The sequence below is a fragment of the Longimicrobium sp. genome, assembly GCA_036377595.1.
Taxonomy (GTDB): Bacteria; Gemmatimonadota; Gemmatimonadetes; order Longimicrobiales; family Longimicrobiaceae; genus Longimicrobium.
Genome location: DASUYB010000108.1, coordinates 1 through 57,671, shown reverse-complemented (window position 1 = coordinate 57,671; position 57,671 = coordinate 1). Strand labels below are relative to the sequence as shown.

Sequence of the window (57,671 nt, the reverse complement as noted above, 5' to 3'; positions counted from 1 at the left end):
CGTCTCCCGACCGCGACGACCATCGTCTGCTTGCAGTGCGATACCGATGCGATCGCCGCCGAGCCATCGCACGCGCCGGAGATCGCCATCTCCCCCGATTCGCTCGCGTACGTCATCTACACATCGGGATCGACCGGCAAGCCGAAGGGAGTGCAGGTCACGCACGCCAACGTCGCGCGCCTGTTTGCCGCGACCGACCACTGGTTCGGCTTCGGCGAAAGCGACGTGTGGACGCTCTTCCACTCGTACGCATTCGACTTCTCCGTCTGGGAGATCTGGGGCGCGCTGCTGTACGGTGGCCGGCTCGTGATCGTCCCCTTCGAGGTATCTCGATCTCCCGAAGAGTTTTACGCGCTGCTGGAGCGCGAGCGCGTGACGGTGCTCAACCAGACGCCGTCGGCCTTCCGCCCGCTGATGCGCGCGGACGAAGAGGCGGCCGCCCGCGGGGAGATGCGCGACCTGGCGCTGCGCTACGTCGTCTTCGGCGGCGAGGCGCTGGACCCGGCGACGCTGCGCGGCTGGGTGGAACGGCGGGGGGATGAATCGCCCCGGCTCGTGAACATGTACGGCATCACCGAGACGACGGTCCACGTCACGTATCGCGTGATCCAGGTGGAGGATACGGTCGATGGATCGGCGTCTCCCATCGGCATCCCCATCCCCGATCTCTCCGTCCATCTCCTCGATGCGAATGGAGATCTCGTCCCCACCGGCGTCGTCGGGGAGATGTACGTGGGCGGCGCGGGCGTGGCGCGGGGATATCTGAATCGTCCCGAACTGACATCGCAGCGCTTCGTCGCCGATCCGTTCTCGGACAAGTCGGACACGCGGCTGTACCGCTCGGGAGATCTCGCGCGGCGGCTGGAGGACGGCTCGCTCGAGTTCCTCGGGCGCGCGGACGAGCAGGTGAAGGTGCGCGGATTCCGCATCGAGCTGGGGGAGATCGAGTCCGTCCTGCTCGACCATCCGCGCGTCCGCGAAGCCGTCGTCCTGGCGCGCGGCGAGGGCGAGGCGAAGCGGCTGGTCGCGTACGTGGTGGCGGCGGCCGGTGCGTCCGTGTCGCCGATGGAGCTGCGCGCGCACGCGGCGGCGCGGCTGCCGGACTACATGGTGCCCGCCGCGTTCGTGGCGCTCGCCGCGCTTCCGCTCACGCCCAACGGCAAGGTGGACCGCCGCGCGCTTCCGGAACCTGAGGTGGAATCCACCGGACCGTACCTCGCGCCGGGCACGCCGACCGAGGAGATCCTGGCGGGGATCTGGGCCGAGCTGCTGGGCGCGGAGCGCGTGGGCGCGGACGACTCGTTCTTCACGCTGGGCGGCCACTCGCTGCTGGCGATGCGCCTGGTCTCGCGCGTCCGCGAGGCGTTCGGGGTGGAGCTGCCGATCCGCGCCGTGTTCGAGGACGACACGCTGGCTGCGCTCGCCGCGCGCGTGGACGAGGCGCGCCGCGCCGACGCGGGCGAGGCGACGCCGCCGCTCGTTCCGGTCGCGCGCGACGCGGATCTCCCGCTCTCGTACGGCCAGGAGCGGCTGTGGGCGATGGACCGGCTGATCGCCGGCGCGCTCGCGTACACGGTGACAACCACGCACGTCCTCCCGGAGGACGCGGACGCGGCCGTGCTCGCCACCGCGCTGGCGGAGGTGGTGCGCCGCCACGAGATCCTCCGCACCGTCTTCCGCGAGGGCGATGCGGGCCCCGTGCAGGAGGTGCGGCCGCCCTTCGCCGTCGATCTCCCGGCCACCGACCTGCGCGGGCTCGCGCCCGGTGCCCAGGCGCGCGCCGCGAACGAGGCCATCTCGGCAGCTGCCGCCGAGCGCTTCTCGCTCGACCGCCTGCCGCTCCTGGCCGCCTCGCTGCTGCGGCTGGAGGGCGCGTCGGTGCTGGTGTTCCGCGCGCACCACGCGGTCTACGACGGCTGGTCCGCGCGGGTGCTGGAGCACGAGCTGCACGCGCTGTACGACGCGTTCTCGCGCGGCGAGCCGTCGCCGCTGGCCGCGCTGCCGGTGCAGTACGCCGACTTCGCGGCGTGGCAGCGGAAGTGGTTGGAAGACGGGGGGATGGACGCGCAGGTGGAATTCTGGCGGCGCGCGCTGGCCGGCGCCCCCGCCGTGCTGGAGCTCCCCGGCGACCGTCCGCGCCCGGCGATGCCGACGCACGCGGGCGCCGACCTCGCGTTCCACCTTCCGCTTGCCACGCTCGAGGCGGCGCGCGCGCTGGCGCGGCGCGAGGGCGCCACGCTCTTCATGGTGCTGCTGGCCGCGTACGACGTCCTGCTGTCGCGCCTCGCGGGGACGGAGGACGTCGTCGTCGGCACGCAGGTGGCCGGCCGCACGCGCGGCGAGACGGAGGGGCTGATCGGTTTCTTCGTCAACAACCTGGCGCTGCGCACCGACCTGTCGAGCGACCCGTCGTTCAGCGCGCTGCTGGGCCGCGTGCGGCGCACGGCGCTGGACGCGTACGCGCATCAGGACGTCCCCTTCCAGAAGCTGGTGGACGCGCTGGGCGTGGAGCGCTCGCTGGCGCACACGCCTGTCTTCCAGGCCACCTTCGTCCTGCAGACCACCGGCTTCGACACCGCGCCCGCACCCGGCGACGCGTCCGGCGAGGCGTCGGTCGCCGCGCCCGCGGAGCCGCACGCGCGCAACGTCGAGCACGATCTCACCTTCGAGCTGCGCGAGACGGAAGCCGGGTTGATTGGCACAGCCAGCTACAGCACCGAGCTGTTCGAGCACGACACGGCCGCGCGCTTCGTCGCCGAGTACCGGCGCCTGCTCGACGCGCTGCTGGCGGAGCCGGACGCGGCCATCTCCGCCCCGCCCGCGCTGGACGCGGCGGAACGGCGGCTCGTGGTGGAGACATGGAACGCCACCGCAGTCGACACGCCGCGCGCGCCGCTCCACCGCCTGTTCGAGGCGCAGGCCGCCGCCACGCCCGATGCGCTCGCGCTCGTCTTCGGTGCTGAGAGGCTGACGTTCGCGGAGCTGAACGCGCGCGCCAACCGGCTCTCGCGGCGGCTGGTCGCGCTCGGCGTCGCGCCGGAGTCCATCGTCGCGCTGGCGCTGGAGCGTTCGGTGGAGATGGTGATCGCGCTCCTCGCGGTCAACAAGGCCGGCGGCGCATTCCTCCCCGTCGATCCCACCTATCCCGCCGAACGTCGCGCGTGGATGCTGGAGGATTCGGCCGCGCGCCTCGTGCTCACCACCTCCACGCTCGCTGGAGATCTGCCGGCGACCGGGGCGACCGTCGTCGCGCTCGATGCAATCGCGGCGGAGATCGAGGCGGAGGACGATTCGAATCTTTCGGTTGATGTAGATGCGGAGAACGCCGCCTACGTGATTTTCACCTCGGGATCGACGGGGCGGCCGAAGGGCGTCGTCGTGACGCATCGCGGGATCGGAAACCTGGCCGCGGCGCAGCGTGATGCGTTCGGCGTGGAGCCGGGCGGCCGGGTGCTGCAGTTCGCGTCCTTCTCGTTCGACGCCGCCGTCGCCGAGGTGGCGCACGCGCTGCTCTCCGGCGCCGCGCTGGTGATGGCGCGCCCCGAGCAGGCCGGCCCCGATCTGCTGGCGATGATGCGCGACGAAGGCGTCACCGTCGCCACGCTGCCGCCCTCGCTGCTGACCGCGCTCGCCTCCGACGATCTGCCCGCGCTGCGCACGATCGTCTCCGCCGGCGAGGCCGTTTCGGCGGATGTCGTCGCGCGCTGGGCGGATGGCCGGCGCTTCGTGAACGCGTACGGGCCGACGGAGACCACCGTCTGCGCGACGGTCGCGATCGATCCGTCCGCGGATTCGCGCCCGCCGATCGGGAAGCCGATCGCCAACGTGCGCGCGTACGTGCTGGACGCGCGGATGCGGCCGGTGCCGCCCGGCGTTCCCGGCGAGCTGTACGTGGGCGGCGTCGGCGTGGCGCGCGGCTACCTGGGCCGGCCCGGCGTGACGGCGGAGCGCTTCGTCCCCGACCCGTTCGCAGTCGAACCCGGCGCACGGCTCTACTGCACGGGCGACCGCGCGCGCTGGCTGCGCTCGGGCGAGCTGGAGTTCCTGGGCCGCGTCGACGCGCAGGTGAAGGTGCGCGGCTTCCGCATCGAGCCGGGGGAGATCGAGGCCACGCTGCGCGCCGACGCGTCCGTCCGCGACGCCGTCGTCATCGCCCGCCAGGATCCGCCCGCGCCGATGCGGCTCGTCGCCTACGTCGTCCCCGCGGATTCGATCAAAATCGACGCGGACGCGCTGCGCGAGCACCTGGCGGCGCGGCTGCCCGCGCACATGGTGCCGGCGGCGATCGTCTCCATCCCCCAGATCCCCCTGACGCCGAACGGCAAGGTGGATCGCCGCGCGCTCCCCGCCCCCGCGGCGGAGACGCACGCCGATGCCGCGCCGCGCACACCGGCGGAAGAGGCGCTCGCCGCGGTCTGGGCGCAGGTGCTGGGCGTCGGTGAGATCGGAATCCACGACAACTTCTTCGCGCTCGGCGGCGATTCCATCCTGGCCATCCAGGTCGTTTCGCGCGCCGCCCGGGCGGGCTATCGCATCACCGCGCGCGAGATCTTCCAGCACCAGACGGTTGCCGAGCTGGCGCGCGTCGCCGAGCCGATCTCCATCTCCCGAACGCCCACCGAGGAGCCGGGGCCCGTCGTCGGCCCGGCGCCGCTCACGCCGATCCAGCGGTGGTTCTTCGCGCAGGAGTTCGCCGAGGCGCACCACTGGAACATGGCGTACCTCGCGGCGGCCGCCGAACGGCTGGACGCTGCGGCGCTGGAGCGCGCGCTGGCGGCCGTCATCGAGCATCACGACGCGCTCCGCCTCCGCTTCGCCCGCGGCGACGGCGAGTGGACGCAGACGTTTGCCGCGCCGGGTGATGCGACGCCGTTCGAGGTGATGGACTTCACCGCGCTCGCGGGCGATGCGCTCTCCGCAGCCATCGAGGCGCACGCGGCGGAGGCGCAGGGGCGGCTGGATCTGGAGCGCGGTCCCATCACCCGCGTTGTTCTCTATCGGGGTGGAGATGGCGAGTCCGATCGCTTGCTGTGGGTGATCCATCACCACGCGGTCGATGCGGTCTCGTGGGAGATCCTGCTCGAAGACCTCGAGGCCGCGTACCGGCAGACGCTGGCGGAGACGGCGGTTCATCTCCCGCCCAGGACCACGTCGTACCGCCGTTGGGCCGAGCGGCTGGCCGAATGGGCGCGGTCCGCCGACGCCGCGGCCGACGCGGATTGGTGGTTGGCGCAGCCGTGGGACGCCGCCCGCCCGCTCCCCACTGGCGCCCCCGACGGCGGCGACCTGGAGGCCGACGCCGGCGCCGTCGACGTGGCGCTCGACGAGGAGACGACGCGCGCGCTGCTGCAGGACGTGCCGCCCGTCTACGGCACGCAGGTGAACGACGCGCTGCTGGCGGCGCTCGCCCGCGCCCTGCGCGCGTGGACCGGCGGCGACGCGGTGGCGGTGGAGATGGAGGGGCACGGCCGCGAGGAACTGTTCGCGGGCGTGGACGTGTCGCGGACGGTGGGATGGTTCACCAGCGCCTTCCCGGTGCTGCTCGACGCCTCCGCCGACGACGCCGGCGCGCTGCTGCGGGCGACGAAGGAGACGCTGCGCTCGGTGCCTCGGCGCGGCGTCGGCTTCGGTGCCATGCGCTGGGTGGCTGGAGATGCGCGGCTGGCGTCGATCCCCGTGCCCGAGGTGAACTTCAACTACCTCGGCCAGTCCGGCGGCGGCTCCGGCGCGGCGGGATGGCTCGGCGGGGCGAAAGAGAGCGCGGGCGCGTACCAGTCGCCGCGCAACCGGCGGCCGAGCGCGGTGCAGGTGATCGCCACGGTGGTCAGCGGGCGGCTGCACGCACGCTGGATCTACCCCGGCCGCCGCTTCTCCGCGGACGAGGTGCAGCACATCGCCGACGCCTTCATCCAGGGGCTCGGCGAGATCGTGGCGCACTGCCGCGTGTCGGCGGGCGGCTACACGCCTTCCGACTTCCCGCTGGCCTCCGTCGATCAGCCCACGCTGGACCGCGTGCTGGCCGAGTTCGGCGCCGGCGCGCGCGGCACGGTGGACGACGTATATCCCCTTACGCCGTTGCAGGAGGGGATGCTCTTCCACTTGCTCGAAGGGTCAGCGGGAACCGGCGCATACGTCGCCGACAACCGCTTCTCGCTGCGCGCGATCGACGAGCAGGCGCTGGCGCGCGCCTGGGATGCGCTGGTGGAGCGCCATCCCATGCTCCGCACCGCCTTCGCCTGGCGTGGCCTGGAGCGTCCGCTGCAGGTGGTGCTGCGCGGCGTCAGCTCACCGCTGGAGCGGCTGGACTGGCGCGGGCTTTCGGACAACGAGGTCGAGACGCGCATCGCAGCGCACCGGGCGGCGGACCGCGCGCGAGGCTTCGCGCCGGACCGGGCGCCGCTCCTGCGCGCGGCGCTGGTTCGCACGGCTGACGACGCGTGGGAGCTCCTCTGGAGCTTCCATCACCTCCTGCTCGACGGGTGGTCGGCGCCGCGGCTGATGGAGGACCTGGGCGAGTTGTACCGTGCCTTCACCGAGGGCGATGCCCCGCGACTCGTGGCGCGCCGTCCCTTCCGAGACTACGTGGCGCTGCTCGAGGCGAAGGACCGCGGCGCGGCCGAGGCGTTCTGGCGCGGCGAGCTCGAGGGCTTCGCGGGCGCCGGGCCGCTCCCGGCAGCGCGCCCCGCCGCGCCCGGCCACTCCCCCACCGTCTTCGGCGAGGCACGGATGCGGCTCGGCCGCGCGGCCTCGGAGCGGCTCCGCGCCCGGGCGGGTGCGGCGAGCCTCACCCCCACCACGCTGTATCAGGGCGCCTGGGCCCTCCTCCTGGCCCGCTACTCGGGCGAGGATGACATCGCGTTCGGCAACGTGACCTCCGGCCGCCCGCCCGAGCTGGACGGGGCCGAGGAGATGGTGGGGATGATGGTGAATACCGTCCCCGTCCGCGCTCGTGCCTCGTCCACGGACGGCGCGTGGAGATGGCTCCGCGACCTGCAGCAGCGCCAGGCCGACGCGCGCCAGTACGACTACGCGCCGCTGGTCGAGGTGCGCCGCTGGGCGGGCGTGGAGCCGGGCCGCGAGCTCTTCGAGACGCTGTTCGTCTACGAGAACTACCCGGTGCCTGCGGCTCCCGACGGAGCGCCGGTGGACGAGGCTGATCCGGGAGATCTGGAGCCCGCCGACGCCGAGCCGCTGGAGCGCACCAACTATCCGCTGGTGCTGGCCGTGGCGCCGTTCCTCGCCGGCACCGAGGTGCGGCTCACCTACGACGCCGAGCGCTACGACGCCGCCACCGTGCGGCGCATGGCCACGCACTACCTGCGGCTGCTGGAGGAGCTCGCCGGCGCGGGCGACCGGCCGCTGGGTGGACTCTCGCTGCTCTCCGCGGAGGAGCGCGCCGGGCTGATCGCCGCCGGTTCCGCGACGACCTCGTTCGACGTCGCCCGCGCGCTTCCCGCGCAGTTCGCGGAGCAGGCGGCGCGCACGCCGGACGCCGTCGCGCTGACGTTCGGCGCCGACTCCGTCACCTATGCGGAGCTGGACGCGCGCGCCAACCGCCTCGCCCATCGGCTCATGAAGCTTGGCGCGCGGCCGGACGCGCTCGTCGGCCTCTGCGTCGAGCGCTCGGTCGAGACGATCGTCGGCATCCTGGGGATTCTGAAGTCGGGCGCGGCCTATCTCCCGCTCGATCCGGCGTATCCGGAAGATCGTCTGGCGTACATGCTGGAGGATTCGGGGACGGAGATCGTGGTGACGACGGCCGCGCTGCGGGATCGTCTCCCGACCGCGACGACCATCGTCTGCCTGCAGTGCGATGCCGATGCGATCGCGGCGGAGCCGTCGCACGCGCCGGAGATCGCCATCTCCCCCGAGTCGCTGGCGTACGTCATCTACACGTCGGGATCGACCGGGAAGCCGAAGGGGGTGCAGGTCACGCACGCCAACGTCGCCCGCCTCTTCGCCGCCACCGACGCGTGGTTCGGCTTCGGCGCGAGCGATGTGTGGACGCTCTTCCACTCGTACGCCTTCGACTTCTCCGTCTGGGAGATCTGGGGCGCGCTGCTGTACGGCGGCCGGCTGGTGATCGTCCCCTTCGAGGTATCTCGATCTCCCGAAGAGTTTTACGCGCTGCTGGAACGCGAGCGCGTCACCGTGCTGAACCAGACGCCATCCGCCTTCCGCCCGCTCATGCGCGCGGACGAGGAGAGGGCGAATGAATTCGCTGTAACAACTACACAAAGTCCGCCTTCGCGGACTGGGACGCAGCCTGGTTTCGCTGAGGCAGGCCCCGCAACGGATCTCGCGCTTCGCTATGTGATCTTCGGCGGCGAGGCGCTCGATCCGGCCACGCTGCGCGGCTGGGTGGAGCGGCGGGGAGATGAATCGCCCCGGCTCGTGAACATGTATGGCATCACGGAGACGACCGTCCACGTCACCTATCGCGTGATCCGTGCTGAGGATACGGTCGATGGATCGTCTTCTCCCATCGGTATCCCCATCCCCGATCTTTCCGTCCATCTCCTCGATGTGAATGGAGAGCTCGTCCCCACCGGCGTCGTCGGGGAGATGTACGTCGGCGGCGCGGGGGTGGCGCGGGGATATCTGAATCGCCCGGAATTGACGGCGCAGCACTTCGTCGCCGATCCGTTCTCGGACAAGTCGGACACGCGGCTTTACCGCTCGGGTGACCTGGCGCGGCGGCTGGAGGACGGCTCGCTCGAGTTCCTGGGCCGCGCGGACGAGCAGGTGAAGGTGCGCGGATTCCGCATCGAGCTGGGCGAGATCGAGTCCGTGCTGCTCGACCATCCGCGCGTCCGCGAGGCCGTCGTCATGGCACGCGGCGAGGGCGAGGCGAAGCAGCTCGCCGCCTGGGTCGTGGCGGACGGAGATGTCTCCACCGCCGAGCTGCGGGCGCACGCGGCGGCGCGGCTGCCGGACTACATGGTGCCGGCCGCGTTCGCCGTGCTCGACGCGCTTCCGCTCACGCCCAACGGCAAAGTGGACCGCCGCGCGCTGCCGGACCCCGAGGCCGCGTCGGGCGACGGCTTCACCGCGCCGCGCACGCCCACGGAGGAGATCCTGGCGGGGATCTGGGCCGAGCTGCTCGACGTGGAGCAGGTCGGCGCGGACGACTCGTTCTTCACGCTCGGCGGCCACTCACTCTTGGCCACGCGGCTGGTCTCGCGCATCCGCGAGTCGTTCGGCGTGGAGATGCCGATCCGCGCCGTGTTCGAGGACGACACGCTGTCCGCGCTCGCCGCGCGCATCGACGCCGCGCTGCGAGCCGGCGACGGCGTGCGGCTCCCGCCCCTCGTCCCCCGCCCCGACGGCGGCGACGCGCCGCTCTCGTTCGCGCAGGAGCGGCTCTGGATCCTGCAGCGCCTGGCCCCGGAGTCGCCGGCGTACAACGTCCCGCACACGCTCCGCTTCGGGGGCGCGCTGGACGCCGGCGTGCTGGAGCGCGCGCTGGCAGAGATCGTCCGCCGCCACGAGGTGCTGCGTACCGTCCTCGTCGACACGCCCGCCGGCCCGGTGCAGCGCGTGCGCGCGCTCGACTTCCATCTCCCGCTGCAGGACCTCACCCATCTCCCGCCCGAGGCGCGCGAGGCCGAGGCGGCGCGGCGGGTGGCCGAGGACATGGCGGCGCCGTTCGCGATGGACCAGGGCCCGCTCTTCCGGGTGACGCTGCTGCGGCTGGCGGAGGTCGACCACGTCCTGCATCTGACCGCGCACCACACCGTGTTCGACGGGTGGTCCGCCGGCGTGTTCGAGCGCGAGCTGGCGGCGCTGTACGACGCGTTCGCGCGCGACCTGCCCTCGCCGCTCCCCGCGCCGGCGGTGCAGTACGCCGACTACGCGGCGTGGCAGCGCGGGTGGATGACCGACGAGGCGGCGGAGCGGCAGGTGGCGTTCTGGCGCGAACGGCTGGAGGGCGCGCCGCCGTTGCTGGAGCTGCCGACGAGCCGTCCCCGCCCCGCCGTGCAGGGCTACGCCGGCGGGATGGTGGGCGGAGAGCTGCCGCCCGCGCTGCTGGCCGGCGTGCGCGCGCTGGCCCGCCGCGAGGGCGCCACGCCGTTCATGGTGCTGCTCGCCGCGCTCGACGTGGTGCTGGCGCGCTGGTCGGGGCAGGACGACGTGGTGGTGGGCACGCAGGTGGCCGGGCGCACGCACGGCGGCACCGAGCCGCTGCTCGGCGTCTTCCTGAACACGCTGGTGATCCGCGCGGACCTGGGCGGCGATCCGTCGTTCCGCCAGGTTCTGTCCCGCGTGCGCGAGGCCACGCTGGGCGCGTACGCCCACCAGGACGTGCCGTTCGAGCGCGTGCTCGACGCGCTCCGGGTCCCGCGCTCGCTGGGGCACTCGCCGGTGTTCCAGGTGATGGTCAACTACCAGAACTTCGGCGAGCGCGGCGACGCTCCGTCTGGCCTCGAGCTCCTCCCCTTCGGCGGCGGCGGCGACCCCGTCACCAAGGTGGATCTCACGCTCTACGCGGCGGAGACCGCGGAGGGGCTGGGGCTGGCGCTCGTCTATGCCGCCGAGCTGTTCGACGAGCCGCTGATGCGCGAGCTGCTCGAGCAGACGGGGCGCGTGCTGGAGGAAGCCGTCGCCGATCCCGCCCGCCCCACCGGCGCGCTCTCGCTGCGCACGCCCGAGGCCGACGCCTTCCTCCCCGACCCCGCCGCGCCACTGGACGGTGCGTGGCGCGGGAGCGTCCCCGCGCTCTTCGCGCGTCGCGCGACGGAGCGGCCGGACGCGGTCGCGGTGGAGGACCCGCGCGAGCGGTGGACGTACGCCGAGCTGGACGCCGCCACCGCCCGCCTGGCGCGCCGGCTCGTCGACGGCGGCGTGGCCGCGGGCGACACCGTGGCGATCTGGGCGCACCGCTCCGCCGCCCTGCCGCGCGCGCTCGTGGGCGTGCTCCGCGCCGGCGCGGCGTTCGTGGCGCTCGACCCGGCATATCCCCCGGCGCGCCTGGCCGAGTACGTCCGCATCGCGGCGCCGCGCGGCTTCCTGCGCATCGCCGCCGCGGGTGAGGTGCCGCCCGAGGTGGAGGCGGCGCTCGCGGAGTTCTCCCCCGTCTCCATCACCCTCGGAGAGCGGACCGGTTCAATCGACGGCGTGGACGGGCTCGCGTCCGTATCTCCCGATGCGTTCGAGGTGGAGATCGGGCCGGACGCGCTGGCGTACCTCTCCTTCACCTCGGGGACCACGGGCGCGCCCAAGGCGGTGATGGGGCGCCACGGCTCGCTCACGCACTTCACCCCGTGGCTGGCGGAGCGGTTCGCGCTGGCGGCCGAGGATCGCTACTCGCTCCTCTCCGGCCTCGCGCACGACCCGCTGCACCGCGACGTATTCACCCCGCTGCAGCTGGGCGCGGCCGTGGTGGCGCCCGACCCGGCGGAGGTGGGCACGCCCGGGTACCTGGGCGAGTGGATGGCCGCGGCGGGGATCACCGTCGCGCACCTGACGCCCGCCATGGGACAGCTGCTGGCCGACGTGGCGGAGCTGGGGGATGACGGGGACGGCGCCGGCTCGATCCCCGCGCTGCGCCGCGCCTTCTTCGTGGGCGACGTGCTGATGCGCGGCGACGTGGCCCGGCTACGCCGCCTCGCCCCCGGCGTGACGGTGATCAACTACTACGGGTCGACGGAGACGCAGCGCGCCGTCTCCTATCACGTCGTCGACCCCGACGCCGGTCCGGACGCGAAGCCGATCATCCCGCTGGGGATGGGAATCCCAGACGTGCAGCTGCTGGTGCGCACGCGGACGGGATCGCTGGCCGGCGTCGGCGAGCTGGGCGAGGTGTGGCTGCGCAGCCCGCACGTGGCGCTGGGCTACCGCGGCGACCCGGCGCTCACCGGCGAGCGCTTCGTGGAGAACCCGTGGACGGCCGAGGCGGGCGACCGGATGTACCGCACCGGCGACCTGGGCCGCTACACCCCCGCGGGCGAGGTGGAGCCCGCCGGCCGCGCCGACCAGCAGGTGAAGGTGCGCGGCTTCCGCATCGAGCTGGGCGAGGTGGAGGCGGCGCTGGCGAAGCATCCCGCCGTCCGCGAGGCCATCGCCCTGGCGCGCGGCGAGGGCGACGCGAAGCGGCTGGTGGCGTGGCTCACGCCGTCGGCGGGCGAGCAGCCTGCCGCGCGCGAGATGCGCGAGCACCTGCGCGCGATCCTCCCCGACTTCATGGTCCCGTCGGCGTTCGTGTGGCTCGACGCGCTCCCGTTGACGCCCAACGGCAAGGTGGACCGCCGCGCCCTTCCCGACCCGGCGGCGGCCGCCGCGCCCGTCGTCACCGCGCCGCGTACCCCCACGGAGGAGGTGATCGCGGAGATCTGGGCCGAGGTGCTGGGCGTGGAGAGCGTGGGCGTCGAGGACGACTTCTGGATGCTGGGCGGCCACTCGCTGCGGGCCACGCAGGTGCTGGCGCGGATCAACCGGGCGCTGGAGGTGGAGATCCCGCTCCGCGTGCTCTTCGAGAATCCCACGGTGGCCGGCCTGGCCGCCTGGGTCGAAGCCGCCGGCGGCGGCGCGATCGCCGATGCGCTCGCCGAGCTCGAAGGCCTGAGCGACGAAGAGGTAGCCGCCCTCCTCGCCGAAATCGGCGACGAGGCGTGAGGCGATCCCAGGCCTGTCATTCCGAGCGGCGCCGCTGCTCCGGGACTGCGCCCGCGCTGATGCATGGCGGCGCCCGAGGAATCTGTGGCATGCTTCCGAGCCACAGGCGCCCGATCGCTCGGGAGCCGGCCACAGATTCCTCAGGCGCCAGGCCCTGGCGTGGAGGATGGATCGGCGCAGCGCCTTCGGAATGACATCGCTCGCGTCGTGTACGGTGGCCACAGCACTCAGGACTCAGGACTCAGGACTCAGGACTCAGGACTCAGGACTCAGGACTCAGGACTTAGGACTTAGGACTTAGGACTTAGGACTTAGGACTTAGGACTCAGGACTCAGGACTTCCGTCTTCACCGGAAGTCATCCCGATACGATTGGAAGATGACCGACATCACCTCGAGGCTGGCCGATCTCTCGCCCGAACGGCGCAGGCTGCTGGCGCTGAAGCTCAAGCAGAAGGCGGCGGCCGCGGACGCGCCCGCCGCGGTCGGCGAGCGCCCGTCCGTGTTCCCCGCCTCGTTCGCGCAGCGCCGGCTCTGGCTGCTGGACCGCCTGGAGCCGGGAAGCACCGCCTACAGCCTCCCCAAGGTCTGGCGCATCCCCGGCCCGCTCGACGCCGCCGTGCTGGAGCGCGCGCTGGACGAGCTCGTCCGGCGCCACGAGTCGCTGCGCACCCGCCTGGAGGAGCGCGACGGCGAGCCCGTGCAGGTCATCGCCCCGCCGTCTTCCTTCACGCTGGAGATGACGGACCTCTCCGCGCTCGGCCCCGACGCGTCGCGCGCCGAGCTGGAGCGGCTGGCGCGCGCGGATGCCGCCACCCCCTTCCGGCTGGACGAGGGGCCGCTCTTCCGCGCATCGCTGGTGCGTTTGGGAGATGAGGAACACGCGCTGCTCTGGAACCTGCACCACGCGGTCACCGACGGGTGGTCGACGGGGATTCTCGCGCGCGAGCTGGCTGCGCTGTACGGGGCGTTCTCGCGCGGCGAGCCGTCGCCGCTCTCGCCCCTTCCCCTCCAGTACGGCGACCACGCCGTGCGCGAGCGCGAGCGCCTGTCGGGCGAGGCGCTGGAGCGGCTGGTGGGCTTCTGGCGCGGCGCGCTGGCCGGCGCGCCCACGCGGCTGGAGCTGCCGCCCGACCACCCCCGCCCGGCCGAGCGCACCCACCACGGCGCCTCGGTCGAGGCCTTCCTGGGCGATGGCATCACCGCCCGCGTCGACGCGCTGGCCCGCGCGCACGACGCCACGGCGTTCATGGTCTACCTGGCCGTCTTCCACCTCCTCCTGTCGCGCTACACCCGCCAGGACGAGGTGCTGGTGGGCACCGCGGTGGCCAACCGCGCCACCGAAGACGTGGAGGGGATCGTCGGCTTCTTCGTCAACACGCTGGTGCTGCGCGGCGACCTCACGGGCGACCCCACCTTCGGCGAGCTGCTGGCGCGCACGCGCGACGCGACGGTGGCCGCCTTCGAGCACCAGGCGCTCCCGTTCGAGAAGCTGGTGGAGGAGCTGAACCCCGAGCGGTCGCTCACCCACGCGCCGCTGGTGCAGGCGGTGATGGTGCTGCACAACCAGCAGAGCGTCGGCGCGCCCCCGTCCGGCAGCGCGGAGCCCGCGCTGCGGCTGGAGGCGGTGGGAGAGGGGACCGAGGCCGCCCGCTTCGACCTGAGCCTGGACCTGGTACAGCTGCCGGACGGCGTGTTCGTGCGCCTCGGCTACGCCACGGATCTCCTCGCGGAGGCCACCGTCCGCGGGATGCTGGGCCACTTCGCCGCCCTGCTGGACGCGGCGGCGGCCTCGCCCGGCGCGCGCATCTCCACCCTCCCGCTGATCGGGGAAGCGGAGCAGGCCGCGCTCGTCGCCGCCGGCTCGGCGGACGCGCTGCCGGTGACGCAGACGCTCCCCGCGCTCTTCGCGGAGCAGGCAGCCGGAACGCCGGACGCGGTCGCGCTGGCGTTCGGGGACGAGACCGTCACGTACGCGGAGCTGGACGCGCGGGCCAACCGCCTCGCCCACCGGCTGGTGAAGCTGGGCGCGCGGCCGGATGCGCTCGTGGGCCTCTTCGTCGAGCGCTCCATCGAGACCGTCGTCGCCATCCTGGCGATCCTGAAGGCCGGCGCCGCCTATCTCCCGCTCGACCCCGCCTATCCCGAAGACCGCCTGGCGTACATGCTGGGAGATTCGGGTGCGGAGATCGTGGTCACCACCGCCGCGCTCGCCGACCGTCTCCCGGGCGGGGGGATGGCGCTCGTGCGGCTGGATGCGGACGCGGAGGAGGTCGCCGCGGAGCCGCCGGACGCGCCGGCGATCGGCATCTCCCCCGATTCCCTCGCGTACGCCATCTACACCTCGGGGTCGACGGGTACGCCCAAGGGGGTGGCGGTGCCGCAGCGCGCGGTGGTGCGGCTGGTGCGCGGGGCCGGCTTCGCCGACCTGGGGCCGGAGCAGGTGTTCCTGCAGCTGGCGCCCATGGCCTTCGACGCGTCGACGCTGGAGCTGTGGGCGCCGCTGCTGAACGGCGGCCGCCTGGCCATCGCCCCGCCCGAGGCGCCGTCGCTGCGCGAGATCGCGGAGCTGGTGCGGCGCCACGGAGTCACCACGCTCTGGCTGACCGCCGGGCTCTTCCACCGCATGGCGGACGAAGAGCTGGATGCGCTCGGGTCGCTGCGCCAGCTGCTGGCCGGCGGCGACGTGCTCTCCGTGCCGCACGTGCGGAAGGTGCTGCAGGCGCATCCCCGCCTGCGGCTGATCAACGGCTACGGTCCGACGGAGAACACCACCTTCACCTGCTGCCACACGGTCGGCCCCGGCGACGCGGAGCGCGCGTCCATCCCCATCGGCCGGCCGATCGCCGGCACGCGCGCCTGGGTGCTGGACGGGGCGATGCGGCCGTGCCCGGCGGGCGTCCCCGGCGAGCTGTACGCGGGCGGCGAGGGGGTGGCACGCGGCTACCTGGGGCGCCCTGCGGCCACCGCCGAGCGCTTCGTCCCCGACCCGTTCTCCGCCGAGCCGGGGATGCGGCTGTACCGCACGGGCGACTGGGCGCGGTGGACGGACGTGCGTGAGTGCGAAAGTGCGAAGGTGCGAGAGTGCGAAGGTGGCACGGATGCGCGCGAAGCCACGTTCGCACCCTCGCACTCTCGCACTTCCGCACTCGAGTTCCTGGGCCGCATCGACCAGCAGGTGAAGGTCCGCGGCTTCCGCATCGAGCCGGGCGAGGTCGAGGCCGCGCTGAAGGCGCACCCCGGCGTGGGCGACGCGGTGGTGACGGCCCGCGCGGACGGCGGCGGCGAGCGGCGGCTGGTGGCCTACGTGGTCGCGCGCGGCGGCGGCGCGCCCTCCGCCGCCGAGCTGCGCGCGGCGCTGGCGGCCCGCCTTCCCGACCCCATGATCCCCTCCGCCTTCGTGGCACTGGACGCGCTCCCGCTCACGGCGAACGGGAAGGTGGACCGGCGCGCGCTCCCCGCGCCCGAGGTGGGCGGCGACGAGGACGCGTACGTGCCGCCGCGCACCCCGGCCGAGCAGGTGCTGGCGGAGATCTGGGCGGGCGTGCTGGGCGCCGGGCGCGTCGGCCTCAACGACGACTTCTTCGCGCTGGGCGGGCACTCGCTCCTGGCCACGCAGGTGGTCTCGCGCGTGCGCGAGGCGTTCGGCGTGGAGCTGCCGCTGCGCGCGCTGTTCGAGGCGCCGCGCCTGGGCGCCTTCGCGGAGAAGGTCGACGCCGCCGTCCTCGGCCAGGCCGGCGCCGACGCGCCGGTGACGGCCCGTGGCGGCAACGACCTCCCGCTCTCGTTCGCGCAGGAGCGGCTCTGGTTCATCGACCGGCTGGAGCCCGGGAGCACGGCCTACAACGTGGCCATGCCGGTGCGGCTGGGCGGCGCGCTGAACGTGGCCGCGCTGGAGCGGGCGCTGGGCGAGCTGATCCGCCGCCACGCCGCGCTCCGCACCCGCTTCGCGGTGGTGGACGGCGCGCCGGTGCAGCGCATCGAGCCCGCGGGGCCCTTCCGGCTGGAGGTGGACGACATCTCCGCCCTGGCCGCGGACGAGCGGGAGGCGGAGATCGGCCGCCGCGCCGCCGCCGAGCGGCAGACGCCGTTCGACCTGGAGGCCGGCCCGCTCTTCCGCGCCCGGCTGGTGCGCGCGGGCGAGGGCGACCACCTGCTGCAGATGGCCTTCCACCACGCCATCACCGACGGGTGGAGCACGGGGATCTTTCTCCGCGAGCTGACCACGCTCTACGCCGCCATCGCGCGCGGCGAGCCGTCTCCGCTGGCCGAGCCGCCGGTGCGCTATGCCGACTTCGCCGCCTGGCAGCGCGAGTGGCTGCGCGGCGAGCGGCTGGAGGCGCAGGTGGCGTGGTGGCGACGCCACCTGGCCGGCGCCCCCGCCGTCATCACCCTGCCCACCGACCGACCGCGCCCGCCCGCGCAGAGCCACCGCGGCGCGCGCATCGACTTCTCCATCCCCGCCCCGCTGGCCGAGGGGCTGCGCGCGGTGGCGCTGGAGCAGCGGGCCACGCCGTTCATGGCGCTGCTGGCGTCGTTCACCCTGCTGCTGTCGCGCTGGTCGGGTCAGGACGACGTGGTGGTGGGCACGCCGGTGGCCGGGCGCACGCGCCGCGAGGTGGAGGGGGTGATCGGCCTGTTCGTGAACACCCTCCCCATCCGCACCGAGCTGGCGGGCGACCCTACGTTCCGCGCGCTCCTGGCCCGCGTGCGCGAGGCCACGCTGGGCGCGTACGCCCACCAGGACCTCCCGTTCGAGCGGCTGGTGGAGGAGCTGGCGCCCGAGCGCTCGCTCAGCCACGCGCCGGTCTTCCAGGTGATGCTGACCCTGCAGAACCTTCCCGAAGGGCCGGGAGAGGGGTTCGCGGAGCTCGACGCGCGCGGGGTCGACGGCGGCCAGGGCACGGCGAAGGCCGACCTGTCGCTGATGCTGGGCGAGATGCCCGACGGGGGGATCGCCGGCTCGCTGGAGTACGCCACCGACCTGTTCGACGAGGCCACCGCGCACCGGCTGGCGGACCACCTGCGCACTCTCATCGGCGCCGCCAACGCCGCGCCCGACGCGCCCGTCTCCACCCTGTCGCTGCTGGGCGACGAGGAGCGCGCCGCGCTGATCGCCGCCGGCTCGGCGACGGCGTCGTTCGAGGTCACCGACGCGCTTCCCGCGCTCTTTGCCCGGCAGGCGGCGCGCACGCCGGATGCGGTCGCCGTGACGTTCGGAGATGAGTCCGTCGCCTACGCGGAGCTGGACGCGCGCGCCAACCGTCTCGCCCATCGTCTCGTGAAGCTGGGGGCGCGGCAGGACACGCTCGTCGGCCTCTGCATCGAGCGCTCGGTGGAGACGATCGTCGGCATCCTGGGGATTTTGAAGTCGGGCGCGGGCTACCTCCCGCTCGACCCCGCGTATCCCGAGGACCGCCTGGCCTACCTGCTGGAGGATTCGGGCATCTCCGTGGTCGTCACCACCGCGGATCTCGCGGATCGATTGGGGGATGGCGCCACGCTCGTCCGCCTCGATGCGGACGCGGAGGCGATCGCCGCCGAGCCGTCCGCCGCGCCGGAGATCGACATCTCCCCCGACTCGCTCGCGTACGTCATCTACACGTCGGGATCGACCGGCAAGCCGAAGGGGGTGGAGGTCACCCACGCCAACGTCGCGCGCCTCTTCGCGTCGACCGACCACTGGTTCGGGTTCGGCGAGCGGGACGTGTGGACGCTCTTCCACTCGTACGCCTTCGACTTCTCCGTGTGGGAGATCTGGGGCGCGCTGCTGTACGGCGGCCGGCTCGTCGTCGTTCCCTTCGACGTATCTCGATCTCCCGACGAGTTTTACGTGCTGCTGGAGCGCGAGCGCGTCACCGTGCTGAACCAGACGCCGTCCGCCTTCCGCCAGCTGATGCGCGCGGACGAGGTGGCGGCGGAGCGGGGGGAGATGCGGGATCTCGCGCTGCGCTGCGTCGTCTTCGGCGGCGAGGCGCTGGACCCGGCAACACTGCGCGGATGGGTGGAGCGGCGGGGGGACGAATCGCCGCGGCTCGTGAACATGTACGGCATCACCGAGACGACGGTGCACGTCACCTATCGTGTAATCCGGGCTGGAGATACGATCGATGGCTCGGCCTCGCCGATCGGCATCCCCATCCCCGATCTCGCCGTCCATCTCCTCGACCGCCACGGGCAGCTCGTCCCCACCGGCGTGGTCGGGGAGATGTACGTCGGCGGCGCGGGGGTGGCGCGGGGATATCTCCATCGCCCCGAGATGACGGCGCAGCGCTTCGTCTCCGATCCGTTCTCCGCCGAGCCGGACGCACGGCTGTACCGGTCGGGCGATCTCGCCCGTCGTCTGCCCGACGGCTCGCTCGACTTCCAGGGGCGCGCCGACGAGCAGGTGAAGATCCGCGGCTTCCGCATCGAGCCAGGGGAGATCGAGTCCGTCCTCCTCGCCCATCCCGCCGTCCGCGAGGCCGTCGTCCTCCCGCGCGGCGAGGGAGAAGAGAAGCGGCTCGTCGCCTGGATCGTCGCAACGGAAGGAGTGGATGCGGCGGGGCTGCGGGCGCATCTCTTGGCCCGCCTCCCCGACTACATGGTGCCGGCCGCGTTCGTGTTCATGGACGCGCTCCCGCTCACCCGCCACGGCAAGGTCGACCGCCGCGCGCTGCCGGAGCCCGACGCCGCCGCCCTCTCCGGCGCCGGCTACGTGGCGCCGCGCACCCCCACCGAGGAGCTGCTGGCCGCCGTCTGGGCCGAGCTGCTGGGCGCCGCGCGCGTGGGGGTGGACGACGGCTTCTTCGAGCTGGGCGGCCACTCGCTGCTGGCCACGCGCCTCGCCTCGCGCGTGCGCGAGAGCCTGGGGGTGGAGCTGCCGGTGCGCGCCGTGTTCGAGCATCCCACGCTGGGCGCGCTGGCCGCCGAGGTCGACCGCCTGCGCCGCGCCGCGCAGGGGGTGGAGACGCCGCCGATCCGCCCCGTGGCCCGCGAGGGGACGGACCTGCCGCTGTCGTTCGCGCAGGAGCGGCTCTGGTTCGTGGACCGGATGGAGGCGGGGAGCGCCACCTACCACATGCCGCTCTTCGCCCGGCTCGAGGGCGCGCTGGACGCGGATGCGCTCCGCCGCGCGCTGGACGAGCTGGTGCGGCGGCACGAGTCGCTGCGCACCTCCTTCCCGCTGGTGGACGGGCTTCCCGTGCAGCGCGTGGCGCCGCCCGCGCCGGTGGAGCTGTTCACCCACGACTTCGCCGCCTTCCGCGACGACGAACGCGAGGAAGAGGCGCAGCGGCTGGTGCGCGAGCACGCCCGCATCCCCTTCACGCTGGAGACCGGGCCGCTCTTCCGCGCCGACCTGGCGAAGCTGGGCGAGCGGGAGCACCTGCTGCTGATCACCCTGCACCACGTGATCGCCGACGGGTGGTCGCTGGACCTGCTCTGGCGCGAGCTCGCGGCGCTCTACGGCGCCTTCTCGCGCGGCGAGCCGTCGCCGCTGGCCGAGCCGCCCGTGCAGTACGGCGACTTCGCCGCGTGGCAGCGGGCGTGGCTGCAGGGCGAGGTGCTGGAGCGGCAGCTGGCCTACTGGCGGCGCACGTTGCGGGGCGCCCCGCCGCTCCTCAAGCTCCCCACCGACCGTCCGCGCCCCGAGGTGCAGACGCACAACGCCGCCACCGAGATCGCCGTCCTCCCGCGCGAGCAGGCCGACGCGGTGCTGGCGCTGGCCCGGCGCGAGGGCTCCACCCTGTTCATGGTGCTCCTGGCCGCGCTCGACGTGGTGCTCTCCCGTCTCGCCGGGGACAACGACGTCGTGGTCGGCACCCCCATCGCCGGGCGCACGCGGGCGGAGACCGAGGGGGTGGTGGGGCTCTTCCTCAACTCGCTGGCGCTGCGGGTGGACCTGTCCGGCGACCCGGCCTTCTCCGCGCTGCTGCGGCGCGTGCGCGAGACCACGCTCGACGCCTACGCCCACCAGGACGTGCCCTTCGAGGCCGTGCTGGAGGAGATCCACCCCGAGCGCACGCTCGACCGCACGCCGGTCTTCCAGGTGATGCTGAACCTGGCCAACTTCGCCGCCGAGACGGGCGGTGCCGGGGGCGATCTCCCCGGGCTGCAGGTGCGCGGGGTGGATCGCGGCGGCCCGCTCGCCAGCAAGTTCGACCTCACCCTGTACGCCGGCGAGGGCGCGGACGGCATCCTCCTGCAGCTGGTCTACAACCCCGACCTCTTCGACGCCGCGCGCATGCAGGCCCTCCTGGCGCAGGTGGCCGGCGTGCTGGAACAGGCCGCCGCCGACCCCGCGCGCGCCGTCTCCGCCCTCTCGCTGGCGATGGAGGAGGTGGCGCCCGGTGCGGACCGGACGGTGCGCACCGCCGCCGGCGCGGCCGCCGGCGTGGGCGAGCTGGGCGTGGTGTGGACGCGCGGCGCCGACGGCGCGTGGCGCCCCACCGCCGAGCGCGGGCGGCTCCTCCCCGACGGCGCGGTGGAGGCCGTCCGCGAGGAGGCGGAGGCAGCCGCCGCGGCTCGCTCGACGACGGTGGCGGGACGAGCGCCGACGGAGACCGAGCGGGTGATGCTGGAGATCTGGCGCGACGTGCTGAAGGTGGCGGGGATCGGGCTCGACGACGACTTCTTCGACCTGGGCGGGCACTCGCTGCTGGGGGTGCGGCTGGTGGCGCAGGTGAAGAAGCGGCTGAAGGTCAGCCTCCCGCTCACCGTGCTCTTCGCCCACCCCACCCCCGCCGGGCTGGCCGCCGCGGTCGACGACGCGGGGAAGGCGCGCGACTTCCACCACCTGGTCCCGCTCACCGACGTGGCGGCGGGGTCGCTGCCGCCGCTCTTCCTCACGCACCCGGCGGGCGGCACCGTCTTCCGTTACCGCGACCTGGCCGACCGGCTGGGGCCCGCGCGGCCGGTGTACGCGCTGCAGGCCGCGGGGGTCAGCGACGGGGGCGAGCCGCTGCGCAGCGTGGACCTGATGGCCGGGCGATACCTGGAAGAGGTGCGGCGGGCGCAGCCCCGGGGGCCGTACCACCTGGCCGGCTGGTCGGCCGGCGGGGTGACCGCGGTGGAGATGGCGCACCGGCTGCTGGCGGCCGGCGAGGAGGTGGCGTTCGTGGGGATGCTGGACAGCAGCCCGCCCAACGCCGACGCCGAGATCCCCGACCCGGTGGGGATGTACCTGCGCCTGGCCGCGGGGCTCTCCGGCGCCCCCGGTCCCGTGCTGGAGAAGCTGGGCGACGAGCTGGCCGGGCTGTCCATCGGCGAGCGGCTGGAGCACCTGGCGCGCTGGCTGGCCGCGCACGGGGCCGAGTCGCGCGTGGGCGAGCTCGACGGCCTGCGCCCGGTGATGGAGGTGTTCCGCGCCAACGTGACCGCCGCGCGCCGGCACGTGCTGGCGCCGTATCCCGGCCGGCTGACGCTCTTCTGCGCCGAGCAGGGGCGCGGCGAGGGGTGGGAGGCGGCCAACCTCCCCGAGCTCTGGCGCCCCTACGCCGCGGGCGAGTTGCAGGTGGAGATCGTCCCCGGCACCCACGTCAACATGATCGGCGAGCCCCACGTCGACGTCCTCGCCGAGGCCATCGAGGCGGCGATCGCCGGCGAATCGGCCCCGACTGCAGCCGCAGGCGGCTGACGCGACGGGCCCGGGGCGATGGGTCGTCCCCCGGGCTGGCCCCCGCCGGTGCGCACGCAGCTTGTCAGCGGACGCGGGGTGGACAAGGATCGTCCACCCCGCGTCGTATCTTCTCTCGACGCTCATCGCCCAAGGTGCACGGAGAGCCAGGCGATCACGCCGATTCCGTATCCGGCGGCGGAACACGGCGCACGATCCCCGTGGCGCCGTCCATCTCCACCACCTCACCGTCGCGGAGGACGTCGAGCAGCCCGGGAATCCCCACCACGCAGGGCACCCCCAGCTCGCGGGCGACGAGGGCGGCGTGGCTCAGGATGCTCCCCCGCTCCACGAGCACCCCCGCGGCCGCGGGGAAGAGCAGCGTCCAGCCGGGGTCCGTCTGCTCGGCGACGAGGATGCGGCCCGCGAGCTCGCCCGGCTGGCGCGGATCGCGGACGACCCGCACCTCCGCGCGGACCATCCCGGGACAGCACCCCGTGCCGCGCAGGCTCCCACCCGGCCCGGGAGGCGGCGGCATCCCCGGCGGCGCGACGGGCTCCAGCGCCGAGAGCGCGGGCGGCCCGCGCGTGACGAAGCGGCGCGGCGGGTCCGCGAGCAGCCGGTACGCCTCGAACTCCGCCTGCCGGGCGGCCACCAACGGCCGCAAGTCGCCGTTCGCCGAGTGCCCGTCCAGCCAGGCGAAGATCTCCTCGGTGGTGAGATGGAAGACGTCGCGCGGGTCCGCCAGCGCGCCGCCCTCCGCGAGCCGCGCGCCCATCGCCCTGAAGATCCGGCGGATCACCCCGAAGGCGCGCGTGCGCTCGAAGCGGGTATTCTCGCGCTCCTGCACCACCTGCCGCGTCTGCTCCACCACCGCGAAGAAGGGCGCGTCCTGGTCAGGCTCCAGCCGCTCGCGGACGGTGGCCTCCGCGAAGGCGCGCAACTCCTCGCCGCTGCCGGCCGGCACCTCGCCGGCGGCCGCGCAGGCGCGCAGGGCCTGCACCAGCGCCTCGGGAGACTCCGCGTAGCTCGCCGCCTCCAGCTTCAGCTCGTCGGGGCAGCGGTCGCCGAAGCGCGCCTGGAACTCGCGCAGCCCGGCCGCCAGCTCCGCGAACGCCGGATCGGCGTGCAGCGCCTCCCAGACCTCCGAGCCGGTGCCGTCGCCGGTGAGCAGCGCGTGCAGGCGCTCATCGCCCCGCGCCTGTGCGGCCAGCCGGGCCAGCAGCTGCACCGGCTCGGCCGAGACCAGGTGGGATGCGCCGGCGACGAGCTGGTTGGTCATCGCCCCCGGCCAGATCCCGGGAAGCCAGGCGCGGATCATGTGCTGCAGCAGCCTCATCCAGTGCAGCACGAGGCTGTCGTTGAGCATGGGGCCGCGCCAGTGCGCCAGGAGATCGCGGTCGAGGCGCTCGTAGTGCCGCCGCAGCTCGTCCGGCCCCGCCCCGCCGAAGTCCGTCGCCACCAGCGGGTCCAGCACCTCGCGCACGCGCGAGCGGAACGCGTCCAGCTCCTCCCCCAGCCGCGCCGTGCACCGCAGCAGGTCGGCCGGAGCGCCGAAGGTGTGGGCGGCGAGAAGGAGATCGTCCGGCAGCGGCGCGGGAAGCGGTTCGTCGAGGTCCGCCGGCGGCGCGGGCTTCGGCACCACGTCGCCGTCGCGCAGCTCCATCCCCGGCACGAGCAGCAGGATGCGGGTGAGCGCGGCCACGTCGTAGTACGCGCGGCCGCGCACCAGCCCCACGATGTCGTCGAAGGCGGCCCGGTTCTCGGCGACGTCGCGCTCCGAGGCGCCCAGGGCCAGGCAGTGGCCCACGTACAGCTGCGCGAACGCGCGCCGCGCCACGCTGTAGGTGAGGGGGAGCGTCACCCCGGGGAGGCTCTCCACCAGGTTCTCGTTGTCCCACACCCGCAGCGTGGCCGGGCGCGTCTCCCCCAGCGTGGTGATCGGCCGCGCCTGCAGCAGGAAGAGATGGCGCGGCCCGTCGGGTCCGGGCGCCAGCGCCCACTCCACGTCCTGCTCGGCGCCGAAGGACGCCGCCAGCGCCCGCGCCTGCTCCGCGATGGCGCGCGCCTCGGCCTCGGTCAGCGCCGGCTCGTCCTGCAGCCCGGGGGCGACCTTCTCCTGGCGGATCCCCACCGCTGCCTCGTCGAAGCGCAGCGCGTGGTGCTTCCGCGCCACCTTCGCCTCCACCGTGGCGGCTCCGCCGGCCGCGGTACGCACGTAGTAGGTGTCCGCGTCCAACGCGCCGCTCACCAGCCCCTCGCCCAGGCCGTAGACGGCGCTGACCACCGCCGTGGCGCCGTCGCCGGTGACGGGGTCGACCGAGAACGCGACCCCCGCGGCCTCGGGCTCCACCAGGCTCTGCACGACGACGGCCACGGCCCCGGCGCGCTCGCCGCGCTCGCGCCGGTACGCCTCCGCCCGCGGGTGGAAGGCCGACGCCCACACCCGGCACACGGCCCGCCAGACCGCGTCCTCGTCCGGGGCCACGCCCAGCACCGTCTCGAACTGTCCCGCGAACGAGCTGCGCTCGCCGTCCTCGCCCACCGCCGAGGAGCGCACCGCCAGCGGCCCGTCTCCCACAGCCTCCAGCGCCTCGCGGAGCGCCTGCCGCACCTCGTCGGGGAGCGGCGCACGCGCGGCCCGCTCCCGCAGCTGTTCCGCCTCCTCCTCCGTGTCCGGCAACGCGTCGCCGCCCAGCAGGTGCATCAGCGCTTCCGCCCGCACCACGAAGAAGTAGGGAACGGCGGGCGTCCGCTGGGCGATGCGGACCAGGTTGAATGCCTTTCCGCCGATCTCCGCGAGGTCCGGCGTTGGAGATCTTCCGTCGAAGACCCAGATCGGATCGACGTCCACAGGCACGGGGGACAGCGGCAGGGAGGCGCTCATCACGTGCGATTTCGGTCTGTTCTCGTCGGTTACGTCCGGTCGGATGCATCGCGCCATTCCGGACGCGGCCCGCAGCCGTGACGGCTCGTTACGGGAAAGATACGAAAACACGTGAGCGCGTCTACGCCCGGCGGAACCGGGGGACGACGTGGAGCGCGGGAGACTCAGCCGCCGCCCCTTCTCGCGGCTATGTCATTGTGAGAATGTTGCTGGCGAGTTGAGTGTTCCACAAAGCAATACTGCGAGTATCTACAGCCATATCAAGCAGTTACCGCTTCGAGCGCGAGCGCGATCTCCTCGCGAACCCACGTATCGGACTCAGCCTCCAAGCGGGAAGACAGCGCCTGCGTCGCGCCCTCGGAACCGATGCGCCCCAGCGCCCACGCCGCGTGCCCGCGCACCAGCGGCTCCTCGTCGTTCAGCGCGATCGCCAGCGCGGGGACGGCCTCCGGCGCGCCCCAGTTGCCGAGCGCGACGGCGACGTTGCGCAGGAGCCCCCGGCGCTTCGTCCGCTTGATCGGCGAGTTCTTGAAGCGGCGGCTGAACTCCTCCTGCGTCATCGTCATCCACTCGATCAGCGACGGACCGTCCAACCCCTCGCGCGCCAGGAACGCCGCCTCGTCCGTCGGCTTGGAGAAGCGGTTCCACGGGCACACTTCCTGGCAGATGTCGCAGCCGTAGATGCGGTTGCCCATCAGCGGGCGCAGCTCGCGCGGGATGGCGCCCTTCAGCTCGATGGTGAGGTACGAGATACAGCGGCGCGCGTCCATCACCGGCGCGCCCGTCGGGTCGCGGCCGAGGAGGGCGCCGGTGGGGCACGCGTCGAGGCAACGGGTACAGGTGCCGCAGTGGTCCTTCACGAAGCGGTGGTCGTACTCCAGCTCCACATCGAGCAGCACCTCGCCGAGGAAGTAGTACGAGCCGCGGCGCGGGTGGATGAGCATGGTGTTCTTCCCCTGCCACCCCAGCCCCGCCCGCTGCGCCAGCTCGCGTTCCAGCACCGCGCCCGTGTCCACGTACGCACGCCCGCCGACCGGCACCAACTCCGCGCCAATCCAGTTTTGCAACGCGATCAGCCGCTCCTTCATCAGCTCGTGGTAGTCGTCGCCGCGCGCGTAGCGGGCGACGATGCCGCGCGATGGGTCGGTGGTGACTCCTTCGTCCGCGTCGGGCACGTAGTAGCGCAGCCCCACGACCACGGCGGACTTCACGCCGGGAACGAGCACCGCCGGGTCGCGGCGCCTGGCGACGGCGTCCTCGCGCGAGAGGTAGCCCATCTCGCCGTGCATCCCCATCTCCACCCAGCGCTCGTAGGCATCGCCGTGCGCGCTCGCGTGCGCAGGGGCGATGCCGACCAGGTCGAACCCCATCTCCCGCGCGCGGTTGCGGATCCGCGCGGAGAGCGCGGCGGGTGAAAGCACGGGCGTCTGCATCATCCCGCCCCATACACCGTGGACGCTGCCTCGTGCCCGCTGCAGCTCAGCCTGAAGAGGTACCGCAGCGCCGCTTAGGGGGATGGCGCGACCCTTCCCTTTCGTGCAGGACTTGTCTAAATTGTTCATAACACTATCGAGGATTCCGATGAGCCAGAGCTACGATGCCGTTTTGTCGGGTAACTGCCTGGAGTGGAGAGGCCGTGCGCCGGCCGATGACCGGCCGAAGGCAGTCAAGGTGATCGTACCCGACGACGAAGACACGGCGGCGCCCGAGGAACGCCGCGGTGCGGCGCTGGCTGCGCTACAGGAGATCGCGTCGCGCGGCGGGATCAGGTCGATCCCCGATCCCGTGGCGTGGCAGCGAGAAGTTCGGAAAGACCGGCCGCTTCCCGGACGTGACGAATGATCCTGCTCGATACGAACGTCATCATCTACGCAGCCGATCCGGCATATCCATCCGTTCACCGCTTCCTCACGGAGAACGCGATTGCGGTGTCGGCCATCACGTACGTGGAGGCGCTCGGTTATCATGCGCTCGATCCGCGAGACCGTGTTTCGCTCGAGCGATTCTTTGCAGCGATTCCGATGCTCGACATAGACCGCCAGGTGATCGACGGCGCGGTCGCCTTGCGGCAGCAGCGGAAGCTCTCGCTTGGAGATGCACTTATCGCCGCGACCGCTCTGGAACACAGGATCCCGCTCGCAACGAACAATTCCCGGGATTTTCAGTGGATCGCCGGACTCCGGTTGATCAACCCACTCGTCACGAATTGAGTTCGAACCCTCCGTGGTTCATAGCCGTGTTGGACCGTCGATCCGGATAAGGGTTTAGGCGAGACGTGGACCGCTGCGCGCGCCAAATCCCCTGCGCGGACAGAGCTGGATGGATCGCGATGATGCACCCGGTGATGCGATCCGTTGCATCGTCGCGGCGACCAGCAAAGCAGAGGCCCCGCACCGGCATCCGGTGCGGGGCCTCGTCGCGTTCGGTCGCGATGCGGCGTCAGTCGGGGAAGGTGACGCTGCCGGCGGCGGCGGCGCGGCCGCCGTGGATCAGGTCGATGATCGCCTCCATCTCCGCGCCCATCAGGTCCAGGCGGTGGAGCACGGTGCGCGAGTGGCCGTAGTCGAAGTACAGCGACACCGCGTCCTCGTTGGCCGGGTTGGTGGCGATGATCTGCTCGTCCAGCCGCTGATGCAGGTCGTGGCAGATGAACGACACCGCCCGCTGCACTCGGCGCTGGTCCTCGAGGGTCTCGATGCTGACGTCGCCGGTCAGGCGCGGGAGGAGCTGCTCCACCATCCCCAGCTCCTCCGAGGGGGGCGCGACGGCGCCGGCATGACCGTGGGCATCCGCCACGATCATCTCCGAGGCCGCCGTAAGCGCCCGAAGCTCTTCGAAGTTGCAGTGAAGGATCACGGAGCCTCCTGGGTCAATCCGCCCGTCCTGCCCTGTACTACGAGGCAAGGCGCGGGCCAGTTCCACGCAGCCTTGTACACCGCGCGTTCCCACATGTTTACGGAGCCGTGGCGCGGCTGGTTTCTCGCTTCCGCTGAAGGTGGAACGCGTTGCGTGGAGCGTTCCTGACTTGACGCGGTGTTCGTCCTTGAGGGAGGACGGATGCGTCTGGCTGGAGGGTCGGTGTCGCGTGGGTCGTTTGCTGCGGCCTCTCTACAAATGCATGGGGCCCGCGCGGAACGCAAGGGGGTGGCTCGTCTTACCTCTCGCCCGTGACGTGCCCGCGCGCCCGCAACACCCGCTCCAGCGCCTCCTCGGCGGTGCCGCCCAGCGAGGTCAGGTGCCCCATCTTCCGCCCGGGGCGCGCCTCGGCCTTGCCGTAGAGATGGAGCGCCGTCGCGGGGACGCCCAGCGCGTCCGCGACGCCCGCGCGGCCGAGCGCCGTCCCCGCGTCGTCGCCCATCAGGTTGGCCATCGCGGCGGGGCGCAGCAGCTCCGTCGACCCCAGCGGAAGGCCGCAGACGGCGCGCAGCTGCTGCTCGAACTGGCTCACCGGGCAGGCCTCCAGCGTGTAGTGCCCGGAGTTGTGCGGCCGCGGGGCGATCTCGTTCATGCGCACGTGCCCGTCCTCGGCGACGAACATCTCCACCGCCAGCAGGCCCACGACGCCCAGCCCCTCCGCCATGGAGACGGCCACGCGGCGCGCTTCGTCACCGATCTCCGCGGGGATGCGCGCGGGAACGATGGAGACGTCGAGGATGGCGTTGCGGTGCACGTTCTCGGCGACCGGGAAGCACGCCGTCGCGCCGTCGGGCCCGCGCGCGGCCACGACGGAGATCTCCATCGAGAAGCGCACCCACTCCTCCAGGATCAGCTCCGTCGTCCCGTCCCCGCCCACGGCATCGAACGCGGCATCGGCGTCCGACGGGTCGCGGATCACCGCTTGGCCCTTGCCGTCGTACCCCCAGCGCGCCGTCTTCAGCACCGCGGGCGTGCCGATCTCGCGCAGCGCCCCGCGCAGGTCGTCGCGGGTGGAGACGGCGCGGTAGCCGGCGGTCAGGATCCCCAGCCGCCGCGCCGTGTCCTTCTCGCGCACGCGGTGCTGGGCCACCTCGAGGACGCCGGGGCCGGGGCGGACGGGGACGCTGCGCTCGATCTCGCGCAGCGTGGCCACGTCCGCGTTCTCCCACTCGAGCGTGACCACGTCGGAGCGTTCGGCCAGCGCGCGCATGGCGGCGGGGTCGTCGAACGGCGCCTGCACGTGCTCGTCGGCCACCTGCGCGGCGGGCGCGTCGCCGCCGGGGTCGAGGACCACGACGCGGTAGCCCATCCGCCGCGCCTCGAGCGCGAACATCCGCCCCAGCTGCCCGCCGCCGACGATCCCGATGCTCGAGCCGGGAAGGAACACGCCGTCCGCCATCACGCGGCCGGCGGGTCGGGGCGGAGCGCGTCCTCCCCCAACTGATGGGCGTATGCCTTGAGCTTCGCGCGGATCTCCTCGTCGCGCGTGCCCAGGATGCGCGCGGCCAGGAGCCCCGCGTTGGCCGCGCCCGCCTTGCCGATGGCCACGGTGGCGACGGGGACGCCCTTCGGCATCTGCACGATGGAGAGGAGCGAGTCGAGCCCGTTGAGCGTGGACGAGAGGACGGGGACGCCGATCACGGGGAGGACGGTCTTGGCGGCGGTCATCCCCGGCAGGTGCGCCGCGCCGCCCGCGCCGGCGATGATCACCTCGATCCCGCGCCCCTCGGCCTCCTCGGCGTAGCGGAACATGCGGTCGGGGGTGCGGTGCGCGGAGACGATCTCCATCTCCCAGCCGATCCCCAGCTCGTCCAGCACGCGCGCGGCCTCCTGCATGGTCTCGCGGTCGCTGCGGCTGCCCATGATGATCCCGACCCGCGGCTGGCTCATGGAAATGCGTGAGTGCGTGAGTGCGTGAGTGCGGTGGTGCGTCGGGTTGCGCGTGGCCAACGCACTTCCGCACTGACGCACCAACGCACTGTTTTTCTCGGGCGTGTTTGGCGCCGAGACGCCAAAACGGGCTGCGCGCGCCGTAGGCCACGATACCGCTGTGGCCAACGGCGCCGGGCCCCACCGCGCCCGGCATCCCGGCCGGTCCGCGGCATCCGCTCGCGCGCGGTGTGTCCCGGCCCTCCGGGCGCGCATCCCTCACGCGAAGTCCCGTCACCGCGCTGAGTTCCCCCCTCCCCTGCGCAGTGCCCTGCGCAGCGGCGGAGGGGCCGGGGGAGGGGGCCGGCCGCGTCCGCGGCGGTGTATCCCACCCGCGCCGCTGCCCCGTCCGGCTACCTCTCCCGGTACGCGAGAGGTGGCGAGCCCCGGCGAGCCGGAGAGGGCGGCGCGGCGAGAATGTAGGCCGCGCTCCACCCCCCTGCAACGCAAGACCCTTGTTTCCGTTTGGGAACATGCATAATTTTATTCCACCCCCCAACACAACTCGAAACCAGTACCCGGCGCCCGGATGGATCTCCGCGACGTTCAGAAGCAGGTGGATGCGTACATCTCGCAGTTCAAGGAAGGCTACTTTCCGCCGCTGGTGAACCTGGCGCGGCTGACCGAGGAGGTGGGCGAGCTGGCGCGGGAGCTCAACCACCGCTACGGGCCCAAGACCAAGAAGCCCGACGAGCCCGAGCAGGACGTGGCGCTGGAGCTGGCCGACATCGTCTTCGTCTGCGTGGTGCTGGCCAACCAGATGGGGCTCGATCTCCAGGACGCCATCGAGCGCACGCTCACCAAGTACCAGGTGCGCGACGCCAACCGCTGGGAGCGGAAGTAGGGGACGGGGGACAGCAAGATCTCACTTCATCCCCGGATCGTTGGAAGCATCAAACCAGCGGGCGTGACTGCACCCGAACCGACGCGAGCTGGCAGAAGCGGCGAATGGTCGTTGCGACGGGAATCGCCGCGCACTCATGCACTGACGCACTCACGCACTACCCGTGAATCCGACCGTCTTCATCATCGACGACGAAGCCGACCAGGTGGCGCTGGTCACCGCGCAGCTGGAGCGCGGGCGGCGCTTCGTCACCAAGGGCTTCACCCGCGCCGAGGACGCGCTCGACGAGATCCGCGCCGACCCGCCCGACGCCGTGGTGTGCGACCTGGCCATGGCCGGCCTCGACGGCATCGCCTTCACCGAGCGGCTGCGCGAGTTCGACCGCACCCTCCCCGTCATCATCGTCACCACCCGCGGCAAGGAGGGCGACGCCGAGCTGGCGCTAGAGGCCGGCGCCACCGACTTCGTCACCAAGCCCATCGAGCCCAAGGCGCTGGAGACGCGCCTCCGCCGCGCGGTGGAGGAGACGCCCGCGCGCGAGCTGCTGTCCACCGTCGCGCAGATCAAGTTCGACCGGCATGGGATCGTGGGACAGCACCCGCTGGTGCAGCAGGTGCGCGAGTTCGTGGACCAGGTGGCCTCCGTTCCCCAGGTCACCGCGCTGCTGCTGGGCGAGAGCGGCACGGGAAAGAACATGGTGGCGCGCGCCATCCACGGCGCCAGCCAGCAGTCCGCCTTCCGCTTCGTGGAGGTCAACTGCGCCGCCATCCCCGGCACCCTGCTCGAGGCGGAGCTCTTCGGCTACGAGAAGGGCGCGTTCACCGACGCGCGGCAGACCAAGAAGGGGCTGGTGGAGGTGGCCGACGGCGGCACCCTCTTCCTCGACGAGATCGGGTCGATGCCGCTGGAGCTGCAGGCCAAGCTGCTGACCTTCCTCGAAGGCCGCGTCTTCCGGCGCATCGGCTCGACGGTGGAGCAGAAGGTCACCGTGCGCGTGATCGCGGCCACCAACGTGGACCTGGCGGGCGAGGTGCGCGGCGGCCGCTTCCGCGAAGATCTGTACTACCGCCTGAACGTGGCCAGCCAGGTGCTGCCGCCGCTGCGGCTGATCAAGAGCGACATTCCCGCCATCGCGCGGCACTTCGTGAAGCGCGCGGCCGAGTACTTCGCCAAGCCGCTGCCGGCCATCGACAGCGAGGGCGTGCGCCGGCTGCAGGCCTACGACTGGCCCGGGAACGCGCGCGAGCTGCGCAACGTGATCGAGCGCTCGATGATCTTCTCGCGCGACCACGTGCTGCAGATCCCCGAGCTCAGCGGCACGCCCGGGCGCGAGGAGGATCACAACGCCATCCCCGTCCCGCGCGGGCTGACGCTGGACGAGGTGGAGCGGATGTACATCGAGGCCACGCTGCGCGAGGTGGGCGGCAGCATCAACGAGGCGGCGCGCCAGCTCGGGGTCTCGCGCAAGGTCCTGTGGCAGCGCCGCAAGCGCCACGGCATCACCGAGAAAGCCGCGTAGCGCGACTGGGCGGCCAGGCAACGAAGGCCCGGCGGAGCGATCCGCCGGGCCTTTCTACGTCTGCCTTGTTCCCGAATGGGAACGTCGAAGATGGATCGAAGCTCGTTCGACCCCCGATGGACCGCTCCGCGTGGGGAAATCGCCAGACGGGTTGGTCCGGGAACGACAAAATGGGTCCTGTGACGTGCCCCGATGTTCCTGCCGGGAACGGATGCTGTTCCCATTCGGGAACACACCAACGGACGCAGGCTTACCGAGACTACACTCAAGCTATTCAACTACAACGACTTACATGTGGTTCCACAGTTGGGCCGAAGCTTGCTCTTTACAGGGGCACGGTCGCAGGGAACTCTGCACAAGGGTTCGACGCGACACCCTACCTCGGGCGCATGCTGACGTGGCTGCCGCCGCTGTGTAGTTCTTCAAACGCGCCCAAACCTTCGCCGGTCGTCCCACCGCCCGCCCCTGGGAATCGCCCTGCCGATCTCCGCCTTGACTGGCGCCGTCCAAGCGGCGCCACGTCAGCGCTTGGGGGGCAATACAGCTCTTTTTAGATCAATTTACAGTAGATATGACGTACGTCACCGCCGCGGGCCTGGGCGCGTCGGCGGCGGAGAGGCGCAGGCGGACGTCGTACGCGCGGACGGAGGCGCCGTTCGGAGACGTCACACGCACGTGCGGGCGCACGGCGGCGTCGATGCGCGGCTGGGCGTCGTCCGCGCGGACGACCTGCACCACGTGCGCGGCGCGCCCCCGCACCGCCACCGGCGTGGTGACGTCGATCGCGCGGCGGGTCGCGGCGACGGTGCTCGGCCCCGCCGCGAAGGCGATCGGCTCCACCACCGTCGCCGACGCGGTGATGGTGGCGCGCGCGGCCTGCGCCGTGGCGGGCCGCGCGATGGCGATCAGCGCGATCGCGGCGAGAAAGAGGTGAGTAGCTCGGCTCATCGGCACACATGCCGAAGCCAGAGCCGGGCCACATCATCTATTATCCTAAGTTATTTATTTGCAATGATATCTGAGCAGACAAGAATTTCCGACGGACGTGGAGATGATAAACGGCGGACTCCGATCAAATCTCGTAAACCCATCTTCCTGAACCACTTACGGCGTAGCGTACAGAATCGCGTCACCGCAGGCTGTCTATTTATCTCACGCAGAGGGCGCAGAGGTCGCAGAGGGACTCAGCACACCAGCGGCTTTTCCTCTGCGTCCTCTGCGCCCTCTGCGTGAGACCAATCAGTTCAGCGGCGTTGCAGGAAGATGGTGGGGATTTCGACGGATGCCGCGCCCGCGGTCGCCGGGACGGTGAAGCGCACCGAAGCAGGGTCCGTCGCCGCACCCAGCGCGGCGAGCGAGCTGGCGGCGACGGTGAGCGTGTACTCGCCGGCAGGGAGACGCGTAACGTAGAACTCGCCGTCGCTGAAGGTCACGGCGCGGCGCGGCTGGGCGTCGCCGTCGCGGCGGATCTCCACGGTGATGCCGCCCAGCGCGCCCTGCCGCGTCGCCCGCCAGCGTACGTGCCCCGTGGCCTCGCGCGTGCGGACCAGCGGCAGGTCGATCTCGCTGTACGCGTTGGGCGTGGGGCGCAGCAGGTACTCGGGGGTGCGCGGCGCCACGTCCGTCACCGTCAGGTTCAGCGTGTCGACGCCCAGCGGGAGCACCGCGTACGGCAGGATTCCCCACGCGCGGTAGCGGCCGCTCGCGTCGCTCGTCGCCCGCTCGCCGCCGACCGCGACGGGGACGTCGGCCGCGGGCTGCTCGCCGGGGTCCATCACCCCGTTGCCGTTCTCGTCGTAGAACACCCGACCGCTCACCCCGCCCCGCCCCATGGTCTCGAACGGACTGGCCTCCACGCCGCCCGCGCCCAGCGCCACCCCGCCGCCCGCGCTGAAGAACGCCCCGTGCCGCGCGCCCTGGCTGTACGCGTTGGTCTGCACGTACGCGCTGGAGGTGCGCGTGATCAGCGCGATCGCGATCTCCGGCTGCCGCGTCTGCCCGCTCCACCCCGCCGACACGGTGAGGCTGGCGCGCTCGCGCGGGCGGAACATGGCCCCCAGCGACGCCGTCTGCACGCCGGCGGACGACCAGTCCACGCGCGAGGTCAGGTTCAGGTCGCGCAGCGCGGGGAGGATGTGGCGGGGGACGAAGAGATGCGCCTGCAGCGTGGCCACGTCCGTCGCCTGGAAGCCGCTCTCGTAGCCGGCGGTCAGCTGCAGCCGCCGGAAGCCGCTCGTCGCGGACGCCTGCCACGCGTCCACCGAGCCGGGGCTCTCGCCGCGCGTCCGGAGCGCGAGGCCCAGGAGCTGTCCCCGCCCGGGGAGGCCGACCTTGAACGCGCCCCCGGCCTCGGTGAACCACTGCGGCGCGGCCAGCGTGCTGAAGCCTTCCTGGCGCTTCCATCCCCCCGCCACGCGCCATCCCCCGTAGCGGCTGTAGCGCTGCAGCTCGGCGTGTACGAACGAGCCGGCGCGCGCCCGCACCTCGGCGCGCAGCTCGGGGAACGGGTTCCAGGCCAGGATGCCGTACGGGTGCGTCTCCGCCGCGCTGTCGCGCCGCGCGGTGTGGTCCACCCCCGCGCCCAGCGTCAGCGTTCGCGACAGGCCGCGGCGCAGGTCCGCGTATCCGTAGCCCGTGCAGTCGTCCGTGCGGCAGGCCCCCGCGCCGGCAAAGTATCTCCACTCCCCCGGCGGCACCTGCACGGCGGGGACGAGGAAGGTCAGCTCCTCCGTCCGCTCCTGCCCCGCCGGACCCAGCAGCCGCACGCGCACCGGCGTGGTTCCGTAGCCGATGGGCGTGGGGATGGGCTCGTTGGCGCCGCGCGTCGACACGCCGACCAGGTACTCGCCCTGGTACACCTCGTACTCCCACCCGGCGGGGACCACGGGGCGGATCAGCGCCTCGCCGAAGAAGCGCGGCGCGTACACCGGCTCGTTCGTCACCGCCACGCCGAAGAACGGTCGCGTCAGCAGGCCGTCGCTCAGCACGTCGCCCAGCTGGATGCGGCGGACCCAGCGCGAGCGCGGGAAAGCGCGGTCGTAGGTGCCGTACGGGTCCACGAAGCGCACCCCCGCGCTGTCGAACGCCGCCGTCCCCCCGGTCTCGATCGATCCCCCCAGCAGCGCCGCACCCACCGCCCCGCGCCCCCGCCCGCGGAAATCGCCCTCGGTCCAATCCCCCGAGATCCCCCACCCCGCCGTCCATCCCCCGCTGCGCGACGGATAGGCCACGTCCGGCTCCGGCGCGGGCCGCAGCGCGCCGCCGCCCGCGCGGAGATCCCCCTGTCGTCTGGCGGCCTCCTGCGCGCGGCGCACGGCGGGGAAGTCGTTCCGGCCGGAGAAGAGGATGCTGACGTTCTCCCAGTCCACCTGCACCTCCGCGCCCAGCACCCGCCCCAGCGCCGCGGGGGAGAGGTAGACCTCGCGCTCGCGCCGCAGCCACTCGGCGGGCTCCACGGTGAACGCCGTGCGGCCGGACGTCACCACGCGGGTGGAGAGGTCGATGCGCGTGCTCCACACGCCCGGCGGCCACTCCAGCGCCACCGTGTCGCCGCGGTCCACGATCGGGATCTGGAGATAGTCGAGCGTCGCGCGGAGGGGGACGAGCGGCTGGCCGCGCGGATCGAGGAGGACGGAGACGGTGCGGCTCTCGGGGAGCGCGGTCAGGCGCAGCTCGAACAGCCCTTCCTCCTGCGCGGCGGCCGCGCGGGGGGTCAGGGCGATGAGGGAGAGGAACAGCGGGAGGAATGCGGCGCCCGCGCGCCCGGAGCGGCGCATGGGATCAGCCGATGACCGACACCGTGATGGTGAGCGGGGCCGAGTAGGTGCCGGGCTTCAGCGAGCCGGCGGGCACGCTGAGCTGGCCGCCGACGTAGATGTCGGCCGCGAAGACGTGGTTCTGCGGCGTGTTGTTGGGCAGGTCGATCACCAGCGCGCCGGCCACCGTGGTGTGCGACGACGGGTTGAACGACGCGTCCTGCACCGCGCACACCCCCGCCGTCCCCGTGGTCTGGTTCCACACGCAGAGCCAGCCGTACTGCGTGCCGTTCCAGCTCACCGGCATCGTGGCCGTGCCGTTGGACAGCTGCGTCGGCAGGGTGAAGCGCACGCCATAGCGCACGGTCTTCGCGAGATTCCCGAAGCGGGCGCCCGCCGCCCACGTCCCGGTGGGATACGCCGGGCGCGCGGGGACGGAGATCACCTGCCCCGGGTCGACGTTGCCGAAGTACAGGTCGCGCGTGGTGGTGAGCAGGATCGGCGGCGGCGCCACCAGCACGCTGGCGGTGACCGTCGATTTCCACTGCGGCGGAGCCTGCGCGACGGCGCGCGCGGCCACGCCCGGCGCCATCAGCAGCAGCGTCGGGAGAAGAATGGCCGTGAGCGCGCCGCGGAGCGTCATGTGACGGGGATGCGCTGGTCGATGGGCGAGGCGGGAAGGGCGCCGCCGGGCGGCAGGTCCTCGCGCTCGGTGTCGATGTGGATGCGCACGGTGAACGGCCCGTTCGCGCCCGCGGGCACCGGGAAGGTCAGCCGCCGGCGCATGGTGCGGTAGACGGCCAGGTCGTCGTACAGCGTCGCGGCGACGTTGCCGCCCGCGTCCAGCAGCTCGGCGCGCATCCGGCCCAGATAGGCGGCGTTCCCGGTGCGCGACAGGTCCACCTGCAGCTGCACCCCGTCCGCCGTGCGGTGCGCCGACGACGAGTTCAGGGTGACGCCGGTGCGCAGGTCGCCCTTCCGGTAGTTGGCGGCCATCACCAGCGTGGTCTGCACGTTCAGCTGCAGCCGCACGTCGCCCTGCGTCTGCTCGATCGGCGGCTGCCCGCCGCGCGAGGAGATCAGGATGCGCGCCCAGTACTCGCCGTCGGCGAGATCGGCCGGAGGCTCGACGAGGACGCGGACGATCTGCCGCTGGCCCGGCTGCAGGAGGAGGCGGCGCGGGAAGGCGCGCATCCACGCCATCGCCGACGGCTCTCCCGGTCCCGGCTCCCTGGTGGTGGGGACGGAGACGTTCCCCGCCGAGTCCGCCTGCGGGAAGCCGTAGGCGAAGTCGATGGTGATCTCCTCGGGGAGCGCGCCGGGGTTGAAGAGCGTCAGCACGCCCGTGCGCGTGCGCGAGTCGATGTACAGCGCGGTGGGGCTGACCGACACCGCGTGCGCGCGCGCCGCCACCCCCGCCAGCAGCGCCAGCGCGGCGACGAGCGTGCGCCCGATCGGGAACCTGTGCATTCGACCGCGTCCCGCCATTGAAGTCCTGCTCTCCAGAGTCCTGTCAGGTCGCCGGGTTGGCGACCACCACGTTCACGGTGATGCTGGCCGAGTACGCGCCCGGCGGCTGCCGCGGCCCCGGCTCGGCCGATCCTCCCAGCCACACCGTCGCCGCGCCCTGCCCCGGGGGGAGGTTGAACGACACCGGCGCGGCGGGATCGAACACCAGCATCCGCCCCGACTTGGGGAAGGTAACGCGCCCGTCCGTGCCGTTGAAGCGCAGCGGAAGAAGCGGGCCGCCTTTCGCCGCGCTCAGGCCGCTGGGGAGCTCGAAGGTGATGGTGACGTGCCCCGAGCCCAGCAGCTCCACCGAGGCGCGGCGGCTGCCGTCCAGCGGGCTGACCACGGTGGGGATCCCGATCGACAGGGTGCCGAAGCGCAGCCCCTGCACCGGAAGCACCGAGACCGTGCCCTGCCCGCGGGCCTGGCACGGTCCGGCGAAGAGGGCCAGGAGCGCGGCGCAGAGCCACGCCCCCGGCCCGCGGCGAAGCGGGAAGATTGCGGACCGCCTCGCCATGGCCGCGATCAGTTGGTCGCGGTGAAGGTGAAGTCGATGTCACCCGTGAAGGTGCCCACGCCCGCCGCCGCGTTGCCGGTGACGGTGCCGCCGACCAGCACGTAGGTGCTCTGCACGGTGCCCGGGGCGGCCGCGCTGAACGAGAAGGTGGCGCAGCTCCCCACCGCCGTGCCCGTGCCGCCGCTGCTGCTGGCCGTGGCGCAGGTGGCCGAGAAGCCCAGCGTCTGGCCGCTCACCGAGTTCAGCAGGGTGGCCGGCACGGTGGCGGTCACGTTCACGTTCGAGTTGTGACCCACCTGGATCTGGCCCAGACCGGCGGTGGTCAGGCCGGAGAGCGAGGCCTGGCTGGCGCCGCTGGAGGCGAGCGTCGAGCTGGCGCCCATGGCCAGCGTGCCGAACTTGAGCTGGTGCGTGGTGGCCGCGGTCAGGCTGGCCTGCACGGTGGCGCTGGCGTTCACGGTGGCGCTGGCGGTCTGCGCATTGGCCATCGCGGGCACCACGGCGCAGGCCACGGCGGCCAGGCCCAGGGCGAGCTTCTTCATGGGTGTTGCTCCTCGGGATGTGGATGGAACGGGGATGGATTACGCTGCGACGTTGCAGAGTGGGATCAGCACGGGCAGTCGGCGGCGCTGGGGGGCAACGGGCGTGCCGGGTGAGCCGTGACTGGATGTTGAACGGTGGCAAGAATTTATCCGCGGACCGGCACACCGTTCATCAATCGATTGTTCCCATTCAGGAACGCACGATGTTCCCGTAAGGGAACAATTTCGCCGAAAACGCGCCTTTTGCCCCGTGGCGAGTGGCACATCGAGTCATCCGGCGCCAGACCCCCTGCAATGCCTGCCGCACTCTGCAAGACTGCTACGGCTGGGCGTCGCACGCAGAGAGCGGAGCCGCCGAGAGGTGGACTCGGCGGCTCCGCTGGAGTTATCGGGATCGCGGGTTGTCGAGAAATTGAACGCCCAGCCTGCCCGCGCCCGGATCAGACGGTCCGCAGCGCGTCCACGAACGCGTCGTTCTCGTCCGCGGTGTTGTAGAAGTGGGGGGACACGCGGACGTAGGAGCCGCGGTAGTCGACGATGATCCCCCGCTCGGCGAGGCGTCCCACCGCACCGGGCGCGTCGTCGTGGCGCACCATGACGATCGCCGAGCGGCGGGCGGGGTCGCGGGCGATCTTCATCTCCCACCCCTCGGCATCCAGCCGCGCCACGAGGTGTCCGGTGAGCGCCCGGATGCGGTCGAGGCACTTCTCCAGCCCGGCGGCGGCGAAGACCTCCAGTCCCCCCAGCGCGGTGTAGACGGTGGGGACGGCGGGGGTGCCGAGGGAGAAGCGCCCGGCGTCGTCGCGGTACTCCAGCGCGTCGGTGCGGAACTCGAACTGGTTGGCCGCGCCGAACCACGAGGTGACGGTGGGGCGGAGCGAGTCGATCAGCTCCTCGCGCACCCAGAGGAAGGCCAGCCCGGGGCCGCCCAGGAGCCACTTGAGCGGCCCGCCGACGTAGACGTCGGCCCCGAGGGCGCGGGGGTCGACGGGGATCTGGCCGCACGCCTGGTAGCCGTCGACCAGGAAGAGCGCGCCCGCGTCCTTAGCCGCCTTCGCGACGGGCCCGAGGTCCTGCACGAAGCCGGTGCCGTAGAAGACGTGGCTGGTGGCGACCAGCGCCGTGCGCTCGTCCACCAGCTCCGCGAAGCGTGCGGGATCGACGCCGATCCCGTCGTCGCTGGGGACGCGCACCACCTCCACGTCGTGCCGCGCGAGCCACTGGTAGACGAGCGTGGGGAAGTCGAGCTCGGCGACGACCACGCGGTTGCGCTTCGAGTAGTCGATGGCCGAGGAGACGGCCGCCAGCGCGCCGGAGACGCTGGGGGAGAGGGCGACCTCGGGGCGGCGCGCGTTCCAGAGCCAGGCCACGCGGTCGAGCAGGTCGTCGATGCGCCCCATCCACAGCTCGTACCAGGCGCTGGCGCCAAGGGTGTTCCAGAGCGCCTGGTACTCGCCCAGGTACCCCATCGAGCGCGTGCCCAGCGCGCCGAGCGAGCAGGAGTTGAGGTAGGTGCGCGTCTGGAGGATGGGGAACTCGCGGCGGAAGGCCTCGACCTCGGGATGGGGGATCGGGCTCATGCGCCGACCTCGTCCGCGCCCTCGGTGAGCTCGGCGGAGGCCGCGTCGTCCCGGGCAACCTGGGCGTTGAGCTGGTCGAGGGTGTCGACCGCGCGGCGCAGGTGCGGGATGACGATGGAGCCGCCGACGACCAGCCCGACGTTGAAGGCCTCGAAGAACTCGTCGTCGGAGACGCCCTCCTCGCGGCAGCGGACGATGTGGTAGGTGATGCAGTCGTCGCAGCGCAGCACCATCGACGCGACGAGGCCGAGCAGCTCCTTGGTCTTCGCGTCGAGGGCGCCGGGCTCGTAGCACCGCGTGTCGAGCGCGAAGAAGCGCTTGATCTCCAGGTTGCCGGCTTCGAGGATGCGCGTGTTCATGCGCTCGCGGAAGCGGCGGAACTCCTCCAGGCTGTTCGCCATCGCTCGCCTTTGTCTCCGTTCGGTGAAGGAGCCGCGCAACCTGCGGGCGGCATCCTGCCACGTCAAGCACGGAAAAAGAATGGCCTCACGCAGAGGCCGCAGAGGTCGCAGAGAACTTCCTCGCAGTCCCTCTGCGACCTCTGCGGCCTCTGCGTGAGACCAATCAGTTTGGTGCGTGGTTGGCGATACGACGCAGCCCCTCGTTTAGACGAGGCGCGCCAAAGTTGATCAACAGCCCAACTGGCAGATTGAGCAGCCGCAGATAGGTGAGAAGCTGCTTGCTGTGAACGGGGGCTAGGTTCTCGACTGATTTCAACTCGACGATGACCCTTCCATCGACGAGCAGATCGACTCGAAACCCCTCGTCGAATCGCATTCCGTCGAACTCGAATCCCACTACCTTCTGACGCTCGACCGACAACCCCTTCTGTTCCAATGAACGCCCCAGCACCGCTTCGTAAACAGACTCCAGCAGCCCGGGGCCAAGCCGGCTGTGCACTCGATAAGCCGTATCGACGATCACTCCCGTGAGGACGTTGATCTCTTCCATAGTACCTCCCCGAAATGTGAGTGACGGCAGATTGCGTACGGAATGTACAGGTGGTCAGGGGATTCAGGAAGGGAGCCGGAATGGAAGTTGCCCCTCCCCCGCGGCTCACCCTGAGGGAACGAAACGACCGGGAGGAAGAGCATGGACCAATTCTCCGGGAACGGCGACCAGCGCGCGTCCGAAGACCCGTCGCAGGCGCGCGAGCACGTGCGCAACGCCGAGGAGAACCGCGACGCCCTGGCCGCGCAGAGCGAGCGCACCGAGGCCACCGCGCCCTCCAGCACCGACGAGCCGATCCGCGGCGCGCCGGCATCGGAAGACGCCTCGCGCGCGCAGTCGAACGTGCACGAGGCCGAGCGCAACCGCGACGCGCTCGAGGCCCACAGCCGGCGCGTCGAGAGCACCACCCCCGACGAGCTGCGCGACCGCTGATCGCTGCGTAGCACGTAGAAAGCGAAGTGGCGCATCCACCGTGGATGCGCCGCTTCCGTGTTCACTCGGGGCGGCGGGCTTACCGTCGCATTCGCTCGTCGTACGCCGCGTACGCCGTCTCGTGCTCCGCCTGCGTCGGCCCGGCGAACGCGGTGCCCTCCGCGTGACCCGGCTCGATCGGGTAGTATCCCCCCGCCGCCGTCCCGGCCACGCGGCCCTCGCCGCGCAGGCGCAGGAGCGCGGCGGCGATCTCGTCGCGGGTGGCGATCATGTGCTGGCGGTAGTCGATGCAGCTGATCAGCCCGTCCAGCGCGAGCGGCTTGTCCTCGGTCGCCCCGTCGAGGCACCACGCGACGTCGTCGTAGATGTCCGTCATCGCCGGCGTGTGGCGATCAGAGGATGTACTTCCGCAGGTCCTCGTCCTCCACGATCTCCTTCAGGCGGCTGCGCACCGTCTCGCCGTCGATGCGGATCTCCTTCGCCTCCAGCTCGGGGAGGTCGAAGAGGATGTCCTCCAGCAGCGTCGTCAGCACGGTGTGCAGCCGGCGCGCGCCGATGTTCTCCATCCGCTCGTTCACCTGCGCGGCGATGCGGGCGATCTCGTTCACCCCGTCTTCCGAGAACTCCAGCGTGGCCCCCTCGGCCGCCACCAGCGCGCGATACTGCGTCAGCAGCGCGTTCTTGGGCTCGGTCAGGATGCGCACGAAGTCCGCCTCGGTGAGCGACTTCAGCTCCACCCGGATCGGGAAGCGGCCCTGCAGCTCGGGGATCAGGTCGCTCGGCTTGGCCACGTGGAACGCGCCCGCCGCGATGAACAGGATGTGGTCCGTCCGCACCATCCCGTACTTCGTCCCCACCGTCGAGCCCTCGACCACGGGGAGGAGGTCGCGCTGGACGCCCTCGCGCGAGACGTCGGGGCCGGCGCCGCCGTGGTCGCCCGCGATCTTGTCGATCTCGTCGAGGAAGATGATCCCCATCTCCTCCACGCGGTCGAGCGCCTCGTTCACCACCTCGTCCATGTTCACGAGCTTGTCGAGCTCGTCCTGCAGCAGGATGCGGCGCGCCTCGGCGACGGTGACGGTGCGGCGCTTGGTCTTCTTGGGCAGCATGTCCTGCAGCATGTCCATCAGGTTGCCGTCCATGCCACCGTCCATCCCCCCGCCCATCGGGATCATCATGTTCTCGATGGGCATGCTCTGCGTGACCTCGACCTCCACCTCGCGGTCCTCCAGCTTCCCGTCCTGCAGCAGCTGGCGGAACTTCTCGCGCGTGCGCTCGCGCCGCTCGCGCACCTCGGCGTCCTCGCGGCGCTCCACCGCGCCGGTGGGGCCGGCCACGAAGACGCGCGGCTGCTCGCCGGCGGGCTGCGCGGGCTCCCGCGGCGGGGCGGGCTTGTCGCCGTCGACGGGGGGGATGAGGAGGTCGAGGAGCCGCTCCTCCACGCGCTGCTCGGCCACCTCCTGCACCTCGTCCTCGCGGTCGGTGCGCACCATGTTCACCGCCGCGTCCACCAGGTCGCGGACCATCGACTCCACGTCGCGGCCCACGTAGCCCACCTCGGTGAACTTGCTGGCCTCCACCTTCACGAACGGCGCGCCGGCCAGGCGGGCCAGGCGCCGCGCGATCTCCGTCTTCCCCACCCCGGTGGGGCCGATCATGATGATGTTGTTGGGGACGATCTCGTCGCGCAGCTCGTCGTCCACGCGCTGGCGGCGCCAGCGGTTGCGCAGCGCGATGGCCACGGCCTTCTTGGCCTCCTTCTGCCCCACGATGTACTTGTCCAGCTCGGCCACGATGCCGCGCGGGGTCAGCTCGTCCAGCCAGGGCTGGAGCTCGCCCTCGGCGGGCTGCGCGCCGTCGGCCTGCGCCGGCGCCGCCTGCGGGATCTCGGTCTCGTTCGTCGCCATTCTATTCCTGTCCCGGGCGAGCGGTGCCCGTCGTCGGAGGGCCGCTCACTCCAGCTCCAGCACGGTGATGTTGGTGTTCGTGTAGATGCAGATCTCGCCGGCGATCTCCAGCCCGCGGCGCACGATCTCGGGCGCGGTGAGGGTGGAGTGCTCCTTGAGCGCGCGCGCCGCCGCCAGCGCGTACGCGCCCCCCGAGCCGATCGCCACGATGTCGTCGTCGGGCTCGATCACGTCGCCGGTGCCGGAGATCATGTAGGTGTGCTGGCGGTCGGCCACCGCCAGCAGCGCCTCGAGCCGGCGCAGGTAGCGGTCGCTCCGCCACTCCTTCGCGAGCTCGACGGCCGCCTTGGAGAGGTTGCCGGGGAAGCGCTCCAGCTTCTCCTCGAACTTCTCGAACAGGGTGAAGGCGTCGGCCACCGACCCCGCGAACCCGGCCAGGATCCGCCCGTCGCGCAGCTTGCGCACCTTCACGGCGCTGCTCTTGGCCACGATGTCGCCGGTGGTCACCTGCCCGTCGCCGCCCAGCGCCACCTTGCCGTCGCGGCGGACGGCCAGGATGGTGGTGGCGTGCCACTTCTGGATGCTCATCTATCTCCCGGATCTGTCGATCAACTCTTCCGAACCGTCCCCATCCCGCCCCGTGTCACCACTACGTGCGACGCAGATCGGGGGATCGGAGGATGCAACCATGCGAGTGAACTCGCGGCTACAACTACACGCAGTCCGCCTTCGCGGACTTCAGATCCGCCCGCGGCGGGCGACGGTGCGTCCCCGAAACGATTTACCCCAGCGCTCGGGCCGGGGCAAGCTCGCGTCATTCCTTCTACACCGCAAGCGCGGGAATGGCGAATCCGACGGCAAGCGGGGCGCGGGACGAGTTCGTCCCGCGCCCCGCAGGCTGTTTGGCGCCGCGCCGACGTCAGTACACGACGTCGGTGAGATTGGGGCCGACCACCGTCGGCTTGCAGACGGTCATGCAAATGGAACACGGGGTCGGATCCCATGCAGAGGGGGGCGCCTCCCCGGCGCGCACCGTGCCACGGGCCGCGGCGGTCGCTCCAGGCTCGAACGACTGCACCGACAACGTGTCGAGATCCAGCTTCAGCTTGTTCATGCGTGTCCTCAACTTTCGGCGTGGGTGGGCACTCCGGCGAGCTACAGACGTTCCCCAACCTACTCATCCCCTCGCTGGCCTGTCAACAATTGTCCTGAATGGAAACTGATGCCCCCGTGCCGGTGAAGTATCGGTGCGTTCCACCGATTCACGTGCTGCCGCGATGATAGATCCTTCGGCCCGCGACCTCGGGCGCGGACGCGATGACGGTCTGGCCGGCCTCAGATGACGTCGGCGTGAGATCGGTTCGGGCGTCAACCGGATGACAGAGCCGGCCTACGCCCGCGGGTGCGCCTGGCGATAGACCTGCTTCAGGCGCTCCTTCGACGTGTGCGTGTAGATCTGCGTGGTGGAGAGGCTGGCGTGGCCGAGCAGCTCCTTCACCGCCATCAGGTCCGCGCCGCCGTCGAGCATGTGGGTGGCGAAGGTGTGGCGGAGCGAGTGCGTCGACAGGCCGTGCTCGTCGCCCACCTGCTTGAGGAACGCCTTGACGATGTTCTGGATCGCGCGGACGGTCAGGCGCTTCCCCGTCTGCCCGAGGAACACCGCGCGCCGGTCGCCGCGCGTGGACTGGCCGAGGACGAGCGTGCGGCCCTCGTAGTAGTGCCGCAGCGCGCGCACCGCCATCCGCCCGATCGGCACGATGCGCTCCTTGCGCCCCTTCCCCATCACCCGCGCGCGCTCGCTGACCAGGTCCAGGTCGTCCACGTTCAGCCCCTGCAGCTCGCTGAGCCGCATCCCCGTGGAGTAGAAGAGCTCGACGATGGCCAGGTTGCGCATCCCGTGGAAGCCGCCGTCGCCCGCGCGCACCTCGGCGTCGGCGAAGATGGCGTCCATCTGCTCGCGCGTCAGGAAGCCGGGGAGGTGGCGCTCGCGCTTCGGCGTGCGGACGGCCTTCGCGGGATTGGCGTCGACGCGCTCCTCGACGTGCAGGAAGCGGTAGAAGGAGCGCACCGCGGAGAGCTTGCGGGCGATGCTGCTCTTCGCGAGTCCCCGCCGGGTGGCGCAGTCGCCCATGAAGCTGCGGATGGCCAGCCGGTCGACCCCCGCCCAGGTCCATTCCTCGCCGCCGTAGTAGCGGTCGAGGAAGCGCTCCAGCTCGCCCAGGTCGTCGGTGTACGCGCGCACCGTCTGCGGCGAGAGCTGCCGCTCGTGGGCCACGTAGCGCAGGAAGTCGTCCACCTCGTCGTGGTGGGGATACTGCGCCAGGGCGTCGAGCGCGTCGCTCATCCGCGCGCGGCGGGCTCGGGGACGCGCAGGTCGTGCGCGTCCATCCATGCGGAAAAGTCGGCGCGGGCGCGCTCTACCAGCCGCTCGCGCTTGATCTCCTTCTTCATCTTCTTTCCCGTCTGCTCCAGCGGGTCGAGGAGGCCGAAGTTGGAGTTCATGGGGGCGAAGTGCGACGGGTCGCTCTCGCGCAGGTAGCGCATCAGCCCGCCCAGCATGGTGGTGGGCGGGGGGATGACGGGATCGAGCCCGCGGACGACACGGTCCAGGTTCGCGGCCGCCAGGATGCCGACGGCGGTGGACTCGGTGTACCCTTCCACGCCCGTGATCTGCCCCGCGAAGATCAGCTCGGGGCGATCGCGGAGCGATCCGTGGGGAGACAGCGCCGCGGGGAAGTTGAGGTAGGTGTTGCGGTGGATGGAGCCCCAGCGCAGGAACTCGGCGTTCTCCAGCCCCGGGATCGTGCGGAATATGCGCTTCTGCTCGGGGATCTTCAGCCGCGTCTGGAAGCCCACCAGGTTCCACATCTGCCCCGCGCGGTCCTCGCGGCGCAGCTGGATCACCGCCCATGCCTGCCGCCCGCCCCACTGGGGGACGGGGAGGCCGACCGGCTTCATCGGCCCGAAGCGCAGCGTGTCGACCCCGCGGTGCGCCATCACCTCGATCGGCAGGCACCCCTCGAAGTAGGGGACGTTCTCCCAGTCGTGGCCGGCGTACTCCTCGCCCGTTCGGAGCGCCTCGACGAAGGCCTCGTACTGCTCCTTGTCCATCGGCGCGTTGAGGTAGTCGTCGCCCTCGCCCTTCCCCCAGCGGCTCGCGGCGAAGAGCCGGTCGTGGTCGAGCGACTCGTCGGAGACGACGGGGGCGATCGCGTCGAAGAAGGCGAGCCCGTGGTCGCTCCCCAGCGCGCGGCGGATGGAGAGCGAGAGCGCGTCCGAGGTCAGCGGCCCGGTGGCGACGACCGCGGGGCCGGTGGGGAGCTCCTCCACCTCGCCGCGGGCGACGCGGATGCGGGGATGCGCCTCGATGGCCGCCGTCATCCGCTGCGCGAACTCGATGCGGTCGACGGTGAGCGCGGTGCCGCCGGGGATGCGGCTCTCGCGCGCGCAGGCCAGGAGGAGCGAGCCGCCGGCGCCCAGCGCGTCCATCTCCAGCTTGAGCAGCCCGTGCGCGTTCTGCGGGTCTTCGCTCTTGAAGGTGTTGGAGCAGACGATCTCGCCGAGACGGTCGGTCTGGTGCGCGGGGGTGCCGCGCACGGGCCGCATCTCGTGCAGCGTCACGTCGTGCCCGCGCTCCGCGAGCTGGTACGCCGCCTCCGACCCCGACAGCCCGCCGCCGACGACCGTTACTTCCGCCATCTACATCCTCCAGATCAACAGCGCAAAAGCTTCGAACTCAGCGCACTCCAAGCGACAGAGCGATTCGCCAGCATCCGTCCGCCCTCTCCCCGCGCCTTAGAGCGCTCGCCCTCTCCCGTACCGGGAGAGGGGCACAGCCACGCCTTCGCGCGCCCTGCACCCCTCGCTCGCAAGCCCAATGTCAGCGCAACGGATGCCCGTCTCCGCGCTGAGTTCTCCCCTCCCCTACGCAGCGGGGGAGGGGCCGGGGGAGGGGGCCAGCCGGCGGCCGCGCAAAGTCCCGGTACCCGCGCAGATACCCGTCCGGCTACCTCTCCCGGTACGGGAGAGGTGGCGAGCCTAAGCGAGCCGGAGAGGGCGCGATGCCGCGGTCCGACAACTCCGGCTCGTCCAGCAGATCCTGAACGTCAGCCAGGTCAAACTCGTCCCCCGCCACATGCGCAGCGAGTGATCGCATCGCCTCATCCATGTGTGAAATAGTTTGCGATGAAGTCGAGCGTTGCCGATCGGCCGGGTTTTCCATGGGTTGCTCTACTTCGCCTTCCCCCGCACTGCCGGCTTCTTCGCAGCCGCCTTCTTCGCGCTGGCAGCGGTCTTCGACTTCGGCTTGGCGGCCGCTGACTTCTTCGCCGCCGGCGCCTTCGTGTCCGCCGCCGTCTTCGTCCCCCGCCCGGCGGTGCGCGTCGTCGACGCGCCGCGCTTGGCGCCCCGTCTACCGCGCGCGGGCTTGCCGCTGGCGGCGCGCTCGGCAAGGAGCGGCACCGCCTGCTCCAGCGTGAACGTGTCGGGGGATACACCCTTGGGGAGAGACGCGTTCACGTCGCCGTGCTTGACGTAGGGGCCGTAGCGGCCCTCCCACAGCGTCACCGGCTCGCCGTCCGCCGGGTGCGCGCCCAGCGTGCGCAGCGGCTCGGGCGACTTGCGCTGGCCGCGGCCGCCCTTGGGCTTCGACAGCAGCTCCAGCGCGCGGTCGAGGCCCACGGTGTAGACGTCGTCCGTCTTCTCCAGCGAGCGGAACTCGTTGCCGTGCACCACGAACGGGCCGAAGCGCCCGATTCCCGCGCGCACCTCCTCGCCGTCCTCGGGATGCTTCCCGAGCGTGCGCGGGAGCGAAAGCCAGCGCAGCGCCAGCTCCAGCTTCACGTCCGCGGGATTCATCCCCTTCGGCAGCGAGGCGCGCTTGGGCTTCTTCTCCTCCTCCGTCGCCTCGCCGAGCTGGACGTAGGGGCCGAAGCGGCCCTCCAGCAGCAGCACCGGCTTCCCCGTCTCCGGGTCGAGTCCCAGGTTCTCCGGCCCCTCCGTCTTCGCGCGGACCAGGCGCTCCACCTGCTCCTCGCTCAGGTCCGCCGGGGCGATCCCCTCCGGGAGCGACGCGGTCACCGTCCCCTCGCCCTCCTCGCGCTCCACGAACGGGCCGAACCGGCCGATGCGGACCCGGGCGGGGAGGCCTTCGAGATGGACGGTGGACGCCTCGCGCGGGTCGATCTCCTGCTCGCCCTTCTGCACCAGCTCGCCCAGCCCCTCGGGGCCGAAGAAGAAGTCGCGAAGATAGGGGAGCCAGTCCGCCCCGCCCTCGGCGATCTCGTCGAGCTGCTCCTCCATCCGCGCGGTGAAGCGCGTGTCCACCAGGTGATGGAAGTGGCGCTCGAGCAGCGCGGTGACCGCGAAAGCGGTGAAGGTGGGCACCAGCTGGTTCGACGCGCGCTCCACGTAGCCGCGATCGATGATGGTGCCGATGATCGACGCGTACGTGCTCGGGCGGCCGATCCCCTCCGCCTCCAGCGTCTTCACCAGCGTGGCCTCGGTGTAGCGCGCGGGCGGCTGCGTCTCGTGCTTCAGCGCCTCCAGCGCGCGCAAGGAGACGGCGTCGCCGCGCGCCAGCCGCGGGAGCGGCTCCTCGCGGTCCTCCAGCGCCGCGTCGGGATCGTCCGTCCCCTCCACGTACGCGCGGAAGAAGCCGGGGAAATCGATCCGCTTCCCGCTGGCGCGGAATACCGCATCCGCCGCCTCGATTAGCGCGGTGAGATGCGTCTGCCGCGCATCCGCCATCTGCGACGCCACCGTGCGCTTCCAGATCAGGTCGTACAGCGCCGCCTCGATCCCCTTGAGCCCCGTCTCCTCCGGGGTCCGCATCTCCGTCCCCGCGGGGCGGATGGCCTCGTGCGCCTCCTGCGCCCCCTTCGAGGTCGTGGTGAACTGGCGCGGGGTGGGGCTCAGGTACTCCTCGCCGTAGAGGGCGCGGATGCGGGTGCGCGCCGCCTTCATCGCCTGGTCCGAGAGGTGGACCGAGTCGGTGCGCATGTAGGTGATGAAGCCTTCCTCGTACAGCCGCTGGGCCACGCGCATGGTGTCGCGCGACGAGAGGCGGAGCTTGCGGTTGGCCTCCTGCTGCAGCGTCGAGGTGGTGAACGGGGGATAGGGACGGCGGATGGACGGCTTCTCCTCCGTCTCCACCACCTTCCACGGCGCGGCGCGCAGCCGGTCGCAGAGCGCGTTCGCCTCGTCGCGGCCCAGGAGGACCACGTCGCGGGTCTTCAGCCGTCCGGTGTTCTCGTCGAAGTCCCGCCCCGACGCCACGCGCTTGCCGCCGACGGACTGCAGCATCGCCGAGAAGCCGGCCTCGCCCTTCTCCAGCGCCGCCTTCAGGTCCCAGTAGACGGCGGAGTGGAACGCGCGCCGCTCCCGCTCCCGCACCACGAGCAGGCGCACGGCGACCGACTGCACGCGGCCCGCGGAGAGCCCGGTGGCGATCTTCTTCCAGAGCAGCGGGCTGACGGTGTAGCCGACGAGACGGTCGAGGATGCGCCGCGTCTCCTGCGCGCGCACCAGGTCGTCGTCGATGCGGCGGGGATGCTCCAGCGCCTCGCGGATGGCCTCGGGGGTGATCTCGTGGAAGACGATCCGCGAGCACGGCACCCTGGGCTTCAACACCTCCACCAGGTGCCAGCCGATGCTCTCGCCCTCGCGGTCTTCGTCGGTGGCGACCACGAGCTCGTCGGCGTCCTTGAGCAGCTGCCTGAGCTCGGCGACGACCTTCTTCTTCCCGCCGGGGATCACGTAGACCGGCTCGAAGTCGTTGTCGACGTTCACGCCCAGCCGCGCCCACTCCTTCCCCTTCAGCGTCGGCGGGATGTCGCTGGCGCTCTCGGGGAGGTCGCGCACGTGGCCCATCGACGCGGCCACGCGGTAGCCGGACGGCAGGAAGCTGCGGATGGTCTTGGCCTTGGTGGGGCTCTCGACCACCACCAGCCGGGTCCTCTTGGTCTTGTCCGCCATGAAGAAGTACGGGTTGAATCAGGCCGGGCCGCCGCGGGCCCGCATTTCACGTTCGATGACGGCCGCCACCTCGTCGGGCGTGCGCCCCTCGGTGCGGACGCGCAGGCCGGCGCATTCGTAGAGCGGAGCGCGCCGGGCCAGCAGCCGCCGGGCCGCCGCCAGCGGGTCGGCACCGGCGAGCAAGGGGCGTTCCCCCGGCGTCGCTGCCGCGCGGCGCACCGCCTCTTCCGGCGACACCTGCAGCCAGACGGAGAGCGTCCCCGGCCCCAGCGCCGCCAGGTTCTCCGCGCGCTCGATCCACCCCCCGCCGGGGGAGAGGATCACGCGAGTGCGGAGCGCGGCCTCGCGCGTGGCCTCCGTCTCCATCTCCCGGAAGCGCGCCTCTCCCTCGGATGCGAAGATCGCGGCCACGGTTCGTCCGGCGCGGCGCTCGATCTCGCGGTCCAAGTCCAGGTGCGCCCAGCCGAGCCGCCGGGCCAGCGCGGCGCCGGTCTCCGTCTTCCCCGCCGCCATGAACCCCAGCAGCACGACGCGTTCGATGGAAAGCTGCGGCGGGTCGGCGGGCATGCGGGAAACGAAAGTCGGGTCGGCGAGATGAACTCAACGCGGGGAAATCACCGGCTCGCAGCACGACCTTCTGTGCGGCCGCGGGCGGCCCCCTCCCCCCGGCCCCCTCCCCCGCTTCGCAGGGGCGGGGGAGAACTCACCGCGGGGCGTACATGTTCGCGAAGAGCCGAATTCCGTCACTGTGCTGAGGTCTCCCCTCCCCCATCCCTCCCCCCTCGTGGGGGAGGGGCCGGGGGTGGGGGGGAGCCCGCGGCGGCGCCAATCCCCGCCAACACGCACGGATGCGTACCCGTGACGCTCATGCCCCCACGAACATCCCGCGCTCGCGGATCCGCTCCAGGTAGCCGTCCAGGTTGCGGCGCACCTCGGCCAGCGAGTCGCCGCCCACCTTCTCCAGCAGCGCGTCGGCCAGCACGATCGCCACCATCGCCTCGGCCACGACGCCCGCGGCGGGGACGGCGCACACGTCCGAGCGCTCGCGCACGGCCTCGGCGCGCTCGCCGGTGCGCAGGTCCACCGTCTCCAGCGGCTGCATCAGGGTGGAGATGGGCTTCATCGCCGCGCGGACCACGACGGGCTGTCCCGTGGTGATCCCGCCCTCCAGCCCACCCGCGTTGTTCCCCGCGCGGCCGTATCCCCCGCCCCGCTCCAGCGCGTCGTCCAGCCGGATGGCGTCGTGCACGCGCGAGCCGGGACGCATCGCCGCCTCGAACCCCAGGCCGATCTCCACCCCCTTGATCGCCTGGATCGACATCAGCGCGCCCGCCAGCCGCCCATCCACCTTGCGGTCCCAGCTGACGTGCGAGCCCAGTCCCGCGGGGACGCCGCGGGCGACGACCTCCACCACCCCGCCCAGCGTGTCGCCCGCGCGCTTGGCGGCGTCGATGGCGTCGATCATCCGCCCCTCGGCCTCCGCGTCCAGGCAGCGCACGGGAGACGGGTCCGACGCGGCGTTGAGCTCCTCCGGCAGCTCCTCCGGCCGCGCCGCGACGATCCCGCCGATGGAGACCACGTGGCTTCCCACGCCGATCCCCATCTCCGCCAGCAGCCGCTTCGCGATCGCCCCCGCCGCGACGCGCGCCGCCGTCTCCCGCGCGCTGGCGCGCTCCAGGATGTCGCGCGCGTCGGTGCGGTCGTACTTCAGCGCGCCGACCAGGTCCGCGTGCCCGGGGCGCGGGAGGAAGACGCGGCGCATGGCCTCGTCGTCGCCCTCCGCCTCCACCGGCGCGGGCGACATGGCGTCGGTCCAGTTGGCCCAGTCGCGGTTGCGGATCTGCAGCGTGACCGGCGAGCCCAGCGTCTGCCCGTGGCGCACGCCGGAGAGGATCTCGGCGCGGTCGCTCTCGATGCGCATCCGGCCGCCGCGCCCGTAGCCGCCCTGGCGCCGGCGCAGCTCGCGGTCGATCTCGTCGGCGGAAACGGGAACGCCCGCCGGCACGCCCTCGACGATCGTCGTGAGGGCGGGGCCGTGGCTTTCCCCGGCGGTGGTGAAGCGGAAGCGGCTCATCGCCCACAAAGAAACAGCGGGGGCCCGGCCTTCGCCAGACCCCCGCCCGTTCCCGGGGCCGTCCCGGTGCCCGTCAGGGCACCAGGTCGGAGTTGGTGATGGTGAGCGCCAGCACCCCCTTCGTGGTCAGCGCGTAGATGCGCAGCGCCACCGCCCCCGCGTCGCCGCCGGCGCGCGGCGCCACCGCCATCGCGCCGATCACCGGGTCGCGCGTGTACACGCGCTTCACGCGGAAGAAGTTGAAGTTGTCGATCACGTCCACGTACGGCGCCTTCTCGTCGATCCCGCTCACGAACGACAGGCGGAAGCTGCCGCCGGGGTAGCCGGCGTTCGCGGGGTGCATCGCGACGCCGCCCGTGGGCGCGCCGGCCGCCACCACGCCCTGCAGGCGCAGCGTGGGCCCGAAGTAGTACGCCTGGCTCCCGCGGGCCACGCCCAGCGAGCCGTCGTAGTTGATTCCCAGCCCGATCACCCGCTCGGCGGCGTTGCTGATCAGGTCGCGCACGTCGCCCACCAGCACCAGCGAGTCGCCGCCGGCCGGCGCGTTGAACATGGGGATGCGGGCGTTCGACGTGGCGCCCTCGCCCACCGCGATGTAGTTGCGGTCGCCGCTGGCGGCCACGAAGGTGGTGTCCTTCAGCCCCACCTCGAGGATGTCGGCGCCCATGTCCAGCCGCGCGTCGTACTTCCCGCCCGAGGCGTTGGGCGGAAGCTGCCGCAGCTTGAACAGCGAGTCCGACACGTCGGTGGCGTGGCCGATGATGCAGGCCGGGTCCGAGGTGTCGCCGAAGCGGCGGCGCGGGCACACCATGATCTGGTCCCCCGCCACCTTGAAGGCCGAGTCGGCGTTCACCACCGTGCCGAACCCAGGGGTGTGGCGGTCGACGTAGCCGATGAAGATCTCCGAGCGCAGCTTGGCCGCGTTGTAGATCCGCACCGTGCCGTCGCTGGCCGAGGCCGTGGGCTTGGTCGAGTACACCAGCAGCCCATTGGACGCCTGCGCGATGAACTGCGGGCGGTCGGAGTAGTCGAAGAGCGTGACCTCGTCGACGGCCTGCTGGTCGTCCTCGTCGTACTTCACCGAGAACAGCCGCTCGTTGCGCGTGAAGATGCGCCTGTCCTCGGCCTCGGCCAGCACCGCGCCCGTCAGCGGGACCACCGAGATGTTGGTGCCGCCGCTGTTGGCCACGTACAGCGAGTCGCGGAAGCGGCCCAGCGCCAGCCCCCACGGCTGCGAGCCCACGCGCACCGTCGGCCCGTACGCCAGCGAGCCCAGCGCCAGCGTCTCCAGCCGGTTGCGGGTGAAGTTCGACATGTACACCCGGTTGCTGTCGGCCACCAGGTCGGCCAGCACGTCGCCCTCGTTGGGCGGCGGCACCGTCAGCCCGCGCGCCACGAAGGTCAGGTAGTTCCACCCCGACACCCCCGCGACCCGTCCCCCCGCAGCGCGGGTGACGCACGCCTGCGCCTGCGGCGTGTTGGGGCTGACCGCCGCGCCGCAGTTGCCCGCCGGGTCGGTGGCCCACGCGGTGACCGCGAAGCGCAGCGTCACCGTGTCGAGCCCGGTCAGCGGCACGCCGGTCAGGAACACCTTCATCGAGTCGCTCGACGCCCGCACCTTGCGGACGAAGGCGGCCAGCGTGTCCTCGCCCCCGGCGCGCGGGCGGATGGCGAACACGGTGATCCCCAGCGTGTCCACGCGCGTCAGGTCGGTGGCCTGCGCGGTGATCAGCAGCGTGTCGTCCACCTCCACCCGGCCGGGGACGTCGGCGTTGAAGGTGACCTGCGGGGGCGTGTTGTCGGTGGCGGCCGGGCGGATGGTGATGGCCACCGGCACGCTGGTGGCCTCCTTCCCGCCGGCCGAGGTGGCGATGGCCACCAGCGTCTCCGTCCCCTGCACCGCCGTCCCGCCCACCGTGGCCGGGATCGGCACCACGATGGTGTCGTTCACCGCCTGCAGCGCCGGGTTCACCGTCAACGAGGTGTCGAAGGCGAAGGCGCCCGTCCCGCGCACCCGCACCGTGCGGATCAGCTGCGTCGAGTCCACCGCCAGCAGCACCACGGGCACGGTCGTTCCCGCGAAGAGCTGCGTCCCCGCGGGCGGACCCAGGATCTGCACACGGGGGCCGCCGATGTTGATGGCGGTGGTGTCGGCCTTCTGGTTCCCCGCGGTGTCCCACGCCGTGACCACCACGCGCACGTCCAGCGCCTGCGACGAGTCGGCCACCGGGTCGAGGAAGCGCTTGATGACCGTGTCCTTCACCGCGGTGGCGCCGGAGAGGCGCACCGACTTGGTGACGAAGCGCGCGATGGAGGTGTCGGTGCCCAGCTCCTTGCTCCCCTTCTGCACGAAGCCGCGGATGGTCACCGAGTCGAGCGCCACGTTGTCGGTCACGCGCGCCTCGACGTACAGCTGCTCGCCGACGGCCACGTTGGCGTTGCTGTCGGGCTTGACGATGGCCACGGTCGGCGCCGTGGCGTCGGTCTGCCCGGTGGTGCCGCCGCCGTTGTTGTTCCCGTTGTTGTTGCCGCCGGGATCAATGAAGGCGTTGGAGCCCTCGCAGGCCGCCAGGAGCATCCCGGCGGCAACGACGGCCATAACGTGAGCGGCCGGGCGCCGCCGGAATGCACGGGACAAGAGGAACCTCCGTGGGTGGGAACTGCCGTGCCGGGAGATCAATTGGTCTCCTCGACGATGTGCGGCGTGACCATGATCAGCAGGTCACGCTTGACCTCCTGGCTGTGGCTGTTGCGGAACAGCGAGCCCAGGAAGGGAATGTCCATCAGGAAGGGGATGCCGGTGCGTGTCTGCGTGACCTCGGTCACCGTCAGCCCGCCGATCACCGCCGTCTCGCCGTCCTTCACCATCACCCGCGTGTCGCCCTGCTGCTGCAGGAACTGCACGCCGATCTCGCCGGCGGCGGGGGTGGCGCTCGAGCGCTCGGCGTGCAGCTGCAGCAGCACGCGGCGGTCGTTGGTCACCTGCGGCGTCACGATCAGCCGGATGCCGGTCTCCACCAGCTGCGCGGTGGCGCGCGGGGCCGTCCCCGCCGTGGCCCCCACGTTGGCCGAGCCCAGGTCCACCACGCGGATGGGGGTGCGCTCGCCGACCCAGATCTGCGCCTCGTGGTTGCTGCTGGTGGTCACCACCGGCGCCGCCTGCACGTCGGAGAGCTCGGCGCGCTGCAGCGCCTCGATGAAGTTGATCAGCGTGTAGCGGCCCAGCACCAGCGAGGTCAGCACCTGCAGCGCGGGGTCCTGCACGCGGCTGTTGGCGTTCCCCAGCGCGGCGATCGAGCTGCCGCCGAGCGAGACGATGTTCTGGTTGGTCTGCACGTCCGGGTTGTTGGGGTCGGGGACGGAGACCACCTCGTTCAGCGAGTTCCCGCGCGAGTCCTTGATGTCGTAGACGATCCCCAGGTCCTCGGCGTCGGTGCGGTTGATGAAGACGATCTTGGCCTGGATGGCCACCTGCGGGGTGCGCACGTCCAGCTGCCCCACCAGCCGCTCGAAGTCGTCGATCACGCTGGGCACGTCGGTGGCGATCAGCGTGTTGGTGCTCTTGTTGATGCTCACCGAGCCGCGGTCGCTCTTCAGCGCCTCGAGCGTCGACTGCATCTCCTCCACCGGCACGTAGTTGATGCGGAAGGTGCGCGTCACCAGCGGCTCCAGCGTCTCGCGCTCGGCCAGCTTGGTGATCTGGTCCACGCGGATGATCCCGCTCTGCGGGTCTTCCTGCGCCGCCAGCCCGTAGGCCTGCAGCAGCGAGCGCAGCGCCAGGTCCCACGGCTGGTTGGTGAAGGTCACGTACTCCACGCGGATCCCGCCCACCTCCGAGCCGGGGACGATGGAGCGCCCGGTGAGCTCGGCGAAGGTGGCCAGCACGTCGCGCATGTCGGTGTTCTCGAAGGTCACCGTGATCGGCCGCGCGCGGCTGCGCTGCTGCACCGGCGCGGCGGCCGTGCTGCGCTCCGTCGTGTTGACGCGCGAGGTGTTGGGATTCGGCGACTGCGCGTACTGGGGCGTCCGCGGCGCGGAGCCCGAGCTCCACGGCTGGAACGCCTGCGCGCCCGACTCGAGGGTGATGCGGAGCCCGTCGGACGAGCGGGTCACGGCGTAGCGGAGGTCGCGCTCCAGGTCGATCACCACGCGCACCACGTCGGGCGCGTGCTGGCTGGTGCGCACCCCCTTCACCCCGCCGCGGTCGATCCCGTCGTAGCGGCCCGAGGACAGCGCGGTGCGCGCGCCCTGGATGTCCACCACCACGCGGGGCGGGCCCTGCAGCGGGAAGTCGGTCCAGCGCACCTCGCCCCCGGCGATCTGCACCGTGAGCTCGGTGCGCCCGTCGCGCGCCTCCAGCCGCAGCGCCGACACGTCGCCCGAACCCGCGTACGGCGCGGGCGCCGCGGCGGCCAGGGCGGGAACCAGGAGCGCGATCGCGAGATTGCGCAGCATCGTTCGGATCCTTGCGTTCGGGTTCGTCCGGCGCGTCACGGGCGCGTGGACGTGGTGTACGACGGGCTCCGCGGGTTCACGGAGCTCTGCGGCCGCGCCGGCGCGGCCTGCGCCGGCTGCGTGGTCTGCGCGGGCGGAGCCGCGCCGCGCCGCAGCACGCGCGGGGCGGCGGGCGCCTGCGGCTGCGCCGGGGCGATGGTGATGGGGATCTGCTGCGTGGCCGCGGCCGGCTGCGCCACCTCGGCGGCGGCCTGCTGCCGCTGCGTGCGCTGCAGCAGGATGGTCTGCAGCCGGCTCCCGCCGAACTCGTCCACCCGCACGTCCACGCGCTGCGGCCAGATGCGGGTGACGGTCATCGTTCCCAGACGCTGCCCCTGGTGCAGGCGGTAGCGGCGCGCGCTGTCGCCCTCGGCGAACACCGCGATCGAGCGGCGCGCGTCGGGCGAGAAGATGATGGAGGTGAGCCGCAGGTCTTCCACCCGGAAGCCCAGCTCGGCCGCGGTGAGCAGCGGGCTGAACGGGTCGGGCCGCCCCCCGCGCAGGTAGCGGAACACCTCGCGGCGGTACACGTCGCCGGCGGGGAGCGTGGTGGGGGGCGCCGCCGCGGCCACCCGCCCGCCGGCCGCGGGGGCGGCGGCGGCCGGCGCCTGCGCGGCCAGCGGCGCCGCCA

At 72.1% G+C, this 57,671-nt stretch carries 33 protein-coding genes (1 of these 33 running past the window's edge); 7 read left to right on the top strand and 26 right to left on the bottom strand.

Going from position 1 to position 57,671, the window contains the following annotated elements; translation table 11 throughout:
* Together VF092_19235 and VF092_19230 are read left to right on the top strand one after the other, a co-directional pair.
* On the top strand, positions 1 to 12,615 hold the end of the coding sequence (locus tag VF092_19235) for a non-ribosomal peptide synthase/polyketide synthase (GenBank protein ID HEX6749438.1). Its footprint begins 14,511 nt before the window's first position; 12,615 of the gene's 27,126 nt are visible here — the last part of the coding sequence; its start codon lies off the left edge, out of view; its stop codon occupies positions 12,613 to 12,615.
* Positions 12,616 to 12,993: 378 nt separating this feature from the next.
* On the top strand, positions 12,994 to 22,230 hold the full coding sequence (locus VF092_19230) for an amino acid adenylation domain-containing protein (protein HEX6749437.1): 9,237 nt from the start codon (positions 12,994 to 12,996) through the stop codon (positions 22,228 to 22,230).
* 154 nt (positions 22,231 to 22,384) lie between these two features.
* Here VF092_19230 and VF092_19225 read toward each other — a convergent pair whose 3' ends face one another.
* Positions 22,385 to 25,096, bottom strand: coding sequence for a PEP/pyruvate-binding domain-containing protein (locus tag VF092_19225; GenBank protein HEX6749436.1), 2,712 nt, complete (start codon positions 25,094 to 25,096; stop codon positions 22,385 to 22,387).
* Between the two features lie 260 nt (positions 25,097 to 25,356).
* Positions 25,357 to 26,529: a tRNA epoxyqueuosine(34) reductase QueG gene (gene queG / locus VF092_19220; protein ID HEX6749435.1), complete on the bottom strand. Its 1,173-nt coding sequence runs from the start codon at positions 26,527 to 26,529 to the stop codon at positions 25,357 to 25,359.
* A gap of 148 nt (positions 26,530 to 26,677) precedes the next feature.
* Here queG and VF092_19215 point away from each other — a divergent pair, with 148 nt between their 5' ends.
* Both VF092_19215 and VF092_19210 read left to right on the top strand, forming a co-directional pair.
* Positions 26,678 to 26,938: a hypothetical protein gene (locus VF092_19215; GenBank protein ID HEX6749434.1), complete on the top strand. Its 261-nt coding sequence runs from the start codon at positions 26,678 to 26,680 to the stop codon at positions 26,936 to 26,938.
* On the top strand, positions 26,935 to 27,306 hold the full coding sequence (locus VF092_19210; GenBank protein HEX6749433.1) for a type II toxin-antitoxin system VapC family toxin: 372 nt from the start codon (positions 26,935 to 26,937) through the stop codon (positions 27,304 to 27,306). The genes VF092_19215 and VF092_19210 overlap by 4 nt, the downstream gene beginning before the upstream one ends.
* Positions 27,307 to 27,535: 229 nt before the next feature.
* On the opposite strand, the gene VF092_19205 is transcribed toward VF092_19210, so the two are convergent.
* The 3 genes from VF092_19205 to purE all read right to left on the bottom strand — a co-directional run bounded on the left by VF092_19205 (position 27,536) and on the right by purE (position 29,902).
* Positions 27,536 to 27,892: a hypothetical protein gene (locus VF092_19205; GenBank protein HEX6749432.1), complete on the bottom strand. Its 357-nt coding sequence runs from the start codon at positions 27,890 to 27,892 to the stop codon at positions 27,536 to 27,538.
* Positions 27,893 to 28,250: 358 nt separating this feature from the next.
* Positions 28,251 to 29,411 (bottom strand): 5-(carboxyamino)imidazole ribonucleotide synthase, encoded by a 1,161-nt coding sequence (locus VF092_19200; protein HEX6749431.1) that lies wholly within the window; start codon positions 29,409 to 29,411, stop codon positions 28,251 to 28,253.
* A complete protein-coding gene (gene purE / locus VF092_19195) occupies positions 29,411 to 29,902 on the bottom strand; it encodes a 5-(carboxyamino)imidazole ribonucleotide mutase (GenBank protein HEX6749430.1) in 492 nt (163 codons plus the stop codon). Before purE ends, VF092_19200 begins: the two co-directional genes overlap by 1 nt.
* Before the next feature lie 568 nt (positions 29,903 to 30,470).
* Between purE and VF092_19190 the strand changes: the two genes are divergently transcribed.
* Both VF092_19190 and VF092_19185 read left to right on the top strand, forming a co-directional pair.
* On the top strand, positions 30,471 to 30,785 hold the full coding sequence (locus tag VF092_19190) for a nucleotide pyrophosphohydrolase (protein ID HEX6749429.1): 315 nt from the start codon (positions 30,471 to 30,473) through the stop codon (positions 30,783 to 30,785).
* 163 nt (positions 30,786 to 30,948) lie between these two features.
* Entirely contained in the window at positions 30,949 to 32,304 is a 1,356-nt protein-coding gene (locus tag VF092_19185) for a sigma-54 dependent transcriptional regulator (GenBank protein HEX6749428.1), read from the top strand.
* 555 nt (positions 32,305 to 32,859) lie between these two features.
* On the opposite strand, the gene VF092_19180 is transcribed toward VF092_19185, so the two are convergent.
* The 9 genes from VF092_19180 to VF092_19140 all read right to left on the bottom strand — a co-directional run bounded on the left by VF092_19180 (position 32,860) and on the right by VF092_19140 (position 41,158).
* Positions 32,860 to 33,252 carry a hypothetical protein gene (locus VF092_19180; protein ID HEX6749427.1) on the bottom strand — a complete coding sequence of 131 codons (393 nt, stop codon included), beginning with the start codon at positions 33,250 to 33,252 and terminating at the stop codon, positions 32,860 to 32,862.
* Between the two features lie 296 nt (positions 33,253 to 33,548).
* Entirely contained in the window at positions 33,549 to 36,080 is a 2,532-nt protein-coding gene (locus VF092_19175) for a hypothetical protein (protein HEX6749426.1), read from the bottom strand.
* A 4-nt stretch (positions 36,081 to 36,084) separates the two neighbouring features.
* Positions 36,085 to 36,702: a hypothetical protein gene (locus VF092_19170; GenBank protein ID HEX6749425.1), complete on the bottom strand. Its 618-nt coding sequence runs from the start codon at positions 36,700 to 36,702 to the stop codon at positions 36,085 to 36,087.
* Positions 36,699 to 37,529, bottom strand: a complete 831-nt coding sequence (locus tag VF092_19165) for a hypothetical protein (protein ID HEX6749424.1) — start codon at positions 37,527 to 37,529, stop codon at positions 36,699 to 36,701. The genes VF092_19170 and VF092_19165 overlap by 4 nt, the downstream gene beginning before the upstream one ends.
* A 43-nt stretch (positions 37,530 to 37,572) precedes the next feature.
* Positions 37,573 to 38,085: a hypothetical protein gene (locus VF092_19160; GenBank protein ID HEX6749423.1), complete on the bottom strand. Its 513-nt coding sequence runs from the start codon at positions 38,083 to 38,085 to the stop codon at positions 37,573 to 37,575.
* 8 nt (positions 38,086 to 38,093) lie between these two features.
* Positions 38,094 to 38,627 (bottom strand): hypothetical protein, encoded by a 534-nt coding sequence (locus tag VF092_19155; GenBank protein ID HEX6749422.1) that lies wholly within the window; start codon positions 38,625 to 38,627, stop codon positions 38,094 to 38,096.
* Between the two features lie 440 nt (positions 38,628 to 39,067).
* Positions 39,068 to 40,207 (bottom strand): aminotransferase class V-fold PLP-dependent enzyme, encoded by a 1,140-nt coding sequence (locus VF092_19150; protein ID HEX6749421.1) that lies wholly within the window; start codon positions 40,205 to 40,207, stop codon positions 39,068 to 39,070.
* The gene (locus VF092_19145) at positions 40,204 to 40,608 is read right to left on the bottom strand and encodes a carboxymuconolactone decarboxylase family protein (GenBank protein ID HEX6749420.1); all 405 of its coding nucleotides are present in this window, start codon (positions 40,606 to 40,608) and stop codon (positions 40,204 to 40,206) included. The genes VF092_19150 and VF092_19145 overlap by 4 nt, the downstream gene beginning before the upstream one ends.
* Positions 40,609 to 40,771: 163 nt before the next feature.
* Positions 40,772 to 41,158 carry a GxxExxY protein gene (locus VF092_19140; protein ID HEX6749419.1) on the bottom strand — a complete coding sequence of 129 codons (387 nt, stop codon included), beginning with the start codon at positions 41,156 to 41,158 and terminating at the stop codon, positions 40,772 to 40,774.
* Between the two features lie 141 nt (positions 41,159 to 41,299).
* Between VF092_19140 and VF092_19135 the strand changes: the two genes are divergently transcribed.
* Positions 41,300 to 41,590: a hypothetical protein gene (locus VF092_19135; GenBank protein ID HEX6749418.1), complete on the top strand. Its 291-nt coding sequence runs from the start codon at positions 41,300 to 41,302 to the stop codon at positions 41,588 to 41,590.
* A 79-nt stretch (positions 41,591 to 41,669) separates the two neighbouring features.
* Here VF092_19135 and VF092_19130 read toward each other — a convergent pair whose 3' ends face one another.
* From VF092_19130 to VF092_19075, 12 genes are all read right to left on the bottom strand, one after another.
* Positions 41,670 to 41,966: a hypothetical protein gene (locus VF092_19130; protein HEX6749417.1), complete on the bottom strand. Its 297-nt coding sequence runs from the start codon at positions 41,964 to 41,966 to the stop codon at positions 41,670 to 41,672.
* Positions 41,967 to 41,982: 16 nt separating this feature from the next.
* Positions 41,983 to 43,497 (bottom strand): ATP-dependent protease ATPase subunit HslU, encoded by a 1,515-nt coding sequence (gene hslU, locus VF092_19125; protein ID HEX6749416.1) that lies wholly within the window; start codon positions 43,495 to 43,497, stop codon positions 41,983 to 41,985.
* 45 nt (positions 43,498 to 43,542) lie between these two features.
* Positions 43,543 to 44,085, bottom strand: coding sequence for an ATP-dependent protease subunit HslV (hslV, locus tag VF092_19120; protein HEX6749415.1), 543 nt, complete (start codon positions 44,083 to 44,085; stop codon positions 43,543 to 43,545).
* Between the two features lie 331 nt (positions 44,086 to 44,416).
* Positions 44,417 to 44,611 (bottom strand): hypothetical protein, encoded by a 195-nt coding sequence (locus tag VF092_19115; protein ID HEX6749414.1) that lies wholly within the window; start codon positions 44,609 to 44,611, stop codon positions 44,417 to 44,419.
* A 276-nt stretch (positions 44,612 to 44,887) separates the two neighbouring features.
* On the bottom strand, positions 44,888 to 45,841 hold the full coding sequence (locus tag VF092_19110) for a tyrosine recombinase XerC (GenBank protein HEX6749413.1): 954 nt from the start codon (positions 45,839 to 45,841) through the stop codon (positions 44,888 to 44,890).
* On the bottom strand, positions 45,838 to 47,196 hold the full coding sequence (gene trmFO / locus VF092_19105; GenBank protein HEX6749412.1) for a methylenetetrahydrofolate--tRNA-(uracil(54)-C(5))-methyltransferase (FADH(2)-oxidizing) TrmFO: 1,359 nt from the start codon (positions 47,194 to 47,196) through the stop codon (positions 45,838 to 45,840). The genes VF092_19110 and trmFO overlap by 4 nt, the downstream gene beginning before the upstream one ends.
* Before the next feature lie 531 nt (positions 47,197 to 47,727).
* Positions 47,728 to 50,472, bottom strand: coding sequence for a type I DNA topoisomerase (gene topA, locus VF092_19100; GenBank protein ID HEX6749411.1), 2,745 nt, complete (start codon positions 50,470 to 50,472; stop codon positions 47,728 to 47,730).
* Positions 50,473 to 50,490: 18 nt separating this feature from the next.
* Complete coding sequence (locus VF092_19095; GenBank protein HEX6749410.1) at positions 50,491 to 51,039, bottom strand: shikimate kinase; 549 nt, start codon at positions 51,037 to 51,039, stop codon at positions 50,491 to 50,493.
* Between the two features lie 298 nt (positions 51,040 to 51,337).
* Complete coding sequence (gene aroC, locus VF092_19090; GenBank protein ID HEX6749409.1) at positions 51,338 to 52,546, bottom strand: chorismate synthase; 1,209 nt, start codon at positions 52,544 to 52,546, stop codon at positions 51,338 to 51,340.
* A gap of 73 nt (positions 52,547 to 52,619) precedes the next feature.
* Positions 52,620 to 55,184: a hypothetical protein gene (locus VF092_19085; protein ID HEX6749408.1), complete on the bottom strand. Its 2,565-nt coding sequence runs from the start codon at positions 55,182 to 55,184 to the stop codon at positions 52,620 to 52,622.
* Between the two features lie 38 nt (positions 55,185 to 55,222).
* The gene (locus VF092_19080; GenBank protein HEX6749407.1) at positions 55,223 to 57,001 is read right to left on the bottom strand and encodes an AMIN domain-containing protein; all 1,779 of its coding nucleotides are present in this window, start codon (positions 56,999 to 57,001) and stop codon (positions 55,223 to 55,225) included.
* A gap of 35 nt (positions 57,002 to 57,036) precedes the next feature.
* Positions 57,037 to 57,671, bottom strand: a 635-nt coding sequence (locus tag VF092_19075; protein ID HEX6749406.1) for a hypothetical protein, incomplete at its 5' end; no start/stop codon positions are given.

Coding starts and splice junctions, on each gene's coding strand:
- VF092_19230 (HEX6749437.1), top strand. CDS start 12,994: ATGACCGACATCACCTCGAGGCTGGCCGATCTCTCGCCCGAACGGCGC.
- VF092_19225 (HEX6749436.1), bottom strand. CDS start 25,096: ATGAGCGCCTCCCTGCCGCTGTCCCCCGTGCCTGTGGACGTCGATCCG.
- queG (HEX6749435.1), bottom strand. CDS start 26,529: ATGCAGACGCCCGTGCTTTCACCCGCCGCGCTCTCCGCGCGGATCCGC.
- VF092_19215 (HEX6749434.1), top strand. CDS start 26,678: ATGAGCCAGAGCTACGATGCCGTTTTGTCGGGTAACTGCCTGGAGTGG.
- VF092_19210 (HEX6749433.1), top strand. CDS start 26,935: ATGATCCTGCTCGATACGAACGTCATCATCTACGCAGCCGATCCGGCA.
- VF092_19200 (HEX6749431.1), bottom strand. CDS start 29,411: ATGGCGGACGGCGTGTTCCTTCCCGGCTCGAGCATCGGGATCGTCGGC.
- purE (HEX6749430.1), bottom strand. CDS start 29,902: ATGAGCCAGCCGCGGGTCGGGATCATCATGGGCAGCCGCAGCGACCGC.
- VF092_19190 (HEX6749429.1), top strand. CDS start 30,471: ATGGATCTCCGCGACGTTCAGAAGCAGGTGGATGCGTACATCTCGCAG.
- VF092_19180 (HEX6749427.1), bottom strand. CDS start 33,252: ATGAGCCGAGCTACTCACCTCTTTCTCGCCGCGATCGCGCTGATCGCC.
- VF092_19175 (HEX6749426.1), bottom strand. CDS start 36,080: ATGCGCCGCTCCGGGCGCGCGGGCGCCGCATTCCTCCCGCTGTTCCTC.
- VF092_19170 (HEX6749425.1), bottom strand. CDS start 36,702: ATGACGCTCCGCGGCGCGCTCACGGCCATTCTTCTCCCGACGCTGCTG.
- VF092_19165 (HEX6749424.1), bottom strand. CDS start 37,529: ATGCACAGGTTCCCGATCGGGCGCACGCTCGTCGCCGCGCTGGCGCTG.
- VF092_19160 (HEX6749423.1), bottom strand. CDS start 38,085: ATGGCGAGGCGGTCCGCAATCTTCCCGCTTCGCCGCGGGCCGGGGGCG.
- VF092_19155 (HEX6749422.1), bottom strand. CDS start 38,627: ATGAAGAAGCTCGCCCTGGGCCTGGCCGCCGTGGCCTGCGCCGTGGTG.
- VF092_19150 (HEX6749421.1), bottom strand. CDS start 40,207: ATGAGCCCGATCCCCCATCCCGAGGTCGAGGCCTTCCGCCGCGAGTTC.
- VF092_19145 (HEX6749420.1), bottom strand. CDS start 40,608: ATGGCGAACAGCCTGGAGGAGTTCCGCCGCTTCCGCGAGCGCATGAAC.
- VF092_19140 (HEX6749419.1), bottom strand. CDS start 41,158: ATGGAAGAGATCAACGTCCTCACGGGAGTGATCGTCGATACGGCTTAT.
- VF092_19135 (HEX6749418.1), top strand. CDS start 41,300: ATGGACCAATTCTCCGGGAACGGCGACCAGCGCGCGTCCGAAGACCCG.
- VF092_19130 (HEX6749417.1), bottom strand. CDS start 41,966: ATGACGGACATCTACGACGACGTCGCGTGGTGCCTCGACGGGGCGACC.
- hslU (HEX6749416.1), bottom strand. CDS start 43,497: ATGGCGACGAACGAGACCGAGATCCCGCAGGCGGCGCCGGCGCAGGCC.
- hslV (HEX6749415.1), bottom strand. CDS start 44,085: ATGAGCATCCAGAAGTGGCACGCCACCACCATCCTGGCCGTCCGCCGC.
- VF092_19115 (HEX6749414.1), bottom strand. CDS start 44,611: ATGAACAAGCTGAAGCTGGATCTCGACACGTTGTCGGTGCAGTCGTTC.
- VF092_19110 (HEX6749413.1), bottom strand. CDS start 45,841: ATGAGCGACGCGCTCGACGCCCTGGCGCAGTATCCCCACCACGACGAG.
- trmFO (HEX6749412.1), bottom strand. CDS start 47,196: ATGGCGGAAGTAACGGTCGTCGGCGGCGGGCTGTCGGGGTCGGAGGCG.
- topA (HEX6749411.1), bottom strand. CDS start 50,472: ATGGCGGACAAGACCAAGAGGACCCGGCTGGTGGTGGTCGAGAGCCCC.
- VF092_19095 (HEX6749410.1), bottom strand. CDS start 51,039: ATGCCCGCCGACCCGCCGCAGCTTTCCATCGAACGCGTCGTGCTGCTG.
- aroC (HEX6749409.1), bottom strand. CDS start 52,546: ATGAGCCGCTTCCGCTTCACCACCGCCGGGGAAAGCCACGGCCCCGCC.
- VF092_19080 (HEX6749407.1), bottom strand. CDS start 57,001: ATGCTGCGCAATCTCGCGATCGCGCTCCTGGTTCCCGCCCTGGCCGCC.